This window comes from Azospirillum canadense (assembly GCF_025961225.1).
In the GTDB taxonomy this organism is placed as follows: Bacteria; Pseudomonadota; Alphaproteobacteria; order Azospirillales; family Azospirillaceae; genus Azospirillum; species Azospirillum canadense.
This window is the reverse complement of sequence record NZ_JAOQNG010000010.1, coordinates 1,945,001-2,001,926: the sequence shown is the minus strand read 5'-3', so window position 1 is coordinate 2,001,926 and position 56,926 is coordinate 1,945,001. Positions and strand designations below refer to the sequence as shown.

The 56,926-nt window shown below is 68.1% G+C and carries 46 protein-coding genes, 1 tRNA gene and 1 rRNA gene (1 of these 48 only partly in view); 26 read left to right on the top strand and 22 right to left on the bottom strand.

Annotated elements, in window-relative coordinates:
• The 15 genes from M2351_RS44895 to hisG all read right to left on the bottom strand — a co-directional run.
• Nucleotides 1–407, bottom strand: a 407-nt coding sequence (locus M2351_RS44895; RefSeq protein WP_264662404.1) for an ABC transporter permease subunit, incomplete at its 3' end; no start/stop codon positions are given.
• Nucleotides 404–1,075 carry an amino acid ABC transporter permease gene (locus M2351_RS44890; protein WP_264662403.1) on the bottom strand — a complete coding sequence of 224 codons (672 nt, stop codon included), beginning with the start codon at nucleotides 1,073–1,075 and terminating at the stop codon, nucleotides 404–406. The genes M2351_RS44890 and M2351_RS44895, both read right to left, overlap by 4 nt.
• Nucleotides 1,076–1,151: 76 nt before the next feature.
• Nucleotides 1,152–1,943, bottom strand: a complete 792-nt coding sequence (locus M2351_RS44885; protein ID WP_264662402.1) for a transporter substrate-binding domain-containing protein — start codon at nucleotides 1,941–1,943, stop codon at nucleotides 1,152–1,154.
• On the bottom strand, nucleotides 1,940–2,671 hold the full coding sequence (locus M2351_RS44880; RefSeq protein ID WP_264662401.1) for a GntR family transcriptional regulator: 732 nt from the start codon (nucleotides 2,669–2,671) through the stop codon (nucleotides 1,940–1,942). Before M2351_RS44880 ends, M2351_RS44885 begins: the two co-directional genes overlap by 4 nt.
• A 349-nt stretch (nucleotides 2,672–3,020) precedes the next feature.
• Nucleotides 3,021–3,096, bottom strand: a tRNA-Phe gene (locus tag M2351_RS44875).
• A 110-nt stretch (nucleotides 3,097–3,206) separates the two neighbouring features.
• Entirely contained in the window at nucleotides 3,207–3,416 is a 210-nt protein-coding gene (locus M2351_RS44870; protein ID WP_264662400.1) for a DNA gyrase inhibitor YacG, read from the bottom strand.
• A gap of 32 nt (nucleotides 3,417–3,448) precedes the next feature.
• A complete protein-coding gene (locus tag M2351_RS44865) occupies nucleotides 3,449–4,705 on the bottom strand; it encodes a ribonuclease E/G (RefSeq protein WP_264662399.1) in 1,257 nt (418 codons plus the stop codon).
• Entirely contained in the window at nucleotides 4,702–5,307 is a 606-nt protein-coding gene (locus tag M2351_RS44860; protein WP_264662465.1) for a Maf family protein, read from the bottom strand. The genes M2351_RS44865 and M2351_RS44860 overlap by 4 nt, the downstream gene beginning before the upstream one ends.
• Before the next feature lie 20 nt (nucleotides 5,308–5,327).
• A complete protein-coding gene (infA, locus tag M2351_RS44855; protein WP_014198195.1) occupies nucleotides 5,328–5,546 on the bottom strand; it encodes a translation initiation factor IF-1 in 219 nt (72 codons plus the stop codon).
• A gap of 123 nt (nucleotides 5,547–5,669) precedes the next feature.
• Nucleotides 5,670–6,713: a lytic transglycosylase domain-containing protein gene (locus M2351_RS44850; RefSeq protein WP_264662398.1), complete on the bottom strand. Its 1,044-nt coding sequence runs from the start codon at nucleotides 6,711–6,713 to the stop codon at nucleotides 5,670–5,672.
• Nucleotides 6,714–6,837: 124 nt separating this feature from the next.
• On the bottom strand, nucleotides 6,838–9,213 hold the full coding sequence (locus M2351_RS44845) for a hybrid sensor histidine kinase/response regulator (protein ID WP_264662397.1): 2,376 nt from the start codon (nucleotides 9,211–9,213) through the stop codon (nucleotides 6,838–6,840).
• A 211-nt stretch (nucleotides 9,214–9,424) separates the two neighbouring features.
• Entirely contained in the window at nucleotides 9,425–9,886 is a 462-nt protein-coding gene (locus M2351_RS44840) for an arsenate-mycothiol transferase ArsC (RefSeq protein ID WP_264662396.1), read from the bottom strand.
• 16 nt (nucleotides 9,887–9,902) lie between these two features.
• Nucleotides 9,903–10,385: a UPF0262 family protein gene (locus M2351_RS44835; protein WP_264662395.1), complete on the bottom strand. Its 483-nt coding sequence runs from the start codon at nucleotides 10,383–10,385 to the stop codon at nucleotides 9,903–9,905.
• Nucleotides 10,382–11,701 (bottom strand): histidinol dehydrogenase, encoded by a 1,320-nt coding sequence (gene hisD / locus M2351_RS44830; protein WP_264662394.1) that lies wholly within the window; start codon nucleotides 11,699–11,701, stop codon nucleotides 10,382–10,384. Before hisD ends, M2351_RS44835 begins: the two co-directional genes overlap by 4 nt.
• Nucleotides 11,685–12,395: an ATP phosphoribosyltransferase gene (gene hisG, locus M2351_RS44825; protein WP_454464612.1), complete on the bottom strand. Its 711-nt coding sequence runs from the start codon at nucleotides 12,393–12,395 to the stop codon at nucleotides 11,685–11,687. The genes hisD and hisG overlap by 17 nt, the downstream gene beginning before the upstream one ends.
• A gap of 170 nt (nucleotides 12,396–12,565) precedes the next feature.
• Between hisG and M2351_RS44820 the strand changes: the two genes are divergently transcribed.
• From M2351_RS44820 to M2351_RS44790, 7 genes are all read left to right on the top strand, one after another.
• Nucleotides 12,566–12,835 carry a hypothetical protein gene (locus M2351_RS44820; RefSeq protein WP_264662392.1) on the top strand — a complete coding sequence of 90 codons (270 nt, stop codon included), beginning with the start codon at nucleotides 12,566–12,568 and terminating at the stop codon, nucleotides 12,833–12,835.
• Nucleotides 12,836–13,260: 425 nt separating this feature from the next.
• Nucleotides 13,261–13,479 carry a hypothetical protein gene (locus M2351_RS44815; RefSeq protein WP_264662391.1) on the top strand — a complete coding sequence of 73 codons (219 nt, stop codon included), beginning with the start codon at nucleotides 13,261–13,263 and terminating at the stop codon, nucleotides 13,477–13,479.
• 82 nt (nucleotides 13,480–13,561) lie between these two features.
• Nucleotides 13,562–14,347 carry a MetQ/NlpA family ABC transporter substrate-binding protein gene (locus tag M2351_RS44810; RefSeq protein ID WP_406567510.1) on the top strand — a complete coding sequence of 262 codons (786 nt, stop codon included), beginning with the start codon at nucleotides 13,562–13,564 and terminating at the stop codon, nucleotides 14,345–14,347.
• A gap of 25 nt (nucleotides 14,348–14,372) precedes the next feature.
• Nucleotides 14,373–16,058 (top strand): AMP-binding protein, encoded by a 1,686-nt coding sequence (locus M2351_RS44805; protein ID WP_264662389.1) that lies wholly within the window; start codon nucleotides 14,373–14,375, stop codon nucleotides 16,056–16,058.
• Complete coding sequence (locus M2351_RS44800) at nucleotides 16,055–17,119, top strand: methionine ABC transporter ATP-binding protein (protein WP_264662388.1); 1,065 nt, start codon at nucleotides 16,055–16,057, stop codon at nucleotides 17,117–17,119. The genes M2351_RS44805 and M2351_RS44800 overlap by 4 nt, the downstream gene beginning before the upstream one ends.
• Nucleotides 17,085–17,753: a methionine ABC transporter permease gene (locus M2351_RS44795; RefSeq protein ID WP_209771482.1), complete on the top strand. Its 669-nt coding sequence runs from the start codon at nucleotides 17,085–17,087 to the stop codon at nucleotides 17,751–17,753. Before M2351_RS44800 ends, M2351_RS44795 begins: the two co-directional genes overlap by 35 nt.
• A gap of 27 nt (nucleotides 17,754–17,780) precedes the next feature.
• Nucleotides 17,781–18,569 carry a MetQ/NlpA family ABC transporter substrate-binding protein gene (locus tag M2351_RS44790; RefSeq protein ID WP_264662387.1) on the top strand — a complete coding sequence of 263 codons (789 nt, stop codon included), beginning with the start codon at nucleotides 17,781–17,783 and terminating at the stop codon, nucleotides 18,567–18,569.
• Between the two features lie 59 nt (nucleotides 18,570–18,628).
• On the opposite strand, the gene M2351_RS44785 is transcribed toward M2351_RS44790, so the two are convergent.
• The 3 genes from M2351_RS44785 to M2351_RS44775 form a co-directional block, all read right to left on the bottom strand.
• Nucleotides 18,629–19,036 (bottom strand): hypothetical protein, encoded by a 408-nt coding sequence (locus M2351_RS44785; protein WP_264662386.1) that lies wholly within the window; start codon nucleotides 19,034–19,036, stop codon nucleotides 18,629–18,631.
• Between the two features lie 36 nt (nucleotides 19,037–19,072).
• A complete protein-coding gene (locus tag M2351_RS44780) occupies nucleotides 19,073–20,365 on the bottom strand; it encodes a pentapeptide repeat-containing protein (protein WP_264662385.1) in 1,293 nt (430 codons plus the stop codon).
• Between the two features lie 105 nt (nucleotides 20,366–20,470).
• The gene (locus tag M2351_RS44775) at nucleotides 20,471–22,639 is read right to left on the bottom strand and encodes a hybrid sensor histidine kinase/response regulator (RefSeq protein ID WP_264662384.1); all 2,169 of its coding nucleotides are present in this window, start codon (nucleotides 22,637–22,639) and stop codon (nucleotides 20,471–20,473) included.
• Between the two features lie 551 nt (nucleotides 22,640–23,190).
• Here M2351_RS44775 and glgX point away from each other — a divergent pair.
• Both glgX and M2351_RS44765 read left to right on the top strand, forming a co-directional pair.
• Entirely contained in the window at nucleotides 23,191–25,509 is a 2,319-nt protein-coding gene (gene glgX / locus M2351_RS44770; protein WP_264662383.1) for a glycogen debranching protein GlgX, read from the top strand.
• A 152-nt stretch (nucleotides 25,510–25,661) separates the two neighbouring features.
• The gene (locus M2351_RS44765) at nucleotides 25,662–25,847 is read left to right on the top strand and encodes a Nif11 family protein (protein WP_264662382.1); all 186 of its coding nucleotides are present in this window, start codon (nucleotides 25,662–25,664) and stop codon (nucleotides 25,845–25,847) included.
• A gap of 40 nt (nucleotides 25,848–25,887) precedes the next feature.
• Here M2351_RS44765 and M2351_RS44760 read toward each other — a convergent pair whose 3' ends face one another.
• A complete protein-coding gene (locus M2351_RS44760; protein WP_209771495.1) occupies nucleotides 25,888–26,166 on the bottom strand; it encodes a cyclic nucleotide-binding domain-containing protein in 279 nt (92 codons plus the stop codon).
• A 376-nt stretch (nucleotides 26,167–26,542) separates the two neighbouring features.
• Between M2351_RS44760 and gpmA the strand changes: the two genes are divergently transcribed.
• Complete coding sequence (gene gpmA, locus M2351_RS44755) at nucleotides 26,543–27,334, top strand: 2,3-diphosphoglycerate-dependent phosphoglycerate mutase (RefSeq protein WP_264662381.1); 792 nt, start codon at nucleotides 26,543–26,545, stop codon at nucleotides 27,332–27,334.
• 159 nt (nucleotides 27,335–27,493) lie between these two features.
• Here gpmA and M2351_RS44750 read toward each other — a convergent pair whose 3' ends face one another.
• On the bottom strand, nucleotides 27,494–29,767 hold the full coding sequence (locus M2351_RS44750; RefSeq protein ID WP_264662380.1) for a helicase-related protein: 2,274 nt from the start codon (nucleotides 29,765–29,767) through the stop codon (nucleotides 27,494–27,496).
• 560 nt (nucleotides 29,768–30,327) lie between these two features.
• Here M2351_RS44750 and M2351_RS44745 point away from each other — a divergent pair.
• The 5 genes from M2351_RS44745 to M2351_RS44725 all read left to right on the top strand — a co-directional run bounded on the left by M2351_RS44745 (nucleotide 30,328) and on the right by M2351_RS44725 (nucleotide 38,638).
• Nucleotides 30,328–31,035, top strand: coding sequence for a WecB/TagA/CpsF family glycosyltransferase (locus M2351_RS44745; protein ID WP_264662379.1), 708 nt, complete (start codon nucleotides 30,328–30,330; stop codon nucleotides 31,033–31,035).
• Between the two features lie 3 nt (nucleotides 31,036–31,038).
• Entirely contained in the window at nucleotides 31,039–33,387 is a 2,349-nt protein-coding gene (locus tag M2351_RS44740) for a GumC family protein (protein ID WP_264662378.1), read from the top strand.
• A gap of 182 nt (nucleotides 33,388–33,569) precedes the next feature.
• Nucleotides 33,570–34,835, top strand: coding sequence for an endo-1,4-beta-xylanase (locus M2351_RS44735; protein WP_264662377.1), 1,266 nt, complete (start codon nucleotides 33,570–33,572; stop codon nucleotides 34,833–34,835).
• A gap of 137 nt (nucleotides 34,836–34,972) precedes the next feature.
• The gene (locus M2351_RS44730) at nucleotides 34,973–35,911 is read left to right on the top strand and encodes a class I SAM-dependent methyltransferase (protein ID WP_264662376.1); all 939 of its coding nucleotides are present in this window, start codon (nucleotides 34,973–34,975) and stop codon (nucleotides 35,909–35,911) included.
• A gap of 198 nt (nucleotides 35,912–36,109) precedes the next feature.
• Entirely contained in the window at nucleotides 36,110–38,638 is a 2,529-nt protein-coding gene (locus tag M2351_RS44725; RefSeq protein WP_264662375.1) for a cellulase family glycosylhydrolase, read from the top strand.
• 82 nt (nucleotides 38,639–38,720) lie between these two features.
• Here the strand turns inward: M2351_RS44725 and M2351_RS44720 are convergent, their stop codons facing one another.
• Nucleotides 38,721–40,202 (bottom strand): lipopolysaccharide biosynthesis protein, encoded by a 1,482-nt coding sequence (locus tag M2351_RS44720; protein WP_264662374.1) that lies wholly within the window; start codon nucleotides 40,200–40,202, stop codon nucleotides 38,721–38,723.
• An 805-nt stretch (nucleotides 40,203–41,007) separates the two neighbouring features.
• Here M2351_RS44720 and M2351_RS44715 point away from each other — a divergent pair.
• The 11 genes from M2351_RS44715 to M2351_RS44665 all read left to right on the top strand — a co-directional run bounded on the left by M2351_RS44715 (nucleotide 41,008) and on the right by M2351_RS44665 (nucleotide 55,490).
• Nucleotides 41,008–42,453, top strand: a complete 1,446-nt coding sequence (locus M2351_RS44715; RefSeq protein WP_264662373.1) for a sugar transferase — start codon at nucleotides 41,008–41,010, stop codon at nucleotides 42,451–42,453.
• Between the two features lie 290 nt (nucleotides 42,454–42,743).
• Nucleotides 42,744–44,078: an O-antigen ligase family protein gene (locus M2351_RS44710; RefSeq protein ID WP_264662372.1), complete on the top strand. Its 1,335-nt coding sequence runs from the start codon at nucleotides 42,744–42,746 to the stop codon at nucleotides 44,076–44,078.
• Between the two features lie 60 nt (nucleotides 44,079–44,138).
• Entirely contained in the window at nucleotides 44,139–45,071 is a 933-nt protein-coding gene (locus tag M2351_RS44705) for a glycosyltransferase family 2 protein (RefSeq protein ID WP_264662371.1), read from the top strand.
• Between the two features lie 14 nt (nucleotides 45,072–45,085).
• Entirely contained in the window at nucleotides 45,086–46,270 is a 1,185-nt protein-coding gene (locus M2351_RS44700; protein WP_264662370.1) for a glycosyltransferase family 4 protein, read from the top strand.
• A 237-nt stretch (nucleotides 46,271–46,507) separates the two neighbouring features.
• Nucleotides 46,508–47,659 carry a glycosyltransferase family 4 protein gene (locus tag M2351_RS44695; protein WP_264662369.1) on the top strand — a complete coding sequence of 384 codons (1,152 nt, stop codon included), beginning with the start codon at nucleotides 46,508–46,510 and terminating at the stop codon, nucleotides 47,657–47,659.
• A gap of 31 nt (nucleotides 47,660–47,690) precedes the next feature.
• Nucleotides 47,691–48,605, top strand: a complete 915-nt coding sequence (locus M2351_RS44690; RefSeq protein WP_264662368.1) for a polysaccharide deacetylase family protein — start codon at nucleotides 47,691–47,693, stop codon at nucleotides 48,603–48,605.
• Between the two features lie 711 nt (nucleotides 48,606–49,316).
• Nucleotides 49,317–49,610, top strand: a complete 294-nt coding sequence (locus tag M2351_RS44685; protein WP_209771524.1) for an acyl carrier protein — start codon at nucleotides 49,317–49,319, stop codon at nucleotides 49,608–49,610.
• Between the two features lie 58 nt (nucleotides 49,611–49,668).
• Nucleotides 49,669–51,225, top strand: a complete 1,557-nt coding sequence (locus M2351_RS44680; protein WP_264662367.1) for a class I adenylate-forming enzyme family protein — start codon at nucleotides 49,669–49,671, stop codon at nucleotides 51,223–51,225.
• 54 nt (nucleotides 51,226–51,279) lie between these two features.
• Nucleotides 51,280–53,295: an asparagine synthase (glutamine-hydrolyzing) gene (gene asnB / locus M2351_RS44675; RefSeq protein WP_264662366.1), complete on the top strand. Its 2,016-nt coding sequence runs from the start codon at nucleotides 51,280–51,282 to the stop codon at nucleotides 53,293–53,295.
• A gap of 69 nt (nucleotides 53,296–53,364) precedes the next feature.
• Complete coding sequence (gene nadE, locus M2351_RS44670; RefSeq protein ID WP_264662365.1) at nucleotides 53,365–54,387, top strand: NAD(+) synthase; 1,023 nt, start codon at nucleotides 53,365–53,367, stop codon at nucleotides 54,385–54,387.
• A complete protein-coding gene (locus tag M2351_RS44665) occupies nucleotides 54,384–55,490 on the top strand; it encodes a GNAT family N-acetyltransferase (RefSeq protein ID WP_264662364.1) in 1,107 nt (368 codons plus the stop codon). The genes nadE and M2351_RS44665 overlap by 4 nt, the downstream gene beginning before the upstream one ends.
• Before the next feature lie 149 nt (nucleotides 55,491–55,639).
• On the opposite strand, the gene M2351_RS44660 is transcribed toward M2351_RS44665, so the two are convergent.
• A 23S ribosomal RNA gene (locus tag M2351_RS44660) occupies nucleotides 55,640–56,926 on the bottom strand (it continues 1,459 nt past the right edge of the window).

The following is a 56,926-nucleotide window of genomic DNA, read 5'->3' as shown; positions in this document are numbered from 1 at the left end:
AGGATCACGTAGCGCATCTGCTGCACGTAGCCCATGCCCAGGCTGGCCGAGGCCTCCCACTGGCCGCGGGTGACCGACTCCACGCAGCCGCGCCAGATCTCCGCCAGGAAGGCGGCGCTCCACAGGATCAGCGCCAGCCCGGCGGCAAGCCAGGCCGGCACGTCGATGCCGAACAGGCCGAGCCCGAAGAAGGCCAGGAACAGCTGCATCAGCAGCGGCGTGCCCTGGAACAGCTCCACATAGCCCTGCACGAACAGCCGGCCGGCGCGGCCCTTGCCGATGCGCAGGAACAGCAACCCCAGCCCGAGCAGCCCGCCGCCGAGGAAGGACACCAGCGACAGCAGCACGGTCCAGCGCGCCGCCAGCAGCAGGTTGCGCAGGATGTCCCAGACGGTGAAGGTCATCATCGCGCCGCCCTCCGCGGGAACAGCAGGCTCCCGACGCCGCGCAACGCCTGGCGGAGCGCCAGCGCCAGCAGCAGGTACAGCGCGGTGGACAGGAAGTAGGTCTCGAAGGCCCGGAAGGTGCGCGACTGGATGAAGTTGGCGGCGAAGGTCACGTCCTCCGCGGCGATCTGCGACACCACGGCGGAGCCCAGCATGACGATGACGATCTGCGACGACAGCGCCGGCCAGATTCGTTGCAGCGCCGGGATCAGCACCACGTGCCGGAAGGTCTCGAACCGCGTCATGGCGAGGCTGGCGCCCGCCTCGAACTGGCCGCGCGGGGTGGCCTCGATGCCGGCGCGGATGATCTCGCTGCTGTAGGCGCCAAGGTTTACGACCATGGCGAGGTTGGCCGCCTGCAGCTCCGACATCTGCACGCCCAGCGACGGCAGGCCGAAGAAGATGAAGAACAGCTGGATCAGGAACGGCGTGTTGCGGATCAGCTCCACATAGGCGGCCACCAGCGGGCGCAGCCAGCGCGGCCCCAATGACCGCACCCAGGCGCAGGCAACGCCCAGCACCACCCCGCAGAGTGCCCCGACGAGGATCAGTTCCACCGTCGTCAGCAGCCCCTTCAGGATGACGGGCCAGTAGAGGGGAAGCCACGAAAAGTCAAAGCGGTAGGTCATTCAGCCCTCCGATCGGCCGCGCGTCCGCCGGGACGGTGGGCGGCCCAGGCCGTCCGCCGTCCCGAGCTCCTCGCCCTCAGAGATCCTTCGGCAGGTCGGCGGACAGCCACTTCTGCGCGATGGCGTTCAGCGAGCCGTCGGTCTTGGCCGCCGCGAGAATGGCGTTGACCTTGGTCAGCAGGGCCGGCTGCTCTTTGTTCAGGCCGATGAAGCAGGGGGAGTTCTTGATCAGGAACTTCAGCTCCGGCCGCTTCGGCGGGTTGCGCTCCAGGATCGCCGCGGCGACCACGTTGCCGGTGGCGACCACCTGGACCTGCCCCGACAGGAAGGCGGAGATGGTGCCGTTGTTGTCCTCGTAGCGCTTGATGACCGCGTCGGTCGGGGCGATCTTGGTCAGCTCCAGGTCCTCGATCGCGCCGCGGGTCACGCCGATCGTCTTGCCGGCGAGGTCTTCCGGCTTGCCCACGGCCACACCCGACGGGGCGAAGACGCCGTTGAAGAAGGGCGCGTAGGCGTCGGAGAAGTCGATGACCTTCTCGCGCTCCGCGTTCTTGCCAAGGCTGGAGATCACTAGGTCGACCTTGTTGGTCTGCAGGTAGGGGATGCGGTTGGCGCTTGTCACCGGGACCAATTCCACCTTCACGCCCATCTTGGCGGCGATCAGCTTCGCCACGTCGATGTCGTAGCCCAGCGGCGCCATGTCGGTGCCGACCGAGCCGAAGGGTGGGAAATCCTGCGGGACGGCGACGCGGATGGTGCCGCGCGCGGTGACGTCCTGGAGCGCGTCGGCGCGTGCCTCCGGAGCCTTGGCGAGGGTCAGGCCGGCGACGGCCGCGGCGGCCAGGGCGAGCAGGGTCCTGCGGTTCATGTCTCTTCTCCTCCAGCGTTCGAAATGGCTGCGTTGGGAAAGGCGGTGGAAACGGCGGGGGCGCCGGGCGACAGGATTTCGCGCAAGCCCGCCAGGGGGTCGCGGGCGACGGCAAGGTCGAGCCCGTCCTCGACCCGCCGGATGTGCTCGTCCATCAGCGTCGCCGCGCCGGCGAAGTCGCCGGCTGCCAGCAGGGCCACGATGCGGTCGTGGTCGTCGCTGGACTCCGCGGCGTGCTGGTCCGACTGGTAGAGCATGGAGACGAGCGTCGTCCGCGCGGTCAGGTCGCGCAGGATGTCGGTCAGGAAGGGGTTGCCGAAGGCGTGGGCGAGATGAATGTGGAAGTCGCCGAGCAAGCAGGTGCGGGAGCCAACCTGCCCGGCGTCCAGCGCGCGCCGCTCCTCCTGCACATGGGCGTACAGATGCGCGATCGCGTCCGCCGGCACATGGTCGAGCGCGCGCAGCATGCCGGCCTCGATCAGGCGGCGCGCCTGGAAGGCGGCGCGCGCCTCGGTCGCCGACGGCTCCACGATGAACCAGCCCCGGCGCGCGCTGACGTGGACGATGCCGCGCGCCTCCAGCCGCATCATCGCCTCGCGCACACGCGTCCGCGACACGCCGTAAATCTCGGCCAGCTTCGCCTCGCCCAACCGGGTGCCGGGCCTGAGCCGGCCGGCCAGGATGGCGGTGACCACGGACTCTTCGATGCTGTCGTACGCAAGGGTCATCAAACTGCCGTACCAATCTTGTATACAAGATTGATCAGCAAGAGCCGTGCCAGCCGCGAAGCTGCGGTTTTGCTCGACCCGGGCAACCCCTCTGGTCAAAAGGCGGGCACACGAAGGCTCTGCCCAAGAACAATGCATTGGAATTGGGCAAGCTGGAGCGAAGCCAGGAATCGCGCGCCGCCGGTGTGTGGTTGCACCGATGGGCAGCATGGACGCTGAATTGGAAAAGAAAGAATTCGTCGCTGCGCCGGACCCGCGGTCCGCGCCGACGAAAGCATTGCCGCGCGAATATGCCAAATTCCGCCAATCGACGGAAACAGCGGCAAGATTTTGGGGAAGAAAGGGAAAGTGGTGCCCAGGGACGGAGTCGAACCGCCGACACGGGGATTTTCAGTCCCCTGCTCTACCAACTGAGCTACCTGGGCACCGAGGCTGCGGCGTCTTCGGCCTTGTCGGCCACCGCAGCGCGTCGAGGCGCGCTTTGTAGGAAAAATCGGAGGGCCTGTCTAGCCCAAAAATGCAAAAAATTCGGCGCTCACCGAACGCCGCCGTGATCAGCACCATCGTCTTCAGCGTCCGGATCGAGATCCGGCCGGTCGCCGCTCTCGATGCGGTAGACGCCGCCCAGCCAGCGCGACAGATCCACGTCGGCGCAACGCTTGGAACAGAAGGGATGCGTCTCCGGCGTCACCGGGCGGCCGCAAATCGGACAGGGCTTGTCCGCTGACTTCCTGTTGTCGTTCATCGCTCATCCTCCATCGAAGGCGCAGCCGGCCCTCAAGCAGGCCGTGCCAGCAGGTCGGCCAGAGCCGTTCCACGCCGCGCCCGCGTCATCTCAACCAGCCCGAGCTTCGACAGCCCATAGACCTGGGTCTGCGCCGGGTCGTCCTCCACCGCGCGGGACAGGGCGTTCAAAAGGCGCTCCGCGTCGCCGCGGTTGCGCATGTTCACGAAATCGACGACGACGATCCCGCCGACGTTGCGCAGGCGCAGCTGCCGGGCGATCTCGACCGCCGCTTCCAGATTGACATCCAGCGGGTTGCCGCGTTCCCCCGCGTTCACGTCCACGACGGTCATCGCCTCGGTCCGCTCGATCACCAGCGATCCGCCGCCGTCCAGCGGCACGCGGATGCCCAACAGCGCAGCGATCTCGGCGTCGAGGTCCCGCAGGTCGAACAGGCGCTTGGCTCCGACCGTCGACCCGCCGATCATCGCGGCCAGTGGGCGCGGGTCGTGCGGCGCGATCCGATCCTCCAGGTCCGGGGCGCGGTCGGCGCACCAGGCCGCAAGGTCGCGGGCCAGGGCCGCATCGTCCACGATGATCCTCTCGACGTCGGCCGCGCCATGCTCGATCAGGGCGCGGCGCGGCGCATCGGGGCCGGGCAGCAGGTGGGCTGGGACGGGCCCCCGCTCCGCCGCAGCGCTGAGCGTCCGCCAGGCGAGGTGCAGCGCGTCCGATTCGGCCGCCAGCAACCCGTCGTCCGCGGCGGCGGCACCGGCCCGCACAATCCAGCCGGAACCGGACGCGATGCCCTGGATGCGGCGGGCCAGCTCCGCGCGCTCCGGGCCACTGCCCAGGCGCTTGGACACCGCCACGTCGCGTCCCAGCGGCGCGTGCACCAAGAAACGGCCGGGCAGCGTGATGTCCATGGTCAGCGACGGCCCCTTGGGGCCGACCGCGTCGGTCTTCACCTGGACCAGCACCGGCTGGCCGGTGCGCAGCAGGGTGCCGATGCGCTCGTCCCGGCCGCGCGGCCGGCCTTTCGGCCCGCGGACATCGCCGCCGGACAGCAGGCCCGAGACGCCGTCGCCGAGGTCGACGAAGGCCCCGTCCAGCCCGGTCGCAATGCGCTCCACCTTGCCGAGGAACACATGGCCGAGCAGCGACGGGCGCTCCGCATGGTCGATATAAAGGTCGGTGAGGCGCCCGTCGGTCAGAACGGCCGCCCGTGTCAGCGGGCCATCCCGGTCCACCAGGATTTCCAGGGAGCGGCGCAGGGAGCCGCTGGGCCGGGACTCCGCCTTGCCGGTCACGGCAGCGGGAAACCCGCACCGCGGAGCAGGGCGGCCACCTCGAACAGCGGCAGCCCGACCACGTTGCTGTAGGATCCGCCGATCCAGCGGACGTGTGCTGCCGCCCGGCCCTGGATCGCGTAGCCGCCGGCCTTGCCGTGCCATTCGCCCGAGGCGACGTAGCTTTCCACCTCGTCGGGGCCCAGCACCTTGAAGGTCACATCGGTGCGCACCACCCGATCCGACCGGCGGGGCGGTTCGCCGTCGCCGGTGGGGGACAGCAGCACGACTCCGCCGAACACACGGTGGCGGCGCCCCGACAGCAGGCCGAGGCAGGCGCGCGCCTGCGTCTCCCCGTCCGCCTTGGGTAGAATCCGCCGGCCGCAGGCGACCACCGTGTCGGCGGCCAGCACGAAGGAACCGGGGTGACGGGCCGCCACCACGGCGGCCTTTTCGCCGGCCAACCGCAGGGCATGCTGCGGCGGCAGCTCGCGCGGCACGGGCGATTCGTCGATGTCTGCGGGATCGACCGCGTCGGGAACCACGCCAATCTGGCGCAACAAATCGAGCCGGCGGGGCGAGGCGGACGCCAGCACGAGCCGGGGCGTGGACACTGTGTTCATCACGCGGAAAGGAATGCCGACTACTTGAACCGGAACGTGATCCGGCCCTTCGTCAGATCGTAGGGAGTCATTTCGACGTTGACGCGGTCACCGGCCAGCACGCGGATGCGGTTCTTGCGCATCTTGCCCGACGTGTGGGCCAGCACCTCATGCTCGTTGTCGAGTTTTACCCGGAACATCGCGTTCGGCAGCAGTTCAACGACCGTCCCGGAGAACTCGATCAAATCTTCCTTAGCCATAGCCCCTATAGTCCGTAACAGTTTCGTGGCAATAACTGACCTCCCCAAGGCCTGTGGTCAAGGGGGATTCCGCCGTGATGCTCAACCATAGACGGGGATGTTGGTTTCGTCACCCCCGGCGACTCAGCCGGGGAGCGACTCTTCGGCCGTGTCGTCGTCGCTGGCCGGCGATCCATCCGGCAGCCCCGCGGACTGGAAGGAACTGAAGGGCGATGGGCTGCCGTCCAGCCGCCGCCGCGGTTCGGCGGCCTGCGCGATCAACGCGAACATCTCCTTCTGGTCCGTCTCCATCCGCCGGGTCAGGCGCGCGATGGTCTCGGACGCGGTCAGCGCCCGGCCGGTTGGGCGGTCGTAGAACATAGTGCGGTTGCTCTTCGCGGCAGCCGGCAGCAGGTCCGCCGCCGTCGCCTTCGGGGACGACTCGGACGCGCGGATCAGCTTCGCGGCACCCCCCACGCCCATGACGTAGGCAATGCGGCTTTCCGTTTCGGTGACCGGACGACCCAGCCGGGACTGCAGACGCTCCCGCCCTTCGGAAAGATAGCGCGCCGCCATGCCCGCGGACAGGTCCACGTCCTGGCGCAGATCGAGGATTTTGCGCCGCGTCGCCGGGTCCTTGACCGACGGAATGCCGTTGCGGCTCTCAACCGCGCTGGCCAGTTCGCCCTGGCCATAGGCCGCGCCATGCCGGCGGAACAGGTCGAGCCATGTCCGCTCCAGGAACTGGAAAGGGCCGGCGGCCGAACTGGACCGGTTGCGGGCGGTCGGATTGAGGCCGCTTTCCTGGGTCGCCTGGGCGAGGATGGCGGTGAAGCTGTGGCCGGACAGGCCCGCCACCTGCTGTGCGGCCAGCACCACGCGCCCGGCGGCGGGGTTGCCCGCCAGGGCGCCGGCCGGCGTGAAGCCCTCGCCCGACTGTGGCTTGCGGGACGGGAACGGCACCCGTGTGCCGTCGGCCAGTTCGATCGGCGCCTCAGGCTTGCGCGCCGGGGCCGCGGGAACCTTCTGCCCGTTGCCCAGCCGCCCCCGCGGCAGGGGCTGCGCGTCGGCCAGCACGTCCTGGAACGACACCCCGGCCCCGGCGGCCATGGCCTCACCGCCGGGCCGGCCGGCGGCGTCCGGCTTGCGCTCTGGGATCGGGGCGAAAGGAGGCTGCGCGACCTTCATGGAACACCAGCACCGTCAAGGCGGTGCCACCGCGGCGCATCAAGAGGCAGGATCGGGTCCCTGCGATTCGAACGCACCGGGCGGCGGAATACGACCGTGCCCGTATAGCACACACTCGTTAATTTTATTCAACCATGTCGGTCCCGACACCCGCCCCAATCCGCTCGCCCGAGCCCTGGTCAGTACCGAGGTCCGTAATCACGCCGGGAACCGGCGGCGTGGTCAGCGGGCGGGCGAAGTCGTCTCGAGTGCGATCAAGGCGCCACCGGTCGATGGCGGCAAGCAGCTTGGATTTCTCCAGCGGCTTTGCCAGATGGTCGTCCATGCCCGCTTGGCGGCAGCGCTCCACCTCGACCGCCAGGACGCCCGCCGACAGCGCCAGGATCGGGATGCGGCCGGTGGCACCAGGAAGGGCCCGAATGCGCCGCGTTGCCTCCAGGCCGTCCATGACCGGCATCTGGACGTCCATCAGCACGATGTCGTAGGGATGCTCCTGCACGGCGGCCAGCGCGGCCGCGCCATCCTGCACCGCCTCCACGTGATGGCCGGCCTTGGTCAGCATCGTGATGGCGAGGTCGCGGTTCATCGCCAGATCCTCGGCCAGGAGGATGCGGGCGCCCCGGCTGGTCGGTTCCTGGGGATGGGCGCCTCCGCCCTCCCGCTCGTCCGCTGCGGCGGCGCTGGCCGGTTGCAGGGGCAGGCTGAACCAGAAGGTGCTGCCCACGCCCGGCCGGCTCTCCACGCCGATTTCGCCATCCATCAGCTCCACCAGCCGGCGGCAGATCGCCAGCCCCAGGCCCGTGCCGCCGCGCCCCCGCTCCAACTGCGTGAAGCGCTGGAACAGCTCCCGCTGGCGGCTTTCCGGCACGCCGATGCCGGTGTCGCTGACCGTGAAGGTGTAGCGGCGCGCACCGGCCTCGTCGCCCATGGCCTTGATGGTGAGCCGCACGCTGCCCCGATCGGTGAACTTCACCGCGTTGCCCAGCAGGTTCAGCAGGATCTGGCGGACGCGGTCGGGATCGCCCAACACATAGCCGCGGGCGGCAGCCGACACCGTCGTGTTCAGCTCCAGCCCCTTCTGCTCCGCCGTCAGCCGCACCATCGCCTGGCAGCGGTCGGCGAGGTCGTCGATTCGGAAGGGCACGCAGACGAGGTCGAGCTTTCCCGCCTCCAGCTTCGACAGGTCGAGCACGTCGTTGATGACCGTCAGCAGTGACCGCCCGGCTTCCCGGACCTGGGAGGCGTAGCGCCGCTGCTCGATGGTCAACGGCGTTTCCAGCAGCATCTCCGCGAATCCGATCACGCCGTTCATCGGCGTGCGGATCTCGTGGCTCATGGTCGCCAGGAACTCCTCCTTGGCGCGGCTGCCGGCGCGGGCCTCCTCCATCGCGGCGCGCAGCTCCAATTCGCGCGACTTCAGGCGGCCCGACATGTCGTTAAAGGCGGTGGCGACCAGCCGGATCTCCTCCGGCGCGCCGCGCGTCTCCACCACGGCCCCCACTTCCCCCGCGCCGATGCGCGTCGCCGCTTGGCTGAGGATCTTCATCCAGCTCAAAACGGAGGCGTGCAGCAGGGCCCACAGGGCCGCGACGCTGAGCAGCCCGGCGATCCCCAGCAGGACAAGGCCGCGCATCAGGTCCCGTCGGGCCTCGGCGAAAATCGGCTCCGTCGGCATGCCGACCGCGAAGGTGGTGTCGGTTTCCGTGGAATGCTGGAAAGCCCAGATTCGGCTGCGCCCGTCGGCGCTGCTGCCGTCGAAGACCCCGTTGCGCTCCGTCAGCATGCGCTGAATGTGCGGGAACTCCGCCAAGCTGCGGCCCACCCAGCCTTCCGGATCCGGCTGGCGGGCGATCAGAGAGCCGTTGCGGTCGAGCACGATGATACGCGCATCGTCCTGCTTGGTGACCTTCACGAGGTCGGTCAGCCAGGCGAGGTCGATGGCCACGCCCATCACCCGCTGGATTTCCCCATTCTCCAGGATCGGCTGGACCGCCAGGATCAGCGGCTTGGCGGAGCGCTTGCCAATGACGAAGTCGCTGAGGACAAAGGATTTCGTGTCGAGCGCCTTTTGGAAATAGGCGCGCTCGCGCAGGCTGATGCCCGCCCCGGGGCCGGTCGTGTCGCAGATCAGGTTGCCGTTGGCGTCGGTGACCCACACACCCGTCGTCCAGCGGTGCTGGCGCGGCATCGGGGCCAGCGTGGCGACGCAAGCGTCGGTGTTGTCGGGCGTGGCGTCGCGGATCGCCGGCACCAGCGACAGGACGCCCAGCAGGTTCCGCGCCTCGCCGATCAGGTCCCGCTGCCGCTCCACCCCGTCTTCGGTCAGATGGCGCGCCAACTCGCGGGCGGTGTTCAGCCGCTGGTCGAGCTGCTGGTCGAAAAAGTAGACGACGCCCGCCAGCGGCAGGGCCAGGGAGGCCAGCACGACGCCCATCAGCCGTACGCGCAGGCTGCGCGGACCGACGGCACGGTTCAGGCGGGACAACAAGCCAGAGGGCATCAGGCAGACAACCTCTTCCAGGAGCGGCAGAGCCTACAAGCCCAGCATGCCCCCTTCGATGATTCACCTCAATACCGCCGCAACCCGCCCGTGCGAATCCCCTTGGACATGGTTACCGGCGCAAGGCGCGACCATGGCACAGAAGCGCCCACCTGTGGATGGGGATCGGACGCTCCGGCCTGCGCGAAACGCCGCAGCCCTTGGCGTCGCCTCAAACCGTCGGCCCGCGGCTCAAGGGGAAGCGGTCCTTGATCTTGTCCAGGAGCCCGTCGCGGACCTTCCGGTAGGTTTCCATCATGGTTTCGCGGTTGCCATGGACCAGCGTGGGGTCGAAGGTGTTCCAGAACTCCACCTCGCAGGCCATGGTGCGCGTCATCTCGATGGCGCGGTGCTGCGCCTCCGGCGAAAGGGAGACGATCAGGTCGAAGTTGGTGTCCTCCAGATCCTCGAAGGTCCGGCAGCGGTGGCGGGACAGGTCAATGCCCATCTCCTCCATCGCTGCGACCGCGAAGGGATCCACCTCGTCGCCCTCGCGCACGCCGACCGAATCGACGTAGACGCGCGCGCCGTGGAAATGGCGCATCATCGCCGCCGCCATCGGCGAGCGGATCATGTTGTAGGTGCAGGCGAACAACACGCTCGTCACGGGGAGCGGCTGCAGCACCGGGGCCATGCGCCGCCCCGCCCCGTCAGCCGCGGATGTGGAGGACGCAGATCAGCGTGAACAGCCGACGCGCCGTCTGGAGGTCCATTTCCACCTTGCCCGCCAGCCGTTCGCGCAGCATCTCCGACCCCTCGTTGTGCAGGCCGCGGCGCCCCATGTCGATCGCCTCGATCTGCGAGGGCGTGGAGCGCTTGATGGCCTGATAGTAGCTTTCACAGATCAGGAAATAGTCCTTCACGATCGACCGGAAGCCGGTCACGGGAAGGGTGATCTTGTCCAGCGCGCTCTCGTCGTCGCGCCGGACGTCGAAGACCAGCCGGTTGTCCTCGATGGACAGGTGCAGGTGGTAGGGGCCGGAGTCCGCGTGGTCGCAGGGACAGAACTCGTTGTCCTCCAGCAGGTCGAAGATGGCAACCGCGCGCTCGTGCTCCACCTCCGGCTTGCGCCGGATGACGGTCTTTTCGTCGAGCGTCACGTGGACGATACGGCGGTTGCCCTTCGAACTCACGCCTTCCCCCCTCCGGTGTTGGTCCCAGACAGCCGCAGCGCCACCGACAGGGCGTGGGCGTCCAGCCCCTCCGCGCGCGCCAGCGTCACGGCCGCGGGGCCGATGGCCTGCACGCTGGCCGCATCGCAGGCGACGAAGGTCGTGCGCTTCATGAAGTCCAGCACGTTCAGGCCGGAGGAGAAACGCGCGCTGCGCGCCGTCGGCAGCACGTGGTTCGGCCCGGCGACATAGTCGCCGATCGCCTCCGGCGTGTGGCGGCCGAGGAAGATGGCGCCAGCGTTGCGGACCTTGGCCGCCAGCGCGTCCGGATCCTCCACCGCCAGTTCCAGATGCTCCGGCGCCAGCCGGTCGACCAGCGCGGGGGCGTCGGCCAGCAGGTCACGCACCACGACAATGGCGCCGTGCTCCCGCCAGCTTTCGCCAGCGATCGCCGCACGGGGAAGCGTCTCCAGATGCTTGTCCACGGCCTTGGCGACCGCGTCGGCGAATGCCGGATCGTCGGTGATCAGGATCGACTGGGCCGAGGTGTCGTGTTCCGCCTGCGACAGCAGGTCCATGGCGATCCAGGTCGGGTCGTTCCTGTTGTCGGCGACCACCAGGATCTCCGACGGGCCGGCGATGCTGTCGATGCCCACGGTGCCGTAGACCAGCCGCTTGGCCGCCGCCACGAAGGCGTTGCCCGGACCGACGATCTTGTCCACCGGCGCGATGGTCGCGGTGCCGTAGGCCAGCGCGGCCACGGCCTGGGCGCCGCCGACGCGGTAGATCTCCGTGATGCCGCAGCGCTTGGCGGCGGCCAGCACCAGCGGGTTGATCTTCCCGTCGGGCGTGGGCACCACCATGACGATGCGCTCCACCCCCGCCACCTTGGCCGGCAATGCGTTCATCAGGACGGAGCTGGGGTAGGCCGCGGTGCCGCCGGGCACGTAAAGGCCGACCGCACCCACCGCGGTCCAGCGGGCGCCGAGCCGCACGCCCTGGGCGTCGCGGTAGTCGGTCACCTCCGGCACCTGCAGGCGGTGGAAGCTCTCGATCCGCTCCGCCGCGGTGTCGAGCGCGCGCAGCAGTTCCGCGTCGCACTGCCCCAACGCCGCGTCCACCTCGTCCTGCGCGATGCGCAGGGTCGCGGGCGTCAGGGTCTGGCGGTCCCAGCGGGCGGTGTAGTCGATCAGCGCGTCGTCGCCGCGCTTGCGCACGTCGTCGATGACGCCGGCGACCAGGGCCTGCACGTCTTCGCTCGTCTCGCGCTTGGCATGCAGGAGGCATTCAAACCCCTCGGCGAAGCGGGGGTCCTGGGCATCAAGCCTGACGGGCATTCACGGCCTCCCGAAAGCGTTCGATCCAGCGGGAAATTTCCTCCGGCCGCGTCTTGAAGGCGGCGCGGTTGACGATCAGGCGGGAGGTGACATCCGCGATGTGCTCGATCTCCACCAGCCCGTTTGCCTTCAGCGTCGAACCGGTGGACACAAGGTCCACGATGCGGCGGCACAGGCCGAGGGTCGGGGCAAGCTCCATCGCTCCGTTCAGTTTCACGCACTCCGCCTGCACGCCCCGCGCGGCGAAATGCCGCTTGGTGACCTCCGGGTATTTGGTCGCGACGCGCACGTGACTCCAACGCGACGGATCGTCGCTCTCGCCCAGCGCGGTGGGCTCGGCCACCGACAAGCGGCACTTGCCGATGCCGAGGTCGAGCGGCGCGTAGATCTCCGGATAGTCGAATTCCATCAGCACGTCGTTGCCGGCCACGCCCAGATGGGCGGCGCCGAAGGCGACGAAGGTCGCCACGTCGAAGGACCGGACGCGGATGATGCTGAGGTTGGGGACGTTGGTCGCAAAACGCAGGAGCCGGCTGTCCTCGTTGTCAAACTCCGCTTCCGGCACGATGCCGGCGTGCGTCAACAACGGGCGCAGCTCCTTCAGGATGCGTCCCTTGGGCAGGGCCAGGACCAGCTGATCATCAACGGATTGGCTGGTGCCCGGCGCGCCAAGAGCACGTGTATCGGCGGACAAAGAACTCTCCTCGGGCTGGACCGCTGCCCGGATATACCACATTCCGCGCCGCCGTCACGGTCTTAGGAGACGTATTCCGGCGCATCCCGGCCAAGTCGGGGAAGCAAGGCGGGGAACTCCGCCTGGCGCACCCGGTTGGATTCGCCTTCCCCGGACGAAGGACCACAGCCATGGCACAGGACAGCAGCAAGCACCCGGTCAACCCCCGCGGTCCCCGCATCGCCGGCGACCCGAGCGATACCCAGGCCCCCGCCCCGAACGCGGATGAGACCCGCTCCGACGACGCGCCGACCGGAATCTCCGAACGGCTCCGGGCGGAGAAGGAAGGGCGCGCGACCAAGACCACCACGCCGGACGGCAAGCCCTACGCCGACGAGATGGACCCGGATCGGCGGGAAAAGGGCCGATCCAACATCGGAACGCCGGGCGGCTCCGTCTGACGCACACCCGTTGAAGCGCCCCCGTCTTCCGCGGGGGCGTTTTCACTTTCATTGAGTGTGTATTTCTACATTCCACAAAAAATGTGAAATCACACCCTTGACGGTAAGCCCATCAACATTGTAGATAAATATCCGGGCGCCCACCGTGGGCGCCCCGCGGCAATTTGATCGCAGCAGCTTGCGCCGCGTCACCAAACGCTAAAGCGCCACGATACCGGTCGTGGATCCCTGAGAAGGAGTGACCGGAATGACGAAAGCGTTCTCCCCCTCCCCCGCCGAACGGATCGGCACCGTCACGGGCATGTGTCGCACCGGCATGTGTTGCCGCTGAGCGCATCCGCGGCCTGAGCGCCGCGCATCCCAGACCATCCGATCCGTGTCAACCCGCGGGCGCAACGCGCCGCGGGCCGAGGGGAGCTTTTGCCATGAGCCTGTCCAACAACGCCGCCGCTTACGCCATCGAAGTCCAGGGCCGGTCCGCCGGCATCGTCGTCGCGGAGCGCGGCGGCTTCACCTTCTTCGTGTCCGACTGGACCTTCAAGGACCTGGACCGCCGCACCTTCCGCAACGTCAGCCAAGCCGAACGGGCCGCCCAGCAGGTCATCGCCCGCCGCAAGGGCACGGCCCGCGCCCTGGCCGCCTGACGCTGCTCACCCATTACACAATCCGCATTCGTCAAATCATCGCAGACCGCATTTTTAAGAAAGGACTCACTCCGTGAAAGCGCTGCTGAACTCCGCCCTTCTGGCCGCCCTCATCGCCGCCGGGCTGTTCTCCTTTGCCGCCGGCGCCGAAGCTGCCGCCCTGAAGCTCGGCGTGTCGGCCGGCCCCTATGGGGAAATCCTGGACTACACGGCCAAGATCGCCGCCAAGGAAGGGCTGGAGGCGAAGGTCATCGAGTTCACGGACTGGAACATGCTGAACGCCTCCCTCCAGGCCGGCGACATCGACGCCAACAACTTCCAGCACCAGCCCTATCTGGACAACCAGATCAAGCAGCGCGGCTACGACATCGTGTCGGTCGCCAAGAGCATCGTCGTGCCCATGGGCCTTTACGCCAAGAAGGCGCAGAAGCTGGAGGATCTGAAGGACGGCGCCAGCGTCTCGATCCCCAACGACCCGACCAACGCCGCCCGCGCCCTATTCCTGCTGGCGAAGGCCGGGCTGATCGGGCTGAAGGACGGGGCCAACCTGAACACCACCATCGCCGACATCGCCTCCAACCCCAAGAAGATCAAGTTCGTGGAACTGGACGCCGCCCAGCTTCCGCGCTCGCTGGATGACGTGGACGCGTCGGTCATCACGCTGAACTACGCGGTGCTGGCCGGCCTGAGCCCGAAGGGGGCGCTGCTGCTGGAGGACGACCAGTCGAAGTGGAACCTGGTCTGGGTGGTGCGCAAGGACCGTCAGGACGATCCGTCGATCAAGCGCTTCATCGAGATCTACCGCTCCCCGGAGGTCCGCGACTTCATCACCACCCGCTTCAACGGGACGATCATTCCGACCTGGTGACTGAAACGCATCGAAGGCCACTGCCATGACCGCCCCGTTCCACCGCACCGCCTCGATCTTCGACCGCGACCTCGCACCCGGCCCCGCGAACCATGTGCCGCTCAGCCCGCTCAGTTTCCTGAAGCGCGCGGCCAAGGTGTATCCGGACAAGCCCGCCATCATCCACGGCCACCGGATCATCACCTACGCCGATTTCCGGGAACGGGTGCGGCGATTCGCGGGAGCACTGCTGGGCGCCGGGGTTGCCCGGGGCGACACCGTGTCGGTGCTGGCGCCCAACGTCCCGGCCCTGCTGGAGGCGCATTACGCCGTGCCGCTGGCCGGAGCGGTGCTGAACGCGCTGAACACCCGGCTGGACGCGGCGGCCGTCGCCTTCATCCTCGACCACAGCGAGACCAAGCTGCTTCTGGTGGACCGGGAACTGATCCCTGTCGCCAGGGAAGCGCTCTCCCGGACTGAACGCCCCATCACCGTTGTGGAGATCGCTGACGACTTGGCCCCGGACGCCCCGACCCTGGGCGCGGTGGAGTATGAGGACTTCCTCGCCGCCGCGGCCCCCGCTTCCTGGCACGGTCCGGACGAGGAATGGGGGGCGCTGGCGCTGAACTACACGTCGGGCACCACCGGCAACCCCAAGGGCGTCGTCTATCACCACCGCGGCGCCTACCTGAACGCGCTGGGCAACGCCTTCACCCTGAACGTCCGGCCGGACAGCGTCTATCTGTGGACGCTGCCCATGTTCCACTGCAACGGCTGGACCTACACCTGGGCGGTTACGGCGGCCGGCGGCACGCACGTCTGCCTGCGCCGGGTCGAGGCCGGAGCGATCTTCGACGCCATCGCGGAACACGGGGTAACCCACCTCTGCGGCGCGCCGATCGTGCTGAACATGCTGATCCACGCCCCGGCGGAGGTGCAGCGCCGGTTCGACCGCACCGTCACCGTCGGAACCGGCGGTGCCGCGCCGCCGTCAGCCGTGCTGTCCGGCATGAAGGCGATGGGCTTCGACGTCGTCCACATGTACGGCCTGACGGAGTGCTACGGCCCCGCCACCGTCTGCACCCCACAGGAGGGGTGGGACGATTTGGATGCCGACGCGCTGGCGCTCCAGGTCGCCCGGCAGGGGGTGAACCACATCGCGGTGGAGGACGCGACCGTCTTCGAGCGCGGCACCTCCCGCCCGGTCCCGGCCGACGGGGAGACCATCGGGGAGATCGCGCTGCGCGGCAACACGGTGATGAAGGGCTACCTTAAGAATCCCGCAGCCACGAAAGAGGCGCTGGAGGGCGGCTGGTTCCGCACAGGCGACCTGGGCGTTCTGCATCCCGACGGCTATATCGAGGTGAAGGACCGTTCCAAGGACATCATCATCTCCGGCGGCGAGAACATCTCGTCCCTGGAGGTGGAGGAGGCGTTGTACAAGCACCCCGCCGTGCTGGAGGCCGCCGTCGTGGCCCGCCCCGACGACCGCTGGGGCGAGAGCCCCTGCGCCTTCGTCACGCTGAAGCCCGCCCTGAAGCCCGGCGTGGAACGACCGTCAGAGCACGATATAATTCAGTGGTGCCGGGGGCGCATTGCGCACTACAAAGTGCCGCGCACCGTCGTTTTCAGCGACCTGCCGAAAACATCGACCGGAAAGATCCAGAAGACCGTCCTGCGCGACGCAGCCCGCGAACTGGGAACGCGTCGGGAGGCCCAGACCGTATTATGATCACGTTTGAACAGCTTCAGAAAACCTACCCCGCCCGCGGCACCGGCGCACCGGTGCAAGCGCTGGCCGACATCGACCTGACCGTCGAACGCGGCGAGATCTACGGCATCATCGGCCGATCCGGCGCCGGCAAGTCCACGCTGCTGCGCACGGTGAACCTGCTGGAGAAGCCGACCTCCGGCCGCGTGCTGGTCGACGGGGTGGACATGACCTCCCTGTCCGCGCGGGAGCTGCGCGAGGCGCGGCATTCCATCGGCATGATCTTCCAGCACTTCAACCTCCTGTCCTCGCGCACGGTGTTCGACAACGTGGCATTGCCGCTGGAACTGGCCGGCGTGGGCCGGGCGCAGATCCGCGAGGCGGTGGAGCCGTTGCTGGACCTCGTCGGGCTGACCGACAAGCGCGACCGCTACCCGGCGGAGCTGTCGGGCGGCCAGAAGCAACGCGTCGGCATCGCCCGCGCGCTGGCCAGCAAGCCGAAGGTGCTGCTGTCGGACGAGGCGACCTCCGCGCTCGACCCGGAGACGACGACCCAGATCCTCCACCTGCTGGCCGACATCAACAAGCGGCTCGGCCTGACCATCGTGCTGATCACGCACGAGATCGCGGTGATCAAGGAGATCTGCCACAAGGTGGCGGTGATGGAGGGCGGCCGGATCATCGAGCAGGGGCCGGTCTTCGACGTCTTCGCACACCCGAAGCACCCGACGACCCACACCTTCGTGGACCCGGTGATCAACCGCGGCATCCCCGACGCCCTGCGCGGGCGGCTGTCGGCGACGGAGGTGCCGGGGTCGAACATGGTGCTGCGCATCACCTTCACGGGCGAGCGCGCGACCTCCCCCGTCATCAGCGCGATCAGCCGCAAGATGAACCTGGACCTGAACATCTGGCACGGCCAGATCGACGAGATCCAGGGCGCGCCCTTCGGCACGCTGGTGGTGGAGGCCATCGGCAATCCGCAGTCCATCGAGGCGGCGATCAGCCTCCTGAAAGTCAACAAGCTCGGCGTCGAGGTGCTTGGTTATGCTGTCCCCGGAAATCTACGCGCTGCTGTTTAAGGCGCTGCTCGACACGCTGCAGATGGTGGCGGTGTCGGGCCTCCTGGGCACGGCGCTTGGCCTGCCCATCGGCGTTCTGCTGGCCGTCACCGGCCGCGGCGAACTGCTGCAGAACCTGACCTTCAACCGCGTCGTCGGCGCCGTCGTGAACATGACGCGCTCCACGCCCTTCATCATCCTGGTGGTGGCGATCATCCCCTTCACGCGGCTGGTCGCCGGCACCTCCATCGGCACCACCGCGGCCATCGTGCCGCTGACGGTCGCCGCCGTGCCCTTCATCGCCCGCATCGTCGAAGGCGCCGTGCGCGAGGTCGACCGCGGCCTGATCGAGGCGGCGCAGGCCATGGGCGCCACGCCTTTCCAGATCATCGTGAAGGTCCTGCTGCCGGAAGCCATGCCGGCCATCGCGCTGGGCCTGACCTTGTCGGTGGTCAGCCTGATCGGCTATTCCGCCATGGTCGGCGCGGTGGGCGGCGGCGGTCTCGGCGACCTCGGCATCCGCTACGGCTACCAGCGCTTCCTGCCGGAGGTGATGCTGGCCGTGGTGGTGGTGCTGATCGTGCTGGTGCAGATCGTGCAGTCCACGGGCGACTGGATCGCCCGGCGCGTCAACAAACGAAACCTGAAGTCCTAAGCCCAAAATAAGTCTGAGGAGTTGGAGATGCTGCGTTCCCGTGTGCTGGCCACCCTTGCCGGCATCGCGACCCTGGCCGCCGCCTTTGGCGCGTCGGCCGAAGCCCTGAAGATCGGCGTCACCCCCGGCCCGCACGGCCAGATCCTGGAAAAGGTGAAGCCGCTGGCCGCCAAGGAAGGGCTCGACCTGACGGTCCTGGAATTCTCCGACTACGTCATCCCGAACCAGGCCCTGGCCCAGGGCGACCTGGACGCCAACTCCTTCCAGCACCAGCCCTACCTGGACAACCAGGTGAAAGACCGCGGCTACGACCTCGTCAGCGTCGCCAAGACGGTCATCTTCCCCATGGGCGTCTATTCCAAGAAGGTGAAGAGCCTGGACGAGCTGGCCAACGGCGCCAAGGTGGCCGTGCCGAACGACCCGACCAACGGCGGCCGCGCCCTGCTGCTGCTCCAGGCCAAGGGCCTGATCAAGGTGAAGGAGAGTGCAGGCCTGAAGGCGTCGCCGCTCGACATCTCCGACAACCCGAAGAAGCTCCAGATCGTCGAGCTGGACGCCGCCCAGCTGCCGCGCTCGCTGGACGACGTGACCGTGGCGGTGATCAACACCAACTTCGCCATGGAAGCCGGCCTGGACCCGAACAAGGACGCGATCGCGCGCGAAGCCAGCGAGAGCCCCTACGCCAACGTCATCGCCGTCCGCAAGGCCGACAAGGACAAGCCCTGGGTCGCCAAGCTGGTGAAGGTCTACCAGAGCGACGAGATCAAGCAGTTCATCCAGGAGCGCTTCAAGGGCGCGGTCGTTCCCGCCTGGTAAGGCTTTGAGATCGCTTATGAAAGCCCCTCTTCCTCACGGGAGAGGGGCTTTCTTTTTGATCAGTTCATCATCCGCCAGGTGCCGTCCGGCTGCTGGCAGGCGGTTCCGTGGGTCGGCTGGGGAACGCCGCCGATCATCAGGGTCGTCTGGTACTCGCGGCAGAGCTGCCCGTTGCGCGCCGTGTAGGCCGGGCCGGCCGGGTTCACGCTAACGGGGCCCGGTTGCGGCTGGGTGAAGACCACCGCGGGCGGCGGGGCCGGCTCGTAGTAGACAACCGGCGGCGGGGCGACGTAGACGGGCGGCGGCGGGTAGTAATAGTGGTGCGGCGGCGGGTAGGCCGGCCACACCGGCCCGACGCCGACATAGACGGACGTCCGCGCCTCGGCCACGCCGGACACGGCGAGCATCGCCGCCAGCGCCAAGCCGCACGCAATTCCAACGCGCCTAAATCCAAAATGACCGGACATGGTCACCCTCCGCTCAACGACGCGGGATCTATACGCCTAAAGTTTCAACCCCGCCACACCGTCGAGGATGACCCCGTCCATCAGCGCCTTGCGTTCCAGCTTGGCGCCGAACAGCCGGGCGTTGGTCAGGTCCGCCTTGGTCAGGTCGCAGCCGATCAGGTTGGCGAAGGACAGGTCGGCCCCCGTCAGGGTCACGTCGCGCAGGCAGGAGCCGCGCAGGTCGGCGTAGCGCAGCCGCGCGCCCGTGAGATCCGACCGCATCGACCGCTTCTCGTCGAAATAGAGCGGGCGCATGTTCACGGTGCGCAGGTCGGCGTTGTTCAGCTTGGCGTTCTTCAGGTTGATGCCCCGCAGGTCGCCGCCCTGCAGCTTCGCGACGCGCAGATCGGCGCTCTCCAGCACCGCCGCCTGCAGTTGCACGTTGGTCAGGTCGAGGCCGTAGAGCGTCGCCCCCACCGCCCGCAGCATGGTCAGGCAGTTGTGCGCCAGCGACGGCGCGTGGCGCAGGTCGAAGCCCGACAGGTCGAGCGCCGCACCCTGGGCGCCGCCGGTGCCGACCCACAGGATGTGCTCGCGGAGCAGATCCTCCAGCGGCCGGCCGAGGTCCGCGACGACCCGCCCGACCGGATCGTCGGTCAGCGCCTCCTCCATGTCGGCGTCGGTCATGTCCGTCATGGTGAGCGACGCGCCGGTCAGCACGGCGCCGCGCAGGCAGGCCCCGCGCAGGTCGGCGCCCGACAGGTCGGCGCCTTCCAGGTTGGAACCGCTGAAGTTGGCGCCGCGCATGGTGGCGCGCACCAGCTTGCAGCCCTTCATCACCGCGTCGGTGAAGTCGGTGTGGATGGCCATGGCGCCGGACAGGCGCGCGTTGGTCAGGTTGGCGCCCGACAGGTCGGCGCCGGTCGCCTCCGCCGGCTGCGCCTCCACCTGGATCATGCGCAGGCTGCCGTCGCGGTCCTTTTCCGCCAGCGAGCCGTCGCGCAGGTCGGATTCGAACAGGTTGGCACCGACCAGGATCGCGCCGCGCAGGCAGGCGCCGCGCAGGTCCGTCTTGATCAGACTGGCGTTTTCCAGATTGGCTTGGCGCAGGTCGGTCGCGAACATCGCGGCGCAGTCGAGCCGGGCCCCGCCCAGGTTCGTGCCGCGCAAGCAGGCGCCGACGAAATCCGCGTGCGCAAGGTCGCGCCCCGACAGATCCAGCCCGCTGATGTCGAAGAAGGACAGTATCGCCCGCGCCCCGCCGAAGCGCGCGTTCCGGAACATCTCGTGCCGCCGGACCACGGCGTCGAGCTGCGATTGATCGAGGCGGGTGAGTGGACGCTGCTGCATGGGCCGTGTACGCCTCCGGTCACGACCTGAGCTTAGCCTTAACGTCCTTCAAGAATCATTAATGCTCGTAACTTTTGGGTTACGAACCGATGGGGCGGCAGCGGTTCACGCCGCCGTCTGCTGGGCGTGGCGCGGGGTGCCGCGCTCCGCCGCCACGGCGTTCAGGGCGTCGCGCAGCACGTCGGGGGTGAAGGGCTTGTGCAGCAGGCGGCAACCCACCGCCACCGCCTCGCGGATGCGCTCGGGCGCCGTGTCGCCGGTCAGGATGATGCCGGGGATGGGATGGCCGGCCAGCTCGCCGGCGCGGGTGACGGTGTCGGCACCGGTCATGGCGCCCGGCAGGCGGAAGTCGGTGAGGATCACGTCGGGGCAGCGCGGCGCCCCGCGCAGGGCATCGAGCGCCGCAGGGCCGTCCACCGCCGCCAGAACCTGATGGCCCCAGCTTTCCAGCAGCAGCTGCATGCCGGCGCGCTGAACCGGATCGTCCTCCACCACCAGGATCAGCCGTGCCGCCTTCGCGTCGGCGGCGTGACCCGCGACGGGCAGGGACGCCGGCTCCTCCTTCGGCTCGCTGGCGGCAATCGGGACCATGATGGAGAAGACCGACCCCTGGCCAAGCCGCGAGCGCACCTCCACAGCGTGGCCGAGCAGCGCCGCCTTGCGCCGGACCTTGGACAGACCGAGGCCGAGGCCGCGGCGCCGGTCGCGCTCCGGATTGCCGAGTTGGACGAAGTCCTCGAAGATCGCGTCCAGCTGTTCGGCCGGGATACCGGCGCCGGTGTCCCACACCTCGATGCGCAGCCACTGCCCGCGCCGCCGGCAGCCGACCACCACGCCGCCCATCGGCGTGTAGGACAGGGCGTTGCGCACGAGGTCGCGCAGCATGCGCGTCAGCAGGGCCGCGTCGGTCCGGACCAAGGCGTCGCAGGGACGGAACCGCAGCGCCAGCCCCTTCTCCGCCGCCGCCGCGCGGAACTCCGTCGCCACGGAGTCCAGCACCGTCGCGACCGGCACGTCGGCGATGTTCGGGCGCACCACGCCGGCGTCCAGGGTCGCGACCTCCAGCAGCGAGTGCAAAAGCTTTTCCCCGCTGTCCAGCGCCTCGCCCATCTTGTCGGCGATGGAGCGGTCGCGCGCGTCCTTCAGCCGTTCCATCAGCAGATGGTGGAACAGGCGCAACGCCTGGAAGGGCTGGCGCAGGTCGTGGTTGGCGGCGGATAGGAAACGCGCTTTGGCCTGGTTGGCGCGTTCCTTCTCGGCCAGCGCGCGGACGAGTTTCTGGTTCAGCGACCGCAGGTCGGCGGTGCGCTCGTCGACGCGCTGTTCCAGCCGGGCGTTGGCGTCGCGCAGGGCGTTGCGCGTCTCCTCCTCCCGCCGCAGGCTGGCCCAACCGAGCCACGCGAGGCCGAGCATCGCCAGGAAGCTGACGCCGACCACAGACAATCCCTGCTTCAGGCGGATGACCCAGGGGGCGAGCACCACCTCGCGCGGCAGGGCCACCGCTGCGACCGCCGGGAAGGCCTGCATGCGCTTCAGCCCGATCACCGTCCGTTGCCCGCCGACCAGCCAGTCGTGATCGCCCCCGCCGGACTCCGGCTCCATGCGCGGCAGCGGTCCGAGATCGGAAGGACCGACGCCGGCCAGCCGCGCGCCGTCCGTGCGGAACACGCCGGCGAAGCGGTGCGCCCCGTCGCCGAACACGTTCAGCACCGTGGACAGGTTCGCCTCCGGCAACGCGAGCAGGACGGCGCCATCCACCCGGCCGAGGCGGTCGCGCAGCCGGCGCGCCAGGACGATGGACTCTGCTCCGTCCGCCCGACCGTGGAGCATCAGGACACCCCCGGCGGCGCCCCCCGTGTCCGCGGCAAGGTCGCTGCCCAGCGCGGCGTCCAGGCCGCTGCCGTCCAGCGCGATGGTCGGCCCGAAAACGGTCCGCCCGCCGGCGTCGACGATCGACAGCGCGCCCCGCGATGACACGGCCAGCGCCTCGCCGAGCGCCTGCTCGGCCAGCACGGACAGCCCGCCGTCCCTCATCCGGTCGGCGACGCGGGCGACCGCCCCGACGCCGCCCTCCAGCATCGCCGTCGCGTGCCCTTCGAGCAGTGCGGCCATCTGGCGGGCGTCGCGTTCGGCGCGGTTCAGCGTGTCGACATAGTCGAACAGGGTCAGCGCGCCCCAGGCCATTGCGCCCAGCAACGTCACAGACGCGACGATGCCGGCCAGGACGGCCTTGGGGTGAAAGTTCAGCAGGGCGCGGACGGAAAGGCGAAGCATGGGCGCAAACAATGCAGAGGGGCTTGCCCCGCGACGGGTCGCGGGAAAGCCGTTTCAACAGGCCGGGTCATGAGCCGGACGGCATCAAGCCAGACAGCATCACGCCACACGGGGACGACCGTGCGCGAGGGCCGTGCGCGACGGCGCTACAGCCGAAGAGCCGGCAACCGGTTGCGACGTTGAACATACCCACCGGTTCCGTGAGCACATTCACAATGCTGGATTGCCGAATGCCGCCACCGCTCGTCAGGGCAAGAAGTTTCTTCCATTCAGCACCTGCATATCACGTCAATACTGCACGTCTCGAAGCGCGATATCCCACCAATATTTTATGTTTATTTGCTTGCGCGGATCATAGCACGGGGCCCCTATCGGCGCGACCTGCCATGACGACTATGACCATGCTCATAACGGCCTTACACCTTGGATGAATCGACGCTGCCCCCGCGAAGCACAGAACGCAACGCGCCAGGGATCACCGGACGGCTTCGCGCGTTCTTGTGTCGCCGCAAGCTTCACAGACGCCGACAACCGCCGAAAAGAGGTTCGCCTTGAAGAAACCGCCCTTTGCCTCGCAGGTTATCCGCCATTCCCGCATCCGGGAGGGACTCCCCTACCCGCTCGGCGCCACCTGGGACGGGCTGGGCGTCAATTTCGCCCTGTTCTCGGCGAACGCGACCAAGGTTGAGCTGTGCCTGTTCGATCCGGAAGGCCGCCGGGAGCTGGAGCGCGTCGAGTTGCCGGAGTACACCGACGAGGTGTGGCACGGCTATCTGCCGGACGCGCGGCCCGGCACGGTCTACGGCTACCGCGTGCATGGGCCCTACGAGCCCCGGGCGGGGCATCGCTTCAACCCCAACAAGCTGCTGCTCGACCCCTACGCCAAGCACCTGATCGGGCCGCTGCGCTGGTCGGACGCGCATTTCGGCTACCGCGTCGGCTCCCCCCGCGGCGACCTGTCCTTCGACCGCCGCGACAGCGCGCCCGGCATGCCGAAATGCGTGGTGATCGACCCAGCCTTCACTTGGGGCCAGGACCGCGCGCCGGCCATCCCGTGGGAGCGCACGATCGTCTATGAGACCCACGTGCGCGGCTACACGATGCGCCACCCCGCCGTGCCGCCGCAGCACCGTGGCACCTTCGCCGGGCTCGCCCAGCACGAGGTGGTGGAGTACATCCGCTCGCTGGGCGTCACGGCCGTGGAGCTTCTGCCGCCGCACGCCTTCGTGGACGACCGGTACCTGCTGGAAAAGGGGCTGCGGAACTACTGGGGCTACAACACGATCTCCTTCTTCGCGCCCGACCCGCGCTATCTGGCGACCGGCGCCATCAACGAGTTCAAGGAGATGATCGCCCGCCTGCACGACGCCGGCATCGAGGTGATCCTGGACGTCGTCTACAACCACACGGCGGAAGGCAACGAGATGGGGCCGACCCTCTCGTTCAAGGGCATCGACAACGCCTCCTACTACCGGCTGGCGCCGGATCCGCGCTATTACATCAACGACACCGGCACCGGGAACACGCTGAACCTCACGCACTCCCGCGTCCTGCAGATGGTCACCGACAGCTTGCGCTATTGGGTGACCGAGATGCATGTGGACGGGTTCCGCTTCGACCTCGCCACCATCCTGGCGCGCGAGACCTACGGCTTCGACCACAGCGGCGGCTTCCTGGACGCCTGTCGCCAAGACCCGGTGCTGTCCCGCGTCAAGCTGATCGCCGAGCCCTGGGACTGCGGCCCCGGCGGCTATCAGGTCGGCGGCTTCCCGCCGGGCTGGGCGGAGTGGAACGACAAGTTCCGCGACACCGTCCGCGCCTTCTGGAAGGGCGACGAGGGCAAGTTGCCGGAGATGGCGACGCGCATGGCGGCGTCCGCCGACGTGTTCAACCGCCGCGGCCGCAAACCCTGGGCCAGCGTCAACTTCGTCACGGCGCACGACGGCTTCACGCTGAACGACCTCGTCTCCTACAACGACAAGCACAACGAGGCGAACGGCGAGGACAACCGCGACGGCCATTCCCACAACATCTCCTGGAACCACGGCGCCGAGGGGCCGACCGACGATCCGGAGATCAAGGCGCTGCGCTTCCGCCAGATGCGCAACCTGCTGGGAACGCTGCTGCTGTCGCAGGGCACGCCGATGATCCTGGCCGGCGACGAGTTCGCGCGGACCCAGCACGGCAACAACAACGCCTATTGCCAGGACAACGAGATCGGCTGGATCGACTGGGAGAACATCGACGAGGACGGGCTGGCCCTGACCGACTTCGTCCGCCACCTGATCGGCCTGCGCCAGAGCCACCCGCTGCTGCGCCGCGGCCGTTTCTTCACCGGCGCCTACAACCCCGACCTGGACGTCAAGGACGTCACCTGGATCACCCCGGCTGGCGTCGAGAAGACGACCGAGCAGTGGCAGGACCCCATGGCCCGCTGCCTGGGCATGCTGCTGGACGGGCGGGCGCAGGCGACCGGTATCAAGAAGGTGGCGGCCGACGCCACGCTCCTGCTGATCATCAACTCCTACCACGACGTGGTGCCGTTCACGCTGCCTGAGGTCGTGGGCGGGCACCAATGGCTTCGCCTGGTCGACACGACGGAGCCGGAGCGGGTGGAGATCTCCACCGCCGGCACGGGCGACGAGATCCCGGTCAGCGGGCGGTCGCTGCTGCTGTTCGAGCTGATCCCGGACCGGCGTTCCGAAAGCTCGCTGCGGGCCGCGGCCCGCGCCCTGCGCAGCGCGGCGGAAGGGGCGGCGGCCGATGCGAAGGCCGAGGTGGTAGCCGGGGAACCGGTTCAGCCCGCCGACGCCTCCGCGGACGCTCCCACCGAGTCCGCCCCGGAACCGGCCAACCAATCGGGCGAGTGACCGCATCGATGCGGCGTTGACGTGAAGGGATGCGGCGTCTCGCCGCATCTCCTCGCCGCCGAGAAAGATATAATTTTATGAAAATCCTTTCTGTCGGCGAGGCCCATGGTTACGCGTCGCGCCGACGCAACCGTCCGTCAGGGGCGCCGCCGATGGCTCAGGGCACCTACATCCGCTTCCTCGTGGCGACCATGGCCGACCCGGCCCTGCAAGCGGCGATGAAGCGCGTCTCGCGGGATCTGCTGACCCCGGCGGATTTGGTCGTCTTCGCGGAAGAACACGGCTACCGGTTTGCCGAAGAGGACATTCCCTTGGAGGCCGCGCAATCGGCGGCCTGATCCCCCTGAACGGGCCGTCCTGAAGGTGCGGGAGCCCCCGTCAGGCGCGGCTGCCTTCCAGCTCCGGGTTGAGGCGGAAGGTGATGGCGCGGCCGAGCTTGGAGTCGCGCAGCAGGATCTGCTTGGTCTCCAGCAGCTTGATGGCCCGGTTGACGTTGGGCCGCTGCATGCCGAGCGCGTCCGCGAGTTCGGACTGCAGCACCGGCACCGGGCGGTCGAAGTGGAGCCGCCGGCTCAGGTAGGTAAACACGCGAAGCGCTTCCAGGGTGATGTCGCGGTCGGTCGATACGGCCCTGGAGAGGAAGTCATGGTGCTGCATGGCGGCCTCGGTACTTGGCTTGCACGGCATCGCAGTGCGATTGAGACACTTTACGGCTGTGCGCCGGGCTTCGGCCCGGCACGTCCCCCCATTGCGGAAACCCGCGCGGCGCAACGTTCCGAAACCGTCCCGTCGTCCGGTCCGGCACCCGCATCGCGTTTGGTTTCGCTGGAAGAAAAGATTACCGCCCTATTGTTGTCTGAATGTGTCTCGACTGTTTCGTCCCTGACATAAAACACGTTTTGCGCAAGTGGGCCGAAACACTTTCCCGCGAAACACTTTCTCCCGGAACCCTTCCCCCTTCGCGACCGTTGCGTCGGGACGGGCGCCGCCCCCGTCACTGGCGAACAGACGGCATGGAAGGGAGGAACGGGCGATGCATCGACTCGTGCTGCTCCGGCATGGCCAGAGCGTCTGGAACCGCGAGGACCTGTTCACGGGCTGGACCGATGTGGACCTGACCGACCAGGGCGTCGCCGAGTCCCGGCACGCCGCCAGCCTCCTGCGCCAAGCGGGCGTCGACTTCGACGTGGCCTTCACCTCCGTCCTGAAGCGGGCCATCAAGACGCTGGACATCGTGCTGGAGGACATGGACCGCCTATGGCTGCCGGTGCACAAGCACTGGCGCCTGAACGAACGCCATTACGGCGCGCTCCAGGGCCTGAACAAGACGGAGACGGCGGCTCGGCACGGCGCCGACCAGGTGTTCCTCTGGCGGCGAAGCTGGGACATCCCGCCCCCGCCCGTCGAGCCGGACGACCCGCGCTCAGCCGTCTCCGACCGGCGCTACGCCGGGCTGGACCGCGCCAACCTGCCGCGCGGCGAAAGCCTGAAGGACACGACGGAGCGCGTGATCCCCTTCTGGCGGGAAGGCATCGTCCCCGCCCTCCGGCTGGGCGCCCGGGTGCTGGTGGCCGCGCACGGCAACAGCCTGCGCGGATTGGTCAAGCACCTGGACAACGTCCCCGACCAGGACATCCCGCTGTTCGAAATCCCGACCAGCCGCCCACTGGTCTACGAGCTGGACAGCGGCCTCGTCCCCATGCGCCGCTATTTCCTGACGGATGACGGCGGGCAGGAGGAGATCACCTGGCCGGAGCGGAGTGGGCCGGAGCGGAGTGGGCCGGAGCGGAGTGGGCCGGAGCGGAGCGGGAGCGCGGCGGCGTAGGTTGTTGTTGGAAGTGATTTGTCGCACCCCCACCCCGACCCTCCCCCGCTGGGCGGGGGAGGGAGATTGGCTTCGCGGGAGGGGCGGCGGCAGTCCCCTCCCCCGCCCAGCGGGGGAGGGTTAGGGTGGGGGCCTAACGACGGCGCTTAAATCCTTATCTCACGCCCCCGTCGGCCGCCGCCCCCGATGCCCCGCCCCACCCTTCCCGCGCTTCTTGCCGGGGACCGGGTGGTGGAAATGCGGATGGCCGCTTGAGGGCTGCGTCGGCGCGCCGTCCGCCGGCGCCGGTCCGCCGCGGCCGTTGCGGCGCGGACCGCCCCGGCGCTCCTGCCGCTCCTCGACACGGCCGGCGTAGCAGTTGTCGCAGACGCGGAAACGGTGGTTGGCCTTCAGCCGCGTGCCGCAGACCGGGCAGGCGCGGGCGAGCGAGCGTTCCGCCAGGGTCCGCTCGATGAAGGCGTTCAGCATGGCCCGGCGCTCCTGGCACAGGTCCATCTCCGGGTAGGAGTCCGGGAAACGGTAGGCCAGCCAAGCGTAGGCGGTCAGCTCCTTCACGGCCCGCTCGGCCCGCTCCAGTTCCACGTCGGTGCCGACGCGGTGGTGGAAACGCTCCGCCTCGGTCGGGGCGGGGTTGGGCATGCCCTTGCCCTGGTTGATCGCCCAGCGGGCGAGCAGCAGCAGGTTGTTCTTGTCGCGCACATCGATGGGGCAGCGCGCCAGCATGTCGCGCTGGGCCAGCGGCAGCTTCGCCTTGTCCACCGCGGCGGCGGCCTGGATGCGCTGTTCCAGGTCGGTCATGCGGAAGGTCTGGTTGGCGCGCAGCAGCTCCTGCCCGGCGGTGCGCAGCACCTTGGCGAGGCTGTCGGTGTCCAGCTCCCGCGCGATGGCCTCCACATGGGTCAGGTTGGGGCTGATCCAGGCGCGTGGGTCTTCCGGCGGCTTGGGCGGGGTGGTCAGCGCCCGGCGCACCGGGTTGATGTTCTCGCCCTCCAGCACCGCGACGCGCCCTTCCTCGTGCATGCCGAAGCGGCCGGCACGCCCGCCGATCTGGCGGATTTCCGACGAGGTAAGCTCGCGCTCCTCCCTCCCGTCGAACTTGCGGGTGGTGGACAGCACCACGCGCGCCACCGGCAAGTTGAGGCCCATGCCGATGGCGTCGGTCGCCACCAGCACGTCGGCCGAGCCCTCGCGGAAGCGCCGCGCCTCGGCCCGCCGCACCTCCGGCGACAGGGCGCCGTAGATCACCGCGACCGTGTGGTCGCGGGCCAGCAGGTCGCGCCGCAGCCCCATCACGTCCTTGCGCGAGAAGGCGATGACCGCGTCGCCCCGGCGCACGTTGGCGAGCGGCACCCGCTCTTCCTGGATGCGCAGCGGCGACTTGCGGGTGAACTCCACGACCTCCAGCTCCTCGCCCAGCGCGGTGGCGAGCCGCTGGACGTAGGGGATGGCGTCGGCGGAGCCGGTCATCAGGATCTCCGGCGCCGCGACGCCGGCCACCGCCTGGGTCCAGGCCCAGCCGCGGTCGGGGTCGCCGATCATCTGGATCTCGTCGATGACGCAGGCGCCCCACACCTTGCCGGTGTTGACCATCTCGATGGTGGAGGACGTGAAGGCCGCCCCCGGCCGCACGTCGCGTTCCTCGCCGGTGACGAGGCTGCACGGGCGCCCGCGGGTCTCCAGCGCCTCCTGCCCTTCCAGCGCCAGCAGACGCAGCGGGGCGAGGTAGCAGCCGCTCTCCGCCTCGGCCAGCCGGTCCATGGCGGCGTGGGTCTTGCCGGAGTTGGTGGGCCCGACGAACAGGCGCAGCTTGCGCACCATGGCGCGCGCCGTGGCGAAGCTGTCGAGATAGACGCCGAGGCCAGACGCGTTCTCCAGCCGCTCCCGCCGCACCTTCAGGCCGGCGCGGGCGGCGGCGGTGGAGAAGGCCTCCTCCAGCGCGTCGAGCAGCGCCTGGAGGCGCGGGATGCGCCCGCCGAAGCCGATGACGCGGCCAAGATCGTCGGCGAAGCCCTTGGGCCGCCAGGACTCGCCGAAGCCCTCCGCCCGCTTGGCCATGGAGGCGAACCAGCCGTCGACGCGCCCGCGTGCCTTCTCGACGGCCGGCGAGCTGAGCCCGGCGGCCTTGACCTTCTTGCCCAGCGCCCGGGCCTGCGGACGGCCGAAGCCCTCCTCCGACGTCATCAGGCCCCACAGCTCGGCCTCGATGTCCGGAAGCGGGCCGAGCGCGACGCGGAAGCGCAGCTTCAGCTTGCGGTCGGTGCCGGGAACCACGACCTCGTGCACCACGGCGATCGACCAGCGGGCCGGCGTGCTGTCGGCGTCCACCTCGAAGCCGTCGCCGCGCACCACGGCGGCGATGGCGCGCAGAGCGTCGCGCCGGTCGAACTCGTCCGCGGTTCCGGGCTGGCGGGGTGTGGTTTCGTCGTCGCTCATCAGGATCTTCTTGTTGTCGTTCGTTGTCGCCGGGCGCCCACCGCGACCGTTCGCCGCTACGGATTCACGGAAAACCCGCGAAGCGCACAGCTCGAATTTTGGAACAGCGCCGGGGTGAACCCGGCACGGCGAGGACGTCGATCCCCCATCTGCACACCGGTAACCAGCAGGCGTACCTATATGGGCGGAGCCGTTTTTTACCGCAAGCCGATTCCGTGGTCCCCCGGCAAGGCCGGGCTAATTCGCCTGTCCTGCCCTTTCGCCGTTCCCACCGCTGCGAAAAAGGGGCGTCGCCAGCCACATAGATCGACGTTGCGCTGCGTTCCTCCATCAAAGGGGGTAATCGTTCGCGCAGTTCGGCGGGCTGCTCCAATCGGACGGGTTAGTAAGCATTACCGTCTGACCGGGCCGTATCCCGTCATGCATCATCGGTGCGGTGACAGCGCATTGAATTGTCGCTACGCAAAATTGTTTAGGAGATCTGCATGCCGAGCCCTCGTGAAGTCCTGGCACTGATCGAGAGAATACGGTGCATTTCAAGCGAAGAAGAGCGTCACGCCTTGCTGGATTCCTTGGCAGCCGTGGAACGGCCGACCGTACTGTCGTTCATCAACGCCCACGGCGTGAACCTCTGCGCGCGGTCGGCGCCGGCGCTGACGGCCTTCCGGTCGTCGGACGTCCTGCTGCGCGACGGCGTGGCGCTGGAACTGGCACTGCCCCGGCTGGATTTGCCAGCCGGCTTCAACATGAACGGCACCGACTTCATCCCCTTGCTGCTCCGCACCTCCCCCCCGCGGAAGGTGGCGGTCTACGGCACGGCGGACCCGTGGCTGGAGCGCGGCGTCGAGCGGCTGAAGGCCGGCACGCCGCACCGCTACGTCGACACCCAGCACGGCTTCCACCCCGTGGAGCACTACATCGAGCGCGCCCGGGAGCACCGGCCCGACATCATCCTCCTCGCCATGGGCATGCCCCGGCAGGAGGAGATCGCCGTGCAGCTGAAGCGCGCGCTCGACCATCCCGTTTTGATTGTGAACGGGGGTGCCATCGTCGATTTCCTCGCCGGAAGGTTTGCGCGCGCCCCCGCGTACATTCAGCGCCTGGGTCTCGAATGGGCGTTCCGCCTGGCCCAGGAGCCCCGTCGCCTGTTCCGCCGCTACTGCGTCGGGGCCTTTGGCTTTGCCCACAATGTCCTGCTTATGCGCCGTGCCGCCGCCTCGCGTTCGTCCAGCGCCCCAGCACCAGCGCCCATGCATAAGGAGCTTTGAGAAGTGGAAAACCTGCCCCAGATCAACCACGGCGGTCCGCCGGTCCCGGCTTGGCCCGCCGTTCCCGGCCCGGCCGCCCGCGCCGAGTTCGAGGGTCAGACGCCGTCCATGGGCCCGGACTTCCGGTTCATCCTGCGGGTGCTGGGCAGCCACAAGTGGCTGATCGCCTGCATCGTGGTGGTGTTGACGGGCCTGTCGGCGCTCGGCGTGTCGACGCTGAAGGACCAGTACACCTCCGAAGCCCTTCTGCTGGTGGACAACCGCCAGGTGCGCATCGTGCGTGAGGTGGACCAGGTGGTCGGCTCCATCCCCACGGAGGACGCCGCCATCCTGAGCGAGATCGAGATCCTGAAGTCGCAGCAGGTGCTGGGTCAGGTGGTGAACGATCTCCAGCTCACCAAGCATCCGGAATTCAACCCGCCGGCGCAGGAAGACGAAACCCTGCCGCTCGTCGAGCGTGCGGTGGCCTACGGCCGCGACCTCGCCGGCCGGGTCTGGGGCGACCACCCGCCGGGCCCGGTGGCCTGGATGCTGAGCCACGGCGACGAGATGGCGCAGGACATCCGGACCCGCGAGGCGCACGCGGCGCTGGGCAACGACCAGATCATCGCCCGCATCCACCGCAAGCTGGACGTCGCCATCGTCGGCCGGTCGCGCGTGATCCAGGTGCGCTTCACGTCGAAGGAGCCGCAGCTGAGCCGCGACGTGGTGGACGGCATCGTCCGCCGCTACATGGAAACCCGCCAGCAGATGGACCGGGACCTGTCGACCAGCGCGATCTCCTGGCTGCAGGACCGCATCACCACCCTGCGCAAGGAAGTGGCCGAGGCCGACCAGAAGGTCGAGACGGCCCGCGTCAAGGGCGGCCTGCTGAAGGGCGGCACCGGCCTGATGGCGCAGAACGAGCTTGAGCAGACCCGCCTGCGCCTGGCCGAGGCCTCGGCCATCCGCGCCCGCTCGGTCGCCCAGGCCGACGCGCTGGAGCGCAACCTGAAGGCCGGCAACTGGAACGCCATCGGCGGCAGCATCGCCTCGCCGGTCGTTGCCCAGCTCCGCGCCACGGTGGCGGCGATCTCCACCGAGATGGCCCAGCTGTCCCGCCAGTACGGCCCCAAGCACCCGCGCATCCTCGAACTGCAGGGCCGCCTGAACGAGGCGAACTCCTCGCTCCAGCAGGAAATCCGCCGCGAGATCAACGGCGTCCGCGAGGCCGCCCAGGTCTCCGTGGAACAGGAAAACGCCCTGAAGACCATGATCGGCCGCATGGAGGGCAGCTACGCCACCATGCAGGAAAGCGCGATCCCGCTGCGCACGCTGGAATCCGAGGCGACGGCCAAGCGCCAGCTCCTCGACAGCCTGCTCGGCCGCCTGGAAGAGGTCGAGGCCCAGAAGGACAGCCGTGCCTTCCCGGCCGCCGTCAAGCTGGTGTCGGCGCCGCAGGTCCCGCACGAGCCGTCGGGTCCGTTCCGCATCCTCCTGCTGCTGGCCGGCTTCTTCGCCTCGCTCGCGCTCGCCGTCTTCTCGGTCTTCGGTCTGGAGCTTCTCCAGCGCCACGTCCACACCCCGGATGCCGTCCGCCGCATCCTGGGCGTCGGCACCGTCCACATCGTGCCGCACCAGAGCGACCGCGGCGCCCGGGGGCGGCTCTACAAGGTCTTCCAGCGCCATCCCTTCTCGCTGTTCAGCGAATCGCTCCGCGCCCTGTTCCGCAACCATCTGGCGGACCTCGGCCCGGTCGGCTCCCTGGCGGTGACCTCGGCCCGCCCGCAGGACGGCAAGACCTCGCTCAGCCTCGCCGTGGCGCAGGTGGCGAGCCAGGCCGGACGCCGCGTGGTCGTGGTGGACACCGACTTCCGCCGGTCGCGCATCGACGGCCTGTTCGACCTGTCCGCCAAGAAGGGCCTGTCCGACTGGATCGCCGGTGAGGCCATGCTGGACGAGATCGTCCACGTCTCCGACGACGTGCCCTTCGCGATGGTCCCGGCGGGCAAGCTGAACTCCACCACGCTGGACCGCTTCAACGTCGACTGCCTGGTGCAGCTGATGGCCGGCCTGTCGCCCAGCTTCGACCTGGTGGTGTTCGACACCGCCCCGGCGCTGGCGGTGTCCGACGCCCGCATCGTCTGCGGCGCGGCCTCCAAGGTCCTGTTCGTCACCCGCTGGGGCCACACCACGGCCAGCGACCTGCACGCGGTGGCGGACCTCGGCCCGATCGATCACGACAAGTTCGTGTGCGTGATGACCGACGTGAACCTGAAGAAGGCCGCCAGCAAGGGCTACCAGGGTCCGTACAACAGCTACGTCGCGACCCGGAAGTACTACGGCAACCCGACCATGCGGGCCACGTCGTAACCAACACCCCGCAAGCCCCTCTCTCCTGGTGGGAGAGGGGTGGGGGGTGGGGGCGGCCGCAAGGCCGGATCAGCACTGCAATGTGACTGACTTTCCGCCCTTCGGGCGCCCCCTCACCCTAACCCTCTCCCCAGGGGGGAGAGGGAATTTTTGTTTCTCCACAACCACGAGGCCCGACGCCCATGGCCCAGACCTCGCCGAAGCGTTTCCCATCCCTGTCGCTGTCCCGCCGCGACGCGCTGCGCGCCGTGGCCGCGGCGGCCGTGCTGGCCAGTTGCAAGGCCACCACCGACCCGTCGGTCGCCGAGGCCGCCTCCACCACAGCTGCTCCCCGCGCGGTCCCCGACGTGACCCTGCGCGACGCCTGCCGCGCCGCCGGCATCAAGCATGGTGCGGCCCGCGACCACTACATCGAGCCGGAAGACCCCATGCTCGACCGGCTGATGGAGCGGGAGTGCGACGTCGTCACGCCGGAGAACGGCGGGAAATGGGCGGTTTTCCAGCCTCAGGAAGGCCAGTTTGACTGGGCCCGCTTCGACGCCTCCGTGGAGTTGGCCAAGCGCATCGGCGCCCAGCCGAACTGGCATTGCGCCCTGTGGCAGCACATGGGCATGCCCGACTACATGAAGCTGCCGCAGCGGCGGATGGCCGAGCTGGGCATCGGGGAGAAGGCCTACTTCTCGGCCGAAGGCACGCTGTCGCCCGACAATTACTGGCAGCGCTTCACCGAGATGGTCGCCGCCGTGAAGAACCGGTACGGCGACATCTTCTACCGCATCGATGTCGTCAACGAGGTCTTCTTCTGGGAGACGGAGCGCAGCCATCCCCAGGAGCAGGACCGCTACGGCTTCCGACGCGGCCAGTGGTGGGTGGTGGCCGGCGGGGCGACCAAGGGGCCGGAGTGGATGGACCCCTTCTTCCACCACATCCGCAAGGAATTCCCCTCCGCCAAGCTGGTGCTGAACGAGTTCGGGATCGAGATCGACGAGGGCTGGCAGCAGCGCAAGCGCGCCTATCTCCAGACTTGGCTGACCGACGCGGTGAAGCGCGGCGTTCCGATCGACGGGCTGGGGCTGCAAAGCCATCTGATGGCCGGCAAGCCCTACGACCGCGACGGCATGCGCAAATTCCTGCGCGCGGTGGATCGGCTGGGCCTGCCCGTCCACATCACCGAATTCGACGTGGATGAGCGCCACCTGCCGCGCAGCTGGTCCCGCGCGGAGAAGGACCGCGCCATGGCCTTCCTCGCCGCCCAGTATGTCGGCGACATCGCCGGCAACGCCAAGCTGGTGGAACTGGTCTGGTGGCACCTGCGATCCGACATGAACTACATCGCGCGGGAGTATCCGGAGCTGCACCCGCATCCGTCGCCCTATGACGAGGCGTCCCGTCCGCTGCCGATCTACGAAGCCACCGTGCAAGCCTTGCGAAATCGGAACAGGGCCTAGCGGCTGGAGGTACCCCCGGTTGACGCGCTACTCCGACCGATTGCCCATCCGGCATCCCCGTCCGCGCGCGCAAGAAGCGATCATCGACCGGGTAATATCGAGATCGAAATGGCGTACCCCTGCACGAGGGCTCCACCGTGGAACGTACGACAACGAATGATCTGGTCGCACGCTACAAGCGCAAGTTCGGCCTGTCGCCGAGCTATCCCCTGAGCGAGGCGATGGTGCTCCAGCACTGGAACCTGGAGCGCCAGCTGGCGCGCGAGCTGCTCGACTCCCGCCGGGAGGAGCGCTGGTCCATCTTCGAGCGGGCCTACACCGCGCTGTACAAGAGCTGCCCCTGGCTGAACGACGCGGTGGACATCTCCGTCCACGACGACCGGCTCGATTTCGGCCACTTCCTGACCCTTCTGAAGGGCGCCAAGGACGTCTACGAAGTCGGGTCGGGCAAGGCCCGGCTGCTCGGCTTCCTGGCGCGCCACGGCTATTCCTGCGTCGCCACCGAGATCACGCGGGAGCGCGGCGAGCGCTGGACCGACGAACGCGCCAACGTGACCTGGCGCTGCTGCGACGGCGTCAATCTCGCGGAATTCGAACCACGCGACCGGTACGACGCGGTCGTCTCCACCCACGTCATCGAGCATTTTCACCCGGACGACGTGGCGACGCACCTGAAGAACGTGCACGCCATCCTGCGGCCGGGCGGGCGCTACGTGCTCAGCATGCCGCACAAGCACGCGGGACCGATGGATCTGTCGGAGGTGTTCGGGCTGGACGAACCCGTCTGCATGCATCTGCGCGAGTACACCTGGGCGGAGACGGAACGGGCGCTGTTTGATGCCGGCTTCACGGGCATGAAGGCCGTCTACATCGCCCCGCTCGCCTTGCGGCGACGCCTTCCCATCCACTTCTCCGGACGCCTCTACCTCGCCTATGTCAAGGCCGTCGAAGCCATGATGGGGGCGATGCCATTAACCATGCGGCGCAAGCTCAGTGCGCTCGGACAGCTGTACCTGTTCCGGCCGGAGGTGTTCATGGTCGCGCACAAGCCGGCGGACGCAAAATCCCCGGCCTAAAATTGTAACAGGTTCAGAGGTTTGTGGGCGCGAGGCCTCACTGTTGCGCGAGCAACGCAGTAAAGTGGGATTCTCGCGTCCCTTTCTTTTCACACCTTATAGTGGCTTTTGAGCCGCATTTCGCTAAAATTTGAAATACCTCGTTAACCATTCTGGACGAACCTGGGCTCTACCGAAAACGGAGAGAGGTTTCTTCCAATGGCAACGACCACCACGAGCCTCGTCGACACGACCTTCGTCGTCAACGCCTCGGGGCAGGCTGCCGGCGGGATCTGGCCGCAGCTGAAGCTGCGCTTGGATGGCGTCGATATCGGCCAGGCAACGGTCAGCTCGACCAGCACCGGCCGGTACACCTTTACGGCCAAGGTCGCTCCGGACCAGGCCCACAAGGTCCAGATTGTCTATGACAACGACGGGTTCGTGAACGGTCAGGACCGCAACCTGATCGTCAAGTCGCTTGAGGTCAACGGCAAGACCGTCAACTCCACCAACTCGCTGGTCACCTACGACAAGGGCGCCTTGGACGGCGCCGACGTCGTCCCCGGCCAGGAAGGCATGTGGTGGGACGGCGCGTTGAACTTCGCGCTGACCAAGGACTACTTCCCGGTCACCACCCCGACGGCGCCGGCGGGCAACGCTCAGATCGTCCTGAACGTTCAGGGCAACGCCGCGGGCGGCACCAACGCGCACTTCAACCTGCTGATCGACGGCAAGAAGGTCGGTGAGGGCACTGCCGGCGCCACCGCCAAGGATTTCGCCTTCGCCACGAACGTGACGCAGGATCAGGCGCACAAGATCCAGATCCAGTACGACAACGACGCGACGGTGAACGGCGTCGACCGCAACCTGATGGTCAACAAAATCACCATCAACGGCCATGCCGTGAATCCGACCGACAGCAATGTCACCTACGACAAGGGCGCGCTGGACGGTCAGGACGTGGTGAAGGGTCAGTCCGGGATGTGGTGGAACGGCACCCTGCAGGTTGCCGCCGACAAGTCCTGGTTCCCGGGCTCCACGACCACGCCGACGACGCCGACCACCCCGACGAGCCCGACCCCGACGAAGCCGTCGATCACGGTCAGCGACGTGTCGGTCACCGAGCCGACGGGCAGCACCACGACCAACGGCATCGCCAGCGGTCCGCTGCACACCCAGGGCGGCCAGATCATCGACAGCGCCGGCCACGCCGTGAAGCTGACGGGCGTCAACTGGTTCGGCGCCGAGGGCTACGCCTTCGTCCCGCAGGGCCTGTGGCTCGACAGCTACCAGCACCACATGGACAACATGAAGTCGCTGGGCTTCAACACGATCCGCCTGCCCTGGTCGGACGCCATGCTGGACGGCGGCGGGCGCATGCCGACGGGCATCGACTACAACCTGAACCCCGATCTGAAGGGCCTGAACTCCCTGCAGGTGTTCGACAAGATTATCCAGTATGCCGACAAGACCGGCATGAAGATCATCCTCGACCACCACCGCTCGGACGACGGCGCCTCGGCCAACGAGAACGGCCTGTGGTACACCTCGTCGCATCCCGAGTCGACGATGATCGCCAACTGGAAGATGCTGGCGGCCCGCTACGCCAACAACCCGTCGGTGGTCGCCGCCGACCTGCACAACGAGCCGCACGGCCAGGCCACCTGGGGGTCGGGCAACCAGTCCACCGATTGGGCCGCCGCTGCGGAGCGCATCGGCAACGCCATCCAGTCGGTCAACAACAAGTGGCTGATGATCGTCGAGGGTGTTGAGCAGTACAACGGCAACACCTACTGGTGGGGCGGCAACCTGGACGGCGAGAAGGTCCGCGAGGTCAACTTCAACACGCCGGACAAGCTGGTCTACTCGGTCCACGACTATCCGCCGTCGATGGCCGGCTTCGGCTGGTTCAACGACAGCAGCTACCCGAACAACATGGCCGCCAAGTGGACCTCCGCCTGGGGCCGCCTGATCCAGAACGACCAGCACCCGGTCCTGGTCGGCGAGTTCGGCACGCGCCTGGACCAGTACAAGGACCAGCAGTGGCTGCCCAAGCTCGTCCAGTACATGGACGGCGACTGGAACACCGACGGCAAGATCGACCTGGCCGCCGGCAAGGAAGGGGCGAGCTGGACCTACTGGGCCTGGAGCCCGGGTTCGGGCGACACCGGCGGCATCCTGAACGATGACTACTCGGTGAACTGGAACAAGGTGAACATCCTGAAGCCGGCGATGTACAGCGGTTCCAGCAGCGCGCCGACCACCGCCGACGCGGTCTTCACCGTGAAGCTGTCGCAGGCCTACAGCCAGGCGGTCACCGTGGACTACGCCACGGCGGACGGCACGGCCAAGGCCGGTTCCGACTACACCGCGGCCAGCGGCAAGCTGACCTTCGCCGCCGGCGAAACCAGCAAGACCGTCACCGTCAAGGTGCTGAGCGACACCGTGACCGAGGGGTCCGAGACCTTCAACCTGAAGCTCTCCAACGCCACCCAGGCCACGATCGCCGACGCCACCGGCGTTGGCACGATCAACCCGCCGGGCACCGCCCAGGCCCTGTCGGCCGACGTCGACGTGCTGAACCACACGGTGACGCAGCAGGCCACGGCGACCGTCCAGTCGGTCGACGTCGTTCCGGCCAGCTCCCAGACCCAGGCCGCGTCGGATCTGGCCCACCTGGCCACGCTGACCGACCACATCGACCACACGGTGAGCCCGTACGCTCACTTCATGACCGACGGCGCCTGATCGGCCCATTGGTTCACGAGCAAGGGTAAAAACTCGGGCCGGCAGCGCACGCTGCCGGCCCTTCTTCTGTATCAGTACGCGGTCAGGAGGCTGAGGGCGCCCGGCGCATGCCACCGGCCAGCAGCTTGCCCAGCATCGCCCGGCCATCGGCGCCCAGGCCGGGGCCGAACACGGCCACCGCCAGAAAGACCAGGGTCAGACCGACCTTCTCGGCCGTGAAAGCCGGGTCCACCGCGTCCCCGAACAGGAACCAGCCCACGCTGTAGGCCGCCGCGGCCGGCACCAGGATCCAGCCGATTCGCACCGCGTTCAGCGGGATCTCGTCGCGGCACAGCCGGCGGCGCACCGTTTCGGTCAGCAGGATCTGGAACACCTCGCGCCCCAGGTTGGCCAGCGCCGCGCCCAGCAGGCCCCACTTCCACACCAGCCCTACGGCCAGCGCGGTCCCGACCGTCAGGCTCGCCGCAGAAATCCACGGCAGGACGCCCACCCGCTTGGCCTTCAGGATCGCCACCTCCGGGTTCATGCGCACCCCGTGCAGCACATAGGCCATCACCAGGAAGGGCATGCAGGGCAGCACCGGCGTGTAGTCGTGCGACGCGATCAGCCACAGGATCTCCGGCGCGGTCAGCGCCAGCCCCAGCCCGGCCCCGGTCAGCAGCACGACGAACAGGTGGAAGACGAAGTTCGCCTGGCCGTGGTCGGACGCCCCGTGCTGCGCCTCCAGCCGGCTGACCGACCAGATCTGCAGGAAGGAGGCGGTCAGGAACATGAAGAGGATCTGCGACAGCCGCATGCCGAAGGCGAACAGGCCGACCGCCGCGGTGGACAGCAGGATGTTCAGCAGCCAGCGCGAGACGAAGTTGTTGGCGATGTCCAGCAGCGACTGCGGCGCGTAGGGCATGCCCAGCGCCGCGACCCGGCGCAGGATCGGGAAGGAGAAGGCAACCCCGCTGTCCTTCAGGATCATCACCATCAGGAGGGCGCCGAGCGCCGCGAAGGACGCGCCGTTGGCCAGGAAGATGCCGGTGACGCCCAGGTCCAGGCCCCACAGGAACACCACGTTGAAGCCGAGCAGGGCGACGACCTTCACCAGCGAGACGGTGAGGCACAGGCCGGAACGCTTGCGCGCCCGGTAATAGGCGAGCGCCAGCTCGAACAGGGTGGTCAGTGCGACGCTGCCCAGCGCCACGGCCATCACCAGCGCGTGTTCGGCCGACCCGAACATCGCCCAGCTCGCCGCGGCGCCGGCCGGCCAGGCGAGGCCCAGCATCGCCACCGCGGCGCCGACCAGGGCCAGCAGGCAGGTGCTGATCACCCGGCGGCGGCCCTCCTCGTCGGGATGTTCGAAATAGACCGCGGTGAAGGCGTTGTTCATGCCGATCATCAGCATGACGGCCAGCAGGTCGCTGACCACCACGACCAGAGCGTAGACCCCGAATTCGGATGGGGACAGCAGCTTCGTGTAGAGGGGCAGCAGAAGGAGACCGGCCGCCCGGTTCACCACGTTGGCCAGCATGAACATCCAGCCGTGTTTCAAGATCGTCGCTGCTTCGGACGCCATCAGGAACTCCGCAAAGGCAACGCACGGCAACACCGGACACCGGCCCGGCCGCCGAACGCACACGGAATGATTGGAACGGGGTGGAGCGGTGTCAATTTCGCCTTGGGACCGCAGCCGGCTCTTCGGTCGTACACGCGACGGCTTATGCCATTCCCAGCGCCAGCCCGCGTCCCTGTGCCCTCCGCCCGCGCAGCGCCCGGCCTTCGGGCGGAAGCACCGCATCCCGATGACGTTGCCGGCCAGCCGGAAGCCCTTCAACGGTGCTTTGGAGCCGCACCGTCATCCGGAATCGTTTGCCTACAGTCATTCGGGATACGCCGCGTCAAGTGCCCGTCCAAGCGGGGTGCCAGACCTGCGCAGGGGTCCACCTTTCGCCACCGTATCCCGCCACTGGAGATCGGGAACTCTACCCCTCTACCCCCAATTTGCGGTGATTTTTAGATAATCCGGGCCGGAATCCCTCGCGGCACCCTCCAAACGCGTTAGGCACAACTGGAACGGTCAGCCATTTGGATTCGCTTTAATATTCGATTCTCGGATCCGATCGAAACCGGGCGGTATTCCTCCGGCCCAACGGACCCACTTGTGATTTGTTGATAAACGGCAGCCTTTATCCTAATTCGTGACCAACAACGAGCGGCCCTGACCTCTGATCACCTAGGGAGCCACGCTGTTAATATTTGTGTGTCGATCAGAACACAGGCCGCCTCAAAGACAATGCTGATGAGACGACATCTCCTGCCGCAGAGCGTTAGCTCAGGCGCGAGATGGATGGCATTCCATTTCAAACATAATGGAACCTGCGATGAGCAAACTGGACCCTGAAGCGGTCATCAATCTGGCTCCTGCCAAAAAGACGGCCATGCCCATGCTGGGCCCCGGCCTTCTGCTGGCGCTGTCCGACGGTTTCGTGCTGACCCTGCTCGGCTGGGCCCTCCTCCAGCTGTTCGGGCACGACACCCTGTCCATGGAGGCGGACCTGTCGCAGCGGGCGCTGGTCACGGGGTTGATGCTGGTGCCTTTGGTCAAATCGGTGTTCGGAATCTATTCGTTGGGTCGTTTTGACTATCTGGAGCGGACCCGCCGCACCTTTCAGGCGGCGTTGCTGTCCGGGGCCGTGTTGGCGGTTCCCTTTGTGGTGATGGACGGGTTCCGGTCCTTCTTCGTGGAGTCCCTGTCGGTCGCGCTGATCGGCTTCGTGGTTACCTACGCCGCCGACCTGCTGGTGGTGCACGGCCTGATGGCGAGCGCGCTGAACTGGCGCACGCCGGTGGTCATCGTCGGCGCCGGTCCGCAGGGCGCTGCGATCGCCGAGAAGTTGCAGCGCCTGCCCTGGCTCGGCATGCGCCCGGTCTGCTTCTTCGACGACGACGACAGCCTGTGGCAGACCCGCGTCGCCAACCTGCCGGTGGTCGGCCCGACGGAACTTCTCGTCACGTCGCCGGCCTATGCGCAGCAGGCCCAGGCGGCGATCGTCGCGGACATCAGCCGCCACCGCAAGGAATTGACCGAGCTGGTCGGCAAGCTGCCCTTCAAGCAGGTCTACTGCCTGCTGGGCGAGGGCAACGTCAGCGCCGTGGACGCGACCTACCACAATCTGCACGGTTCGCTGGCGCTGCGCGTCTCGGTCCGTCCGCCGACCGGCTACCTGCGCATCCGTCGCTTCCTGGACGTGGTGCTGGCCTCCCTCCTGCTCGTCGCGGTCGCCCCGCTGATGCTGGCCATCGCCGTGGCGATCAAGCTGGACAGCCCGGGCCCGGTGATGTTCCGCCAGCAGCGCTGGGCCGGCGGCAAGCAGACCTTCGACCTGCTGAAGTTCCGCTCCATGCACGTCAACGCGGAGGAGCATCTCCAGCGCCTTCTGGAGAGCGACGCGAAGATCCGCGAAGAGTACATGACCTACCACAAGCTGACGGTCGACCCGCGCATCACCCCCTTCGGCCGCTTCCTGCGCAAGACCTCGCTCGACGAGCTGCCGCAGCTGTGGAACATCCTTATGGGCGACATGAGCCTGATCGGCCCGCGCGCCTACATGCCGAAGGAACTGCCGGAGGTCGGCGTGTCGGCGGACGTCATCGGCACCGTCCGTCCCGGACTGACCGGCTACTGGCAGGTGTCGGGGCGCCACCGCACCACCTTCCAGGAACGCGTCTCGATGGACGTCTTCTACGTCCGCAACTGCGGCCTGCTGTTCGACTTCTACATCCTCTGCAAGACCGCCATCATGGTCCTGAAGGGCGACGGGTCATAACCCTGCCGCATCGCGAAGCCCCCTCTTCCCCCGTGGGAGAGGGGGCTTCGCGCGTCTGCGCGGCGGGCTTCGGCGGCCCCGGATTGCAGGGCCGGGACAGCCCAGAACGCGCAAGGACGGATACTCTCCACGGCGCGGGGTACTCCGGTCGGTCGGAGCCTCCTTCGGCCTAACGCCTCCGCTCGGCTATCGGGGCGGGCATCGGGGAGACATCTTCTGACCACGAAGCAAGGTGCGTCCGCCGGGCGTTCCATGCCTATCGCAGCCCTTTCACCCGGAACAGCGGCCCCATGAAAGTCCTCGAAGTTCTGGAAAAGAGCATCACCGTCTTCTGCATCGTCTCCTTCGGCGGTTCGGTCCTTCCGGCACTGCTGACCGGCGGGGGCAGCACCGACCCGGATGCCCCCGGCGCGGTGTTCTGGTTCACGGCGGTCTATGTGCTCATCCTGGCGCTGATCGGTTCGCGCCCCCGCCTGGCGTTCCGAATCCCGACGGGCAGCCCGGCCTTGTCCCTGGTCGTCGTGCTCGCCTTCGTGTCGGCGCTGTGGTCGATCTACCCCGACGTGACGCTGCGCCGGTCGATCGCCTTCCTGTTCACCACCGTCTTCGGCATCTACCTGGCCCTGCGCTACAGCTTCCCGGAGATCATGCGGCTGCTGGTGACCGGGCTGACGATCCTGATGTTCCTGTCCTTCGCCGCGGTCTTCGCGATGCCCGACGTCGGCCTCGACCACGAGCAGCATGTCGGCGCCTGGAAGGGCGTCTTCTGGCAGAAGAACGTCACCGGCCGCATGATGGTCTGGCTGGTTCTGTGCCTGCTCTGGCTGGACTGGCAGCGCGAGGGCAAGCGCTGGATCGTGCGCCCGCTGCTGGCGCTGGCGCTGCTGCTGATCGTGATGAGCCGGTCGGGCACGGGCCTCGTCACCTCCTTCCTGGTGGCCGGCCTGCTGTTCTCCAGCGGCCTGGTGCGCGGGAGCATCCGCAGCTTCGCCCCGACCTTCGCCTTCCTGCTGCTTCTGGCCGTCGTCGGCCTGACCAGCGGCACGACCTTCTGGCACGACATCCTGTACGGGCTGGGCCGCGACCCGACCCTGACCGGCCGCACGGTGCTGTGGGAACACACGCTGATGTCGATCCAGGACCGCTTCGTGCTGGGATGGGGCTATGCGGCCTACTGGTACGGTGCCTATGGGCCGGGCAGCGCCTTCACCCACGATTGGGGCATCAACTCCGCCCACAACGGCTGGATCGAGGCCTGGCTGGACCTCGGCCTGCCGGGCGTCGCCCTGGTGATCTTCCTGCTCGGCCGCATGCTGTTCCAGGGTTTCGCCGCGATCCGCTACAGCGTCAACAAGGCCGAGCCCGCCTGGATCTTCACCGTGGGCTGCGCGTTGCTGCTGATCTCGATCTCCGAGAGCGTGTTCCTGGAGCGCCACTCCCTGAACTGGATCGTGCTGGTCGTCGGCGTGACGCGGCTGGTCCAGCGCCGCCGCTGGGCGCGGCTCCAGGCCCGCATGCAAGCCCAGGCGGCGCGTCCGGCCTTCGCCAGCTCCTCCCCCTACGGGACGTCCTACGGCGCGCCGCCCGCCGCGGCGGCTTGGACCGGGTCCAGACGCCCCAGCTGACGGCGTGCAGCCGCCCAGCCGTTTCCGCCCTGAATTTCCGTCGCGACTGAAGGTTTTGTCATGACGTCCTCGCAAGAGATGGTCACCGTCGTCATCCCGACGCGAAACCGGCCCGATATGGTGACGCGGGCTGTCGAGAGCGCCCTGGCGCAGACCTACGAAGCCCTGGAGGTGATCGTCATCATCGACGGTCCCGACCCGGAAACCGAATCGCGGCTCGGCACGATCGCCGATCCGCGCCTCGTCGTCATCCCGCTCCAGAAGAACCGCGGCGCCGCCGGCGCCCGCAACCTGGGCGTCGAGCGCGCCAAGGGCACCTGGATCGCGTTCCTGGACGACGACGACGAATGGATGCGGGAGAAGGTCGCCGCGCAGATGGCCGCCCGCCCGCCCGGCGTCCGCTACCCGATCATGAGCTGCCGCTGCAAGGTCGTCACGGCCCGCGGCGACTTCGAATGGCCGCGCCGTCTGTGCACGCCGCGCGACGCGATCGGCGACTACCTGTTCGTCCGCCACGGCCTGTTCAAGGGCGAGACCTTCGCCCCGACCACGACGCTGCTGGCGCCCAAAGAACTGCTGCTGCGCCAACCGATCCCGAAGTCGGCCTTCGACGACTGGGAATGGCTGATCGCCTGCGGCCGGATCCATGCCTGCGTGCTGGTCACCATCCCGGACGTGATGGCGATCCACTACACGGAAACCGACCGCATCACCCTGTCCACCTGCCACAACATCGACATGGCCCTGGGCTGGGCGGAGTCGATGCGGCCGATGCTGTCGCCGCGCGCCTACGCCAGCCTGCTCCTGCAGGCGACCGGCGGCGAGCAGGCCGCGCGCACGGCCACCGTGCGCCGGCGCATCCTGCGCGCCGCGCTCCGCGACGGGGCGCCGACCCCGATGGCGCTGGCCACCTTCCTGATGCATTCGCTGATGCCGGTCGGCCTGCGCCGACGGCTCCGCCAAGCGATCTACTCCGCTCCCGGCGCCGCTTGAGGATGAAGGATCCCATGCGCAAGAAACGGTCATCTGCGTGCGTCGTCTTCGCCACGCCCGGAGCCCTGGACGGCGGAGGGGGCATCGGGCGCATGACGGGGTACATCGTCGACTGCTTCCGGCGGTCGCCGTCGGCGCCTGAAACGGTCGTGCTGGACACCCGCGGCGACGGCAGCGCAGCCGCCTCCCCGGTCTACCTCATGCGCACGCTGGCCCGCCTGGCGAGCCTGCTGGCGCGCAGAAAGGCCTCGGTCATCCACATCAACGTGTCGGAGAACGGCAGCTTCTGGCGCAAGGCGGCGGTCCAGCTGACCGCCGACCTGTTCTCCTGCCCGACGGTGGTCCATCTCCACGGCGCCACCTTCATGGAGTATTTCAACAAGGGCCCGGCGGCCCGCGCCATCTCCCGCTGGCTGTTCGGCCGCTGCGGGCTGGCCATCGTCCTTGGGGAGAGCTGGCGGACCTTCCTGGTGCAGTCGGTGGGGACCGACCCGCACAAGGTGCGCGTCCTCTACAACGCGGTCCCGGACATCGGTGCCGATCTCCCCCCGCGCGAGGCGCCGCCGGAGGGGGCGGTCCTGTCGCTCCTGGTGCTCGCCAACCTGTCCGAGCGCAAGGGCATCGGCACGATGCTGCGCGCCTGCCGCCTGTTGAAGGACGAGGGCCTTCGGTTCCGCGTCACCATCGGCGGCGGCGGCGACGTGGACGGCTACCGCCGCATGGCGGAGGAGCTGGGCATCGCGGGAGAGTGCGATTTCCGCGGCTGGGTCTCGCGGGAGGAGGCACACGCCCACATCCGGTCGCACGACATCCTGCTGCTGCCCTCCACCCACGAGGGCCTGCCGATGGTGATCCTGGAAGCCCTGTCGGCCGGCCTGCCGGTCATCACCACGCCCGTCGGATCGATCCCGGAGGTGCTGACGGATGGAGAGACCGCCCGCATCATTCCGGTCAACGAACCCGGCGCGCTGGCGCAGGCCGTCACCGACCTCGCCCGCCATCCGGCGCTCTACGCCCGGCTGTCGGCGGAGGGGCGGCGGCTGTTCCTCGAACGGTTCGTGATCGACGCCTACAGCCGGTCCCTGCAGGAGCTGTACTCGGAGTTGGACAGCGCCGACGCCGTCCGGCTTCCGCAGCGCACACCCCTCCCGGACACCACGGCGCCAAAGCCGTCACTGCCGCGCGCAGGACGTCAATAGCCACATCCATAAACCAGAAAGATTAACCCAAAAAATCTTGACCTACCTTCTCGAACGAACGCTCGCTTCGATTGTCTTTCGAGCAGCAACCTTTGACCAAAGCGTACTACACCAGCGACATTGCCGCGGATTTTACTGCAGCATAGTGTGACAAAGCGCTGGTCCATTCGGTCAAGAGGGGTCGCTGCGCCACAATCGGTGCGGTTCGACGGGCAGGGTACAAGACCAGGAGCGGAGATGATCTACATCGTTTCACCCGGCGGCACCCGCGAAAAGGGCGGCATGGGTCGGATCGTCGACAATTTCACGACCGATCTGCGGCAGAACAGCCCGGAGCTGCGCTTCGAGGTGATCGACAGCTACGGCCCGAACGGCAAATTCCATTTGATGCCTTTCTATTTCGCCGCGGCCTTCCTGCGCCTTCTGGTCTGCTTCGCGCTGGGCCGGGGTCAGCTGATCCACATCCATATGGCGGAATACGGCAGCGTCCTGCGCAAGGGGCTGTTCATCGGCCTCGCCTCCCTGTTCCATGTGCCGGTCATCCTGCACCTGCACGGCGGCCGTTTCCCCAAGCATTACGAGGACGCCGGCCCGGCCGCCCGCTGGGCGATCCGGCAGATGTTCGCGATGACCAGCGAGATCGTCGTGCTGGGCGAATACTGGCGCAACTGGGTGGTCGACACCTTCGGCCCCGCGGCGCGGCGTGTCACGCTGCTGCACAACGCGGTGCCGGGCCCCGATGTCGTCCCGGAACGGCCGGACGAGGATCCGGTCCGCCTGCTGTTCCTCGGGCGGCTGATCAAGCTGAAGGGCATCGACGTCCTGCTGGACGCGCTGGCTTCCGACGTCTGCCGCGGCAAGCCCTGGCATCTGACCATCGCCGGCGACGGCGACCTGGAAACCTACCGGGCGCAGGCCAAGGCGCTGGGCATCGAGGACCGCATCCGCTTCACCGGCTGGCTCGACCAGCAGGGTTGCCGACGCGAGCTGATCGCTGCCCACGTCCTGGTGCAGCCCTCGATGTTCGAAGGCCTGCCCATGTCGGTTCTGGAAGCTATGGCCAACGGCCTGACCATCGTCGCGACCCCGGTCGGCAGCGTCGGCGACGCCATCGCCGACGGCGAGACCGGCCTGCTCGTGCCGGCGGGCGACCGCCTGGCGTTGGCCGAGGCGCTGGCCCGCGTCATCGACCAGCCGGACCTGCGCCGGCAGCTCGGCCACGGCGCCCGCGCCCGCTTCGAGCGGCAGTTCGACATCGCCGTCTATCGCGAACGCATCATCGAAATTTACCGTCGCAACGCCCGCGCCTGGCTGGTTGACCCGATGCCGTCGGCGCGCGCCGCGGGGACCGGGGCGTCCATCCGCACGCGCAGCGCGCGCTCCGGCTGATCCTCGGCGGACCCTTCAGAAGGAAAGAGCCATGTCGAAACAAGCCCTCGCCGCCGGGATCCTGCGCTGGACAGGGTTCGGCGCCATGCAGCGCCTTCTGTTCGCCCGCCGCCGGGTCAGCATCGTCGTCTACCACGATCCCGAGCCGGAGACCCTGCGCGAGCATCTCGCCTGGTATGCCAAGCGCTACAGCTTCACCACGCTGGACGCGGTCGCCAACGCCCTGGAGACGGGGCGTTGGGGCGACCTGCCGCCCTACCCGCTGGTGGTCACCTTCGACGACGGCCACAAGGAGAACGCCAAGCTCGCCCCGATTTTCCGCGAGTTCGGCGTGCGGCCGACCGTCTACCTGTGCAGCCAGGTCGTTGGCACCACCCGCCCCTACTGGTGGAAGACGCCAGCCGCCGACAGCATCGGTGTGGAGTCCCTGAAGCGCGTTCCCGACGGGGAGCGGCGCCGGCGCCTGGCCGAGGCCGGCAACGACCCGGACCGCGAGACCGACAGCCGCCAATCCCTGACCTGGGACGAGGTGTTGCGCCTGCGCGACGTGGTCGACTATGGCGCCCACACCCGCACCCACCCGATCCTGCTGCAGTGCGATGACCACCGCGTCACCGACGAGATCGCGCTCTGCAAGGCCGAACTGGAGGAGGCGCTGGGCGAGCCCTGCCGCCACTTCGCCTTCCCCAACGGCGACTTCAGCGACCGCGAGGTCGACATCATCCGCCGGGCCGGCTACCGCACCGCGCGCACCATCGATCCGGGCTGGAACGGCCCGAACGCCGATCCGCTGCGGCTGAAGGCGGTCCCGGTGTCCGACGACGCGTCCGTGGACTGGCTGGCCGTCCAAGTGACCGGCCTGACCGCCTGGCTGCGCAAGCGCAAGGGCGGCGCCGACCCCATGGCCCCGGCCGCGTCGCACGGGCAACCCGTCCCGGCGGCGTGAGTCTCCGATCAATGCGTGGTCCGTAGACGCCCGTTGTGCAGCGATGCACAGCGGGCCTTGCCCTGTGCGGCCGGCTTCGGTCACTGAATGAAACATCGTGAAACACTCGATGGCGACGTGTCTCACGGCCGGCGAGCGGTGAGGCTTCGCGGGCCTGGGGGCCTGCGGGCGCACCACGGGCGCTGTCGGATCGATTCTATCCCGCCACCATGAACAAAGCAAAATCATGGGCGTCGCAAAAGGTCATTGAAGACGCCCAGCTCCGCCGCGCCGAGAGAACGCCAGCGCTGCCCATCACCCACGGCCATCACCCACGGCCTATGACCCGCTTTGGCAACGGGCTTCCCTTCGGCGAAGCTCGCAAGCTCAGCCTAGGCCGCCCGCCCGATCCTGATGGGTGATGGTATGACATAGTATTCCTCTTGAAAATGCAATGCCTCTGAGTGGCTAACCACTGTCTTCACCGGGCAACCATCCTTTGCCCTCTCGAAAACGCCGATCCCGGATGCAATAAAGAGTGACGTGCTCAGCGTTGTTACCGCCAGCCCACTGCAAGGAATGGACAATTCGCTGCCCAATCATTCCCGGACGAAGCGGTAGCAAAGAAACGGTCAAAGAGCGCTTCCGGATTACGACGACAGAAGGCCCAGCGCCCTGTCACCGTCTGTCGGCCAAGGATTGATGAACAAACCCACAGGAGTTGCCAACGACATGCGGACCGCCATCACCACCGAGACGACCCTGAGCGCCCCCGTCCTGCCGGAGATCCGCGCCTTCATCGTGGAGAATTTCCTGCTCGGGAACGACTCCGGCTTCGACAACACGGAGTCCCTGCTGGAGTCGGGCATCATCGACTCCACCGGGATCATGCACGTGGTCGCTTTCCTCGAAGAGCACTTCGGCATCGTCGTCGATGACGAGGACATGGTGGCCGACAACCTGGAATCGGTCGCCCGCATCTCCGACTACGTCCAGCGCAAGCAGGCGCTGAAGACCGCGGCCTGAACAGCCACGGGATCGGGACACGGGGACGCAACACAGGGACGAGACACGGGGACGAGTCATGGCCCACCTGCTTCATCACTATCTGAGTGAGACGGCGGCACGGACGCCGCGGCACCCGGCGCTGGTGGCGGGGGAGGCCAGCGTCGGCTTTGCCGAGCTGGACCGCCTCAGCGACGCCGTAGCCCGCGCGCTCCAGTCCGCCGGCGTGGTCCGCGGCGACCGCGTCGCGGTCATGCTGGAGAACTCCATCGAGTATGTCGCCGCCTTGTTCGGCGCGCTCAAGGCCGGTGCCGTCTACGTCCCCGTCAACCCCTCCACCAAGGCCGACAAGCTCGCCTACATCCTCACCGACGCCGACGTCCGCGTCCTCGTCGCCCCGGCGGCGCTGGCCCGCCAGGTCGTCCCGGCGCTGGGCGAAGCCCCGCACCTCGCCGCCACCCTCTGGGTCGGCCCGGCCGTTCCGGCCGGCGCCGAAGGCTTGGGGCCGCGCAGCCTCTGCTGGGCCGACGTCGCCGCCGGCCCGCACCGCGCCCCCGCCGACCCGGGCCTGATCGACCAGGACTTGGCCGCCATCCTCTACACCTCCGGCACGACCGGCCGGCCCAAGGGCGTCATGCTCAGCCACGCCAGCCTGGTCAGCACCACTTGGTCGATCTCCACCTACCTCGCCAACACCCCCGACGACGTCGTCTTCTGCCTGCTGCCGCTGACCTTCGGCTACGGCCTTTCCCAGGTCCTCACCGGCGCGCGGGTCGGCTTCACCGTCGTGCTGGAGCGCTCCTTCGCCTTCCCCGCCGACACGCTGGCCCGCATGGTCCGGCACCGCATCACCGGCCTGCCCGGCGTGCCCACCGTCTTCTCCACCCTGCTCGGGCTCGACGCCTTCAAGGGCGCCGACCTGTCCAGCTTGCGCTACCTGACCAACGCCGCCGCCCCGCTGCCCACCGCCCACATCCAGCGTCTGCGCGAACGTTTCCCCGACGCCGCCTTCCATTCCATGTACGGCATGACCGAGTGCTGCACCCGCATCTGCACGCTCGACCCCCGCGACCTCGCCGCCAAGGCCGCCTCGGTCGGCCGCGCCATTCCCAACTGCGAGGCCTACGTCGTCGACGAGCAGGGCCACCGCGCCGCCCCCGGCGTGGTGGGGGAGCTGGTGGTGCGCGGCGCCAACGTCATGCGCGGCTACTGGAACCGCCCCGACGAGACGGCCAAGCGCCTGCGCAGCGGCCCGCTCGGCGAGACGCTGCTGCACACCGGCGACCTGTTCACCTGCGACGCCGACGGTTTCCTCTACTTCGTCAGTCGCAAGGACGACGTCTTCAAGTGCCGCGGCGAGAAGGTCAGCCCCAAGGAGGTCGAGAACGCGCTGTACGAGCTGGAGGCGGTGGCCGAGGCGGTGGTGGTCGGCGTGCCCGACCCGGCCGACGGCATGGCGGTGAAGGCCTACGTCGTACCGCGCGAGGGGGCCACCCTGTCGGAGGCGCAGATACGCCAGCACTGCCGCGGCCGGCTGGAGAGCCATCTGGTGCCCAAGTTCGTCGAGTTGCGCGACGCGCTGCCCAAGACCGACTCCGGCAAGATCAAGCGCGCCGTGCTGGCGGAAACCGCGTAGGCCGAGACCGCCTGACCCGACCTCAACGCCACCCCGCTTTAGGAGATTGACCCCATGTGTGGTGTCGCCGGTGTTCTCGCCGGGCCGCGCGCCGCGCCGGCCGACCTGGACGAGCTGAAGCGCATGATCGCCATGCTCGGCCATCGCGGCCCGGACGGCTACGGCTTCTACCGCGACGGCCGGATCGGGTTGGCGCACGCGCGCCTGAGCATCGTCGGCCTGGCCGGCGGCTTCCAGCCCATCCACAACGAGGACCGCACGCTGTGGATCTCGTTCAACGGCGAGATCTTCAACCACGTCGAGCTGCGCGCCGAGCTGGAGGCCCGCGGCCACCGCTTCTACACCCAGACCGACACCGAAGTCGTCGTCCACGCCTTCGAAGAGTACGGCCCCGCCGCCTGGGCGAAGCTGAACGGCCAGTTCGCCGTCTGCCTGTGGGACACGGTCAAGCGCGAGCTGTGGCTGGTGCGCGACCGGCTCGGCATCCTGCCGTTGTTCTACGCTCGCGTCGGCGACCACCTCGCCTTCGCTTCGGAGGCCAAGGCTCTGTTCGGCGGCGGCCGCGTCGAGCCGCGCTTCGACGCCGCCCGGCTGGCCCAGGTCTTCACCCACTGGAGCGTGGCGCCGCAGGGCAGCGTCTTCGCCGGCGTGCAGGCCGTGCCGCCGGCCACGGCCATCCGCGTGGATGCCGACCTGCGCCTGCACGAGGACCGCTACTGGGAGCCGGACCTGTCCGGCGACCCGGCCCTGTCCAACATCTCGCTGGATGAGGCGGCCGACCGGCTGGAGGAGAAGCTGACCGACGCCATCCGGCTGCGCCTGCGCGCCGACGTGCCGGTGGGCGTCTACATCAGCGGCGGACTGGACAGCTCGGTCATTGCGGCGCTGGCCCGCAAGCTCGACACCACGCACATGCACAGCTTCGGCGTGCGCTTCGCCGACGCCGCCTTCGACGAGACGGCCCAGCAACGGCTGGTTGCCGGCCATGTCGGGACCGAGCACCACGACATCCTGTGCGGGGCGGAGGACATCCAGGCAGCCCTGCCCGACGTGGTCTGGCACGGCGAGGCGCCGCTGGTGCGCACCGCCCCGGCCCCGCTGTTCCTGCTCTCCCGCCTGGTGCAGGAGACCGGTATCCGCGTCGTGCTGTCGGGCGAGGGTGCGGACGAGTGGCTGGCTGGCTACGACATTTTCAAGGAGGACAAGGTCCGCCGTTTCTGGGCGCGCCAGCCGGACAGCACCGCCCGCCCGAAGCTGCTCAGCCGCATCCACCCCTTCGCCGCGGTGAACGGCCAGAAGGACAGCCCGCTGTGGCAGGCCTTCTGGAAGCGCGGCATGACGGAAACCGACGACCCCTTCTACGCCCACCGCATCCGCTGGACCAACACCGCCTGGACGCAGCGCCTGCTGGCGCCCGACGTGCGGGCTACGGCCAACGCGGCGGCGTTCGACGCAGCGGTGGCCGCCCAGCTGCCGGACGGCTGGTCGCGCTGGAGCGCGCTGGCCCGCACGCAGTGGGTGGAGATGGCCGCCTTCATGACACCCTACCTGCTGGCCGGCCAGGGCGACCGCGTCGCCATGGCGCACAGCATCGAGGTGCGCTACCCGTTCCTCGATCCCGGGGTCGACGACCTGTGCGCCGCCCTGCCCGACCGGGTGAAGATGCTGGGCCTGCGCGACAAGCTGGCCCTGCGCCGGCTGGCCGCCCGCCTGCTGCCGGCGGAGATCGGCGCCCGGCCCAAGCGCCCCTACCGGGCGCCGATGACCACGGCGCTGTTCGGCGCCCAGGCGCCGGGCTACGTCCACGACCTGCTGTCGCAAGAATCGCTGGCCCGCTACGGGCTGGTCGACGCCGCCGGAGTTGCGGCGCTGGCCGGCAAGGCCCACCGCCAGGACGGCCGCATGGCCGGGGAGCGCGAGGAGATGGCGCTGGTCGGCGTGCTGACCCTGCAGATGCTCGCCCGCGCCACGCTGGACGAACTGCCGGCCCAAGCGGCGGCGGCGCGCGCGAAGCTCGACACTACCCCCATCCACATACTCGAAGAGCATTGCGAGGTCGGGGCCGCCTGACCGCGCCCCCTTTTCGATACCCCCTATCCACACGATCCAACACACACTCGAACCGGGATAACCGACGCCATGCTGAAGGCCCTTTCCTCCTTCGACGCCACCGCCCTCTCGCTGGACTGCGCGGCGGCGGCGCGCGAGATCGAACAGTTCATCCAGCGCACGGTTGCCCACGACCTGAAGCGCCAGGGCATCGTGCTCGGCGTGTCGGGCGGCATCGACAGCTCGGTGTGCGCGGCGCTGGCCGTGCGCGCGCTGGGACCGGATCGCGTGCTGGCCATCCTGATGCCGGAGAAGGAGTCCTCGCCCGACAGCACGCGGCGCGGCCGGCTGCTGTGCGAAAGCCTGGGCATCGAGCCGATCATGGAGAACATCACCGCGCCGCTGACCGCTCTGGGCTGCTACGAGCGGCGCGACAGCGCGATCCGGCGGCTCTTCCCGGAATACGGGCCGGGCTGGAAGCAGAAGATCGGGCTGGCCGCCGGCCTGCTCGACGCCGACCGGGTGAACTACTTCACGATGACCGTGCAGTCGCCCGAAGGCGAGATGCAGACGAGCCGGATGCCGGTGGACGTGTACCTGTCGGTGGTGGCGGCGACGAACCTGAAGCAGCGCGTGCGCAAGACGATGGAATACACGCACGCCGACCGGCTGAACTACGCGGTGCTGGGCACGCCGAACCGTCTGGAGTACGAGCTGGGCTTCTTCGTGCGCGGCGGCGATGGTCTGGCCGACCTGAAGCCGATCGCGCACCTGTTCAAGTCGCAGGTCTACCAGATGGCGGCGTGGCTGGGTCTGCCGGAAGACATCCAGGGCCAGGCGCCGAGCACGGACACCTACACTCTGCCACAGTCGCAGGAGGAGTTCTACTACGCCATCCCCTACGACAAGCTGGACCTGGCGCTGTGCGCCTTCGGCCGCGGCGTGTCGGCGGAGGAGGCGGCCGAGGCGCTGAACCTGTCGGCGGAGCAGGTGCGCCGCGTCTACAAGGACATCGTTCTGAAGCGCCGCACGTCGGGCCGCATCCTGCGCAACGCCGCGCTCGTCCAGCCCGCCATTGCCAAGTTCGTCGAGGTTGACGGGAGCGACGCATGACCGTGATGGCATGGACCCAGCGGGGGGTCGCGCGTTACGAGCCCTGCGATCGTCCAGCGCTGGAGGCGTTCCAACGGGACAGCTTCGGCACCGACGCGATCCAGCTCGACGAGGCGCACTTCCACTGGCTGTTCGAGGAACCGCCGGAGCGGGATCCCGACGGGATGCAGCTCTGGGTCTGCAAGCGCAACGGAGGGATCGTCGGCCAGCAGGCCGGCATCCCCTTCGCGCTGAAAGTCGGCGAGCGCGTGCGCCGCGCCTCCTGGGCGATCGACCTGATGGTCGCCCCGGAATGGCGGCTGCGCGGGGTTGGGCCCGGCCTGTCGGAGTCCCACGCGGCGGCCAGCGAAGCGGCCATCTCGCTGTCCATGACCGACGCCGCCTACAAGTCCTACAAGCGCGCGGGCTGGCTCGACCTCGGCAACGTGCCGACCTACCTGCGCGTCCTCGACCCGCCGCGCTGCCTGCGCGTCAGCCCTTACGACGGCGGGTTGGCGCGGATGGCCGCGAGGCTGGGCAAGCCGGCGCTCACCGGCGCCTCGCTGGCCTGCCACGCCGCGGCGCGTGCCTTCGGTGGCCGCTTGGTGGAGGTCGACCATTTCGACCCGCGCGTCGACGATCTGTGGGCTGCGACGGCCCCGCAGCACACCTGCATCGCGCGGCGCGACTGGGCTTTCCTGAATTGGCGCTTCGACAGCGCCCCGACCGCGCAGCGGCACCGCCGCTTCTACGTCATGCGGCGCGACACGGTGATGGCCTACGTCGTGTTGCGGGTCGACCGCTGGCGTGGGGAAACCGTCGGCGTCGTCTGCGACTACCTCGCCCGGCCGGGCTGGCTGATGCCGGCCTTCGCCCTTCTGGTCGAAAAGGTCCGGCGCGAGCGGATGGCCGCCTTGCTCTGCCGCACCCTGAACCCGCTCGCCGCGCGGCCGCTGTCGATGATGGGCTTCCTGTGTTTGAAGAACGGGCTGCGCCAGCCGACCCGGATGATGGCCAGGGCCGCCGCCGACCGGGCCGACCTGGCGCCGCTGCTCGGCGATCCGCGCAACTGGTTCGTCACCGCGGCCGACAGCGACATGGGGTTCAAGGGGTTAGGTGAGTAACGGAACTGAATGCGAAAGGGGCGTCCGCATTGCGGACGCCCTTTTCGTATGGTCGTTCATAAGGTCGAGATAAGCGGGATGCATGTTCCGGCGCATGAGCGGCTTGCCGCTGCACACGACGTTCGGTTTTGCGCGCCGTTCCCGGCGCGAGGATCAAGCCGATCGAGCGATTAGTAAGGCTCAGCTTCGGGCGTTGCCGCCCGTCCACATGCCTCCTATCGACGTGATGGTCTGTCACGGCTCTCAAGGGAGTTCTGGTTTAGAGGTGGGTTTCCCGCTTAGATGCTTTCAGCGGTTATCCCGTCCATACTTAGCCACCCGGCGATGCGACTGGCGTCACAACCGGTCCACCAGAGGTATGTCCATCCCGGTCCTCTCGTACTAGGGACAGATCCTCGCAAAACTCCGACACCCACGGCAGATAGGGACCGAACTGTCTCACGACGTTCTAAACCCAGCTCACGTACCACTTTAATCGGCGAACAGCCGAACCCTTGGGACCTGCTCCAGCCCCAGGATGTGATGAGCCGACATCGAGGTGCCAAACGACTCCGTCGATATGGACTCTTGGGAGTCATCAGCCTGTTATCCCCGGCGTACCTTTTATCCGTTGAGCGATGGCCCGTCCACGTGGGACCACCGGATCACTATGGCCGACTTTCGTCTCTGCTCGACTTGTCGGTCTCGCAGTCAGGCTGGCTTATGCCATTGCACTCGTCGAGCGATTTCCGACCGCTCTGAGCCAACCATCGCGCGCCTCCGTTACACTTTGGGAGGCGACCGCCCCAGTCAAACTACCCGCCATGCAGGGTCCCGAACCCGGATCACGGGTTGCGGTTAGATGCCAGAGACCTCAAGGGTGGTATTTCAAGGATGGCTCCACCCGAGCTGGCGCCCGGGCTTCCTAGCCTCCCACCTATCCTACACATGAGATCCCTAGCACCACTGCAAAGCTGTAGTAAAGGTGCACGGGGTCTTTCCGTCTGACCGCGGGTACTCCGCATCTTCACGGAGAGTTCAATTTCGCTGAGTTGGTGTTGGAGACAGCGGGGAAGTCGTTACGCCATTCGTGCAGGTCGGAACTTACCCGACAAGGAATTTCGCTACCTTAGGACCGTTATAGTTACGGCCGCCGTTTACCGGGGCTTCAATTCGGAGCGTGAACCCCTCCTCTTAACCTTCCGGCACCGGGCAGGCGTCAGACCCTATACGTCGCCTTGTGTGGCTTCGCAGAGCCCTGTGTTTTTAGTAAACAGTCGCTACCCCCTGGTCTGTGCCCCCCGCCCGCGCTTGCGCACGAACGGGGCCCTCTTCTTCCGAAGTTACGAGGGCAATTTGCCGAGTTCCTTCAACACCATTCTCTCAAGCGCCTGGGTATGCTCTACCAGTCCACCTGTGTCGGTTTCGGGTACGGTCTCATGCGGGGGCTATTTCCT

Excerpts from the sequence above, each read along its gene's own strand:
- M2351_RS44890 (WP_264662403.1), bottom strand. The coding sequence starts at position 1,075 with ATGACCTACCGCTTTGACTTTTCGTGGCTTCCCCTCTACTGGCCCGTC.
- M2351_RS44885 (WP_264662402.1), bottom strand. The coding sequence starts at position 1,943 with ATGAACCGCAGGACCCTGCTCGCCCTGGCCGCCGCGGCCGTCGCCGGC.
- M2351_RS44880 (WP_264662401.1), bottom strand. The coding sequence starts at position 2,671 with ATGACCCTTGCGTACGACAGCATCGAAGAGTCCGTGGTCACCGCCATC.
- M2351_RS44870 (WP_264662400.1), bottom strand. The coding sequence starts at position 3,416 with ATGAACGACAACAGGAAGTCAGCGGACAAGCCCTGTCCGATTTGCGGC.
- M2351_RS44860 (WP_264662465.1), bottom strand. The coding sequence starts at position 5,307 with ATGAACACAGTGTCCACGCCCCGGCTCGTGCTGGCGTCCGCCTCGCCC.
- infA (WP_014198195.1), bottom strand. The coding sequence starts at position 5,546 with ATGGCTAAGGAAGATTTGATCGAGTTCTCCGGGACGGTCGTTGAACTG.
- M2351_RS44850 (WP_264662398.1), bottom strand. The coding sequence starts at position 6,713 with ATGAAGGTCGCGCAGCCTCCTTTCGCCCCGATCCCAGAGCGCAAGCCG.
- M2351_RS44845 (WP_264662397.1), bottom strand. The coding sequence starts at position 9,213 with ATGCCCTCTGGCTTGTTGTCCCGCCTGAACCGTGCCGTCGGTCCGCGC.
- M2351_RS44840 (WP_264662396.1), bottom strand. The coding sequence starts at position 9,886 with ATGGCCCCGGTGCTGCAGCCGCTCCCCGTGACGAGCGTGTTGTTCGCC.
- hisD (WP_264662394.1), bottom strand. The coding sequence starts at position 11,701 with ATGCCCGTCAGGCTTGATGCCCAGGACCCCCGCTTCGCCGAGGGGTTT.
- M2351_RS44820 (WP_264662392.1), top strand. The coding sequence starts at position 12,566 with ATGGCACAGGACAGCAGCAAGCACCCGGTCAACCCCCGCGGTCCCCGC.
- M2351_RS44815 (WP_264662391.1), top strand. The coding sequence starts at position 13,261 with ATGAGCCTGTCCAACAACGCCGCCGCTTACGCCATCGAAGTCCAGGGC.
- M2351_RS44805 (WP_264662389.1), top strand. The coding sequence starts at position 14,373 with ATGACCGCCCCGTTCCACCGCACCGCCTCGATCTTCGACCGCGACCTC.
- M2351_RS44800 (WP_264662388.1), top strand. The coding sequence starts at position 16,055 with ATGATCACGTTTGAACAGCTTCAGAAAACCTACCCCGCCCGCGGCACC.
- M2351_RS44795 (WP_209771482.1), top strand. The coding sequence starts at position 17,085 with ATGCTGTCCCCGGAAATCTACGCGCTGCTGTTTAAGGCGCTGCTCGAC.
- M2351_RS44790 (WP_264662387.1), top strand. The coding sequence starts at position 17,781 with ATGCTGCGTTCCCGTGTGCTGGCCACCCTTGCCGGCATCGCGACCCTG.
- M2351_RS44785 (WP_264662386.1), bottom strand. The coding sequence starts at position 19,036 with ATGTCCGGTCATTTTGGATTTAGGCGCGTTGGAATTGCGTGCGGCTTG.
- M2351_RS44780 (WP_264662385.1), bottom strand. The coding sequence starts at position 20,365 with ATGCAGCAGCGTCCACTCACCCGCCTCGATCAATCGCAGCTCGACGCC.
- M2351_RS44775 (WP_264662384.1), bottom strand. The coding sequence starts at position 22,639 with ATGCTTCGCCTTTCCGTCCGCGCCCTGCTGAACTTTCACCCCAAGGCC.
- M2351_RS44765 (WP_264662382.1), top strand. The coding sequence starts at position 25,662 with ATGGCTCAGGGCACCTACATCCGCTTCCTCGTGGCGACCATGGCCGAC.
- M2351_RS44760 (WP_209771495.1), bottom strand. The coding sequence starts at position 26,166 with ATGCAGCACCATGACTTCCTCTCCAGGGCCGTATCGACCGACCGCGAC.
- gpmA (WP_264662381.1), top strand. The coding sequence starts at position 26,543 with ATGCATCGACTCGTGCTGCTCCGGCATGGCCAGAGCGTCTGGAACCGC.
- M2351_RS44750 (WP_264662380.1), bottom strand. The coding sequence starts at position 29,767 with ATGAGCGACGACGAAACCACACCCCGCCAGCCCGGAACCGCGGACGAG.
- M2351_RS44735 (WP_264662377.1), top strand. The coding sequence starts at position 33,570 with ATGGCCCAGACCTCGCCGAAGCGTTTCCCATCCCTGTCGCTGTCCCGC.
- M2351_RS44725 (WP_264662375.1), top strand. The coding sequence starts at position 36,110 with ATGGCAACGACCACCACGAGCCTCGTCGACACGACCTTCGTCGTCAAC.
- M2351_RS44720 (WP_264662374.1), bottom strand. The coding sequence starts at position 40,202 with ATGGCGTCCGAAGCAGCGACGATCTTGAAACACGGCTGGATGTTCATG.
- M2351_RS44715 (WP_264662373.1), top strand. The coding sequence starts at position 41,008 with ATGAGCAAACTGGACCCTGAAGCGGTCATCAATCTGGCTCCTGCCAAA.
- M2351_RS44710 (WP_264662372.1), top strand. The coding sequence starts at position 42,744 with ATGAAAGTCCTCGAAGTTCTGGAAAAGAGCATCACCGTCTTCTGCATC.
- M2351_RS44705 (WP_264662371.1), top strand. The coding sequence starts at position 44,139 with ATGACGTCCTCGCAAGAGATGGTCACCGTCGTCATCCCGACGCGAAAC.
- M2351_RS44700 (WP_264662370.1), top strand. The coding sequence starts at position 45,086 with ATGCGCAAGAAACGGTCATCTGCGTGCGTCGTCTTCGCCACGCCCGGA.
- M2351_RS44695 (WP_264662369.1), top strand. The coding sequence starts at position 46,508 with ATGATCTACATCGTTTCACCCGGCGGCACCCGCGAAAAGGGCGGCATG.
- M2351_RS44690 (WP_264662368.1), top strand. The coding sequence starts at position 47,691 with ATGTCGAAACAAGCCCTCGCCGCCGGGATCCTGCGCTGGACAGGGTTC.
- M2351_RS44685 (WP_209771524.1), top strand. The coding sequence starts at position 49,317 with ATGCGGACCGCCATCACCACCGAGACGACCCTGAGCGCCCCCGTCCTG.
- M2351_RS44680 (WP_264662367.1), top strand. The coding sequence starts at position 49,669 with ATGGCCCACCTGCTTCATCACTATCTGAGTGAGACGGCGGCACGGACG.
- asnB (WP_264662366.1), top strand. The coding sequence starts at position 51,280 with ATGTGTGGTGTCGCCGGTGTTCTCGCCGGGCCGCGCGCCGCGCCGGCC.
- nadE (WP_264662365.1), top strand. The coding sequence starts at position 53,365 with ATGCTGAAGGCCCTTTCCTCCTTCGACGCCACCGCCCTCTCGCTGGAC.
- M2351_RS44665 (WP_264662364.1), top strand. The coding sequence starts at position 54,384 with ATGACCGTGATGGCATGGACCCAGCGGGGGGTCGCGCGTTACGAGCCC.